Origin of the sequence: Pseudescherichia sp. (assembly GCF_031998825.1) — a bacterium.
Classification (GTDB): domain Bacteria; phylum Pseudomonadota; class Gammaproteobacteria; order Enterobacterales; family Enterobacteriaceae; genus Pseudescherichia.
Window position 1 is genome coordinate 1 of the sequence record NZ_DAMACX010000027.1, and the last position, 50,712, is coordinate 50,712.

Here is a 50,712-nt window from a genome sequence, read left to right on the forward strand (position 1 = left end):
CCGCCGGGCGAAACAAATAAAAAGCGGGCTACCAGGCCCGCTTTTTTTATATCTCTTAAACGTCAGTGCCAAATCATCAGGGCGATCAGGCTGACCACTACCAGACCGCAGAGGGCGCTGGTTAAAACAAAATGGCGACGGACCCGCTCGCAGCGACGAATAAACTCATCGTCATGGTGATCGCGATAGCGTTGGGCGTAGATATACCACACCAGACGCATCTGCTTACTGGGCTGGCCGTGCGAGGTAAAAAAGCCGCCACCATCCACATATTGATAGAGCAACGGATCGCAACCACGAAGGACAACCAACAGTGCGCGTAGCGATGAGAAGTAACGCGCCATGTTAACCACACAAACGATGCACAAAGCCCAAAACAGCGCGACAGTGCTGACCATACCCCCTCCCCGGCGACCACCCACGGAGATAGACTCCAGGGCTGACGCTCCCCGATTTCCGGCCAATGAGTTCTTTGAAGTGTGTACCAGAAGCCGATATGGATCACAATTCTACATCCGAGCGGCTTATTTAATAGTGTAGGAGATCTGTTAATTATTTCGCCACATCATCGATCTATATCAATGTCGTAACCGACATTTTTTGATGATCTAAACCGTGACCCAGGACAATTGACGACGGGTTTAACGCGTTATAAGGTAGAAATATCTTCTACAATTAGATCTTTAAGGCCGGGCACTACCCGCGCAGTGGCACGCAGGACGCGGGACTGACCGCAGCGCGAAAGCAGCGGCTATACACCCAACGGTCATCGACAACTTATGGAAGGAGTAACATCATGGCTTACAAACATATCCTTATCGCGGTCGATCTCTCTCCTGAGAGCAAGGTACTGGTAGACAAAGCCGTATCTATGGCACGCCCCTACAACGCAAAAATCTCCCTGATTCATGTCGATGTCAATTACTCCGACCTCTATACCGGGCTGATCGACGTTAACCTGGGCGATATGCAGAAGCGCATCTCTGAAGAGACCCACAACGCGCTGGCTGAGCTCTCGACTAATGCAGGCTACCCGATTACCGAAACCCTGAGCGGCAGCGGCGATCTGGGACAGGTGCTGGTTGACGCGATTAAGAAATACGATATGGACCTGGTAGTCTGCGGCCATCATCAGGATTTCTGGAGCAAGCTGATGTCCTCCGCGCGCCAGCTGATCAACACCGTGCACGTTGATATGCTGATCGTTCCGCTGCGCGACGAAGACGACGAGTAAGCGAATATTGCCCGGCAGGCGTCAGCACCACCGGGCAAAGACTACTCCGGCGTGCCGGGGTAGATATCGAACCGGTGGCCTTTGGTGACCACCGCGTTTTGCGTGGCAACGTCTGCCAGCGGCGGAGCGTAATCGGGGCGCTTCACCACCACGCGCTTCGTTGCCAGCGCGCGGGCAGGCATTAGCAGGCCATCGGCATCCAGATCCGGCCCTACCAGCGACTGAAAGACCCGCATCTCCTTTTTCACCAGCGCACTTTTCTGCTTGTGCGGAAACATCGGATCGAGATAGACCACCTGCGGACGCGGATTGATATCCGTCAACGACGTCAGGCTTGAGGCGTGGATCAGTTGCAGGCGCTCCCGCAGCCACGGGCCAATTTCTGCATCGGCATAGCCGCGCGTCAGACCATCTTCCAGCAGCGCCGCCACTACAGGGTTACGCTCCAGCATTCGCACCCGACAGCCAATGGAGGCCAGCACAAAGGCATCCCGGCCTAACCCGGCGGTGGCGTCTACAACATCCGGCAGATAGCTGCCCTTTATCCCGACCGCTTTCGCGACCGCCTCGCCGCGACCGCCGCCAAACTTGCGCCGGTGCGCCATCGCCCCGGAGACAAAATCAACGAAGATACCGCCAAGCTTTGGCTCATCGCGCTTACGTAACTCAAGATGCTCCGTCGTCAGCACCAGCGCCATCGGGTTATCTTCGTCATGCTGCAGGTCAAAACGGGACGCAAGACGCAATAAGGCACCGTCTCCGGTGCCTGTTTCATCTATTAAGCAGATTTTCACGCCGTGCTTAGCCCTTGATGCCGTAGTGCGCCAGCATCGCATCCAGCTGCGGCTCACGGCCACGGAAGCGTTTGAACAGCTCCATCGGCTCTTCTGAACCACCCCGGGTCAGGATGTGGTCGAGGAAGTCCTGGCCGGTTTCACGGTTGAAGATCCCCTCCTCCTCGAAGCGGGAGTAGGCATCTGCCGCCAGCACATCGGCCCACAGGTAGCTGTAGTAGCCAGCCGCATAGCCGCCAGCAAAGATATGGCTGAAGGCGTGCGGGAAGCGTCCCCAGTTCGGACCCGGAATAACTGCCACCTGCGATTTAATCTCAGCCAGGGTTTCGAGGATTTTCGCTCCCTGCTCCGGGCTGAACTCGGCGTGCAGACGGAAATCGAACAGGCCGAACTCCAGCTGGCGCAGGATAAACAGCGCCGCCTGGTAGTTCTTCGCCGCCAGCATCTTATCCAGCAGGGTTTTCGGCAACGGCTCGCCGGTTTCGTAGTGGCCGGAGATAAACGCCAGCGCGTCCGGCTCCCAGCACCAGTTTTCCATAAACTGGCTCGGCAGCTCTACGGCATCCCATGGTACGCCGCTGATGCCCGCCACGCCCGGCACGGCAATCTGGGTCAACATATGGTGCAGACCGTGACCGAACTCGTGGAACAGGGTGATCACTTCATCGTGCGTGAACAGCGCCGGTTTGCCGCTCACCGGACGGTTGAAGTTACAGGTCAGATAGGCCACCGGCTTTTGCAGCGAGCCGTCGGCTCTCAGCATCTGCCCAACGCAGTCGTCCATCCATGCCCCGCCGCGCTTGTTTTCACGGGCGTAGAGATCGAGGTAGAAGCTGCCGCGCAGCGCGTTGCTTTCGTCATACAGCTCGAAGAAGCGTACGTCCGGATGCCAGACGTCGATATCCTTGCGCTCTTTAGCAGTGATGCCGTAGATGCGTTTAACCACTTCGAACAGGCCGTTAACGGCTTTGTTCTCCGGGAAATAGGGGCGCAGCTGCTCATCGCTGATGCTGTAGAGATGTTGCTTCTGTTTTTCGCTGTAGTAGGCGATATCCCACGGCTGCAGCTCTTCCACGCCAAACTCGGCGCGGGCGAAGGCGCGGAGCTGCTCCAGCTCTTTCTCACCCTGCGGGCGGGCGCGTTTTGCCAGATCCATCAGGAAATCCAGCACCTGCTGCGGATGCTCGGCCATTTTGGTGGCGAGGGACTTGTGGGCATAGTTGTCGAAGCCCAGCAGCTGCGCCAGCTCATGACGCAGGGCAAGGATCTCTGCCATCACCGGGCTGTTGTCCCATTTGCCGGCGTTCGGTCCCTGATCGGAGGCGCGGGTGCTGTAGGCGCGGTAAAGCTCTTCGCGCAGGGCCTGGTTATCGCAGTAGGTCATCACCGGCAGGTAGCTTGGGATGTCGAGAGTGAGCAGCCAGCCCTCTTGCTCTTTGGCCTGTGCCTGAGCCTGGGCCTGCGCCAGCGCGCTCTCCGGCATGCCGGACAGCTCGGACTCATCGGTAATCAGTTTGCTCCAGCCCATGGTGGCGTCGAGCACGTTGTTGCTGTAGGTCGAACCCAGCTCGGAGAGGCGGGCGGCGATTTCGCCGTAGCGTTTCTGCTTCTCTTTCGGCAGGCCGATGCCGGACAGTTCAAAGTCACGCAGGGCGTTATCCACCGCTTTCATCTGCGCCAGATCCAGCACGGTATAGGCCTCGCCGTCACGCAGGTTGCGCCAGGCCTGGTAGAGTCCCTCGTGCTGGCCGACCCAGGTGCTGTATTCGGAGAGCAGCGGCAGCGTCTGCTCGTAGGCTTCACGCAGCTCCGGGCTGTTCTGCACCGAGTTCAGGTGGCTGATGGGTGAGAAGATGCGGCCGAGGCGATCGTCCACCTCCGCCAGCGGCTGGCAGAGATTGTCCCATGTATAGGGTGCGCCCTGGGCCACCACGCGCTCTACCGCTTCGCGGCAATCCTCGAGCGCTTTCGTCACGGCGGGAACCACATGCTCAGGTTTAATCTGGGAAAACGGCGGCAAGTCGAAGGGCGTCAATAATGGATTGGTCATAAGCGCTGTCCTGTAAAAATAATCGCAAGCGCTCGGGCGGCGCTCGTTCCTGTAAGGTCTAGCATGGGGTTTAGTGTAGTTAATTTCAATGCTGTAGGTTGCGCTTTTGCGCCCTGGCAACAGCGCCGCTGCGGTAATTTGCCGCAATCTGCGGTAAACTATCGGCTATCTGTTTTTACTTCCCAGGATTGTTCCTTCCATGCTCAGTTATCGCCACAGCTTCCACGCCGGCAACCATGCCGACGTTTTAAAACACACCGTTCAGAGCCTGATTATTGAATCGCTGAAAGAGAAAGAGAAACCCTTTCTCTATCTGGATACCCACGCAGGCGCGGGCCGTTATCAGCTGAGCAGCGAGCATGCCGAGCGCACCGGCGAGTACCTGGAAGGCATCGCCCGCATCTGGCAGCAGGACGATCTGCCTGCCGAGCTGGAGCCGTACATCAGCGTGGTTAACCACTTCAACCGTAGCGGCCAGCTGCGCTACTACCCTGGTTCGCCGTTGATCGCCCGCCAGCTGCTGCGCGAGCAGGACAGCCTGCAGCTGACCGAGCTGCATCCGAGCGATTTTCCGCTGCTGCGCTCAGAGTTCCAGAAAGATGACCGCACCCGTGTCGAGCGCGCCGATGGCTACCAGCAGCTGAAGTCCAAGCTGCCGCCCGCGTCACGTCGCGGCCTGATCCTGATCGACCCGCCCTACGAGATCAAAAGCGACTACCAGGCGGTGGTTCAGGGCATCAGCGAAGGCTATAAGCGCTTTGCAACCGGCACCTATGCGCTGTGGTATCCGGTGGTGATGCGCGCGCAGATCAAACGCATGTTGAAAGAGCTGGAAGCCACCGGCATTCGCCGTATTTTGCAGATTGAACTGGCGGTGCGTCCGGACAGCGACCAGCGCGGCATGACCGCCTCCGGCATGATTGTCATCAACCCACCGTGGAAGCTGGAGCAGCAGATGAAGAGCGTCCTGCCGTGGCTGCACAGCAAGCTGGTTCCGGCCGGCACCGGCCATACGCTGGTGAACTGGGTTGTACCAGAGTAATTACAGTCATCGGTGGAACCTTCAAGGCATCGCGTTACACTCACAAAAAAGTTTACTAAGGAAACGTTATGACTAAACACTACGACTACATCGCCATTGGCGGCGGCAGCGGCGGTATTGCGTCTATTAATCGTGCGGCCATGTACGGCCAGAAATGCGCCCTGATTGAAGCGAAAGAGCTGGGCGGAACCTGCGTGAACGTTGGCTGCGTGCCGAAAAAAGTGATGTGGCACGCCTCGCAGATTGCCGACGCGGTAAATCTCTACGGCCCGGACTACGGCTTTGACGCCACCATCAATAACTTTGACTGGCAGCGCCTGGTGGCCAGCCGCACGGCCTATATTGACCGCATCCACAGCTCCTATGAGAACGTGCTGGGTAAAAATAACGTGGATGTGATCCGCGGTTTTGCCCGCTTTGTTGATGCTAAAACCGTTGAGGTCAACGGCGAGACCATCACCGCCGACCATATCCTGATCGCCACCGGCGGGCGTCCGAGCTACCCGGATATTCCTGGTGTTGAGCACGGCATCGACTCCGACGGCTTCTTTGAGCTTACCGCCCTGCCGAAACGCGTTGCGGTGGTAGGCGCGGGCTACATCGCCGTTGAGCTGGCAGGCGTGCTGCACGGCCTGGGCGCGGAGACGCACCTGTTCGTGCGTAAACATGCCCCGCTGCGCAGCTTCGATCCGCTGATCGTCGAGACCCTGGTTGAGACCATCCAGGCCGATGGTCCATCGCTGCATACTAACGCCACGCCGAAAGCGCTGGTAAAAAACAGCGACGGTAGCCTGACGCTGGAGCTGGAGGATGGCCGTAGCGAGACCGTTGACTGCCTGATCTGGGCAATTGGCCGCGAACCGGCCAACGACACCTTCAACCTGAACGTCACCGGGGTGAAAACCAACGAAAAGGGCCACATCATTGTCGATAAGTTCCAGAACACCAACGTTCCAGGAATTTATGCGGTAGGTGATAACACCGGTGCGGTTGAGCTGACCCCGGTTGCGGTGGCGGCGGGTCGTCGTCTTTCAGAGCGTCTGTTCAACAACAAGCCGGACGAGCACCTGGACTACAGCAACATCCCTACCGTGGTCTTTAGCCACCCGCCTATCGGCACCGTCGGCCTGACCGAGCCGCAGGCACGGGAGCAGTACGGCGACGACCAGGTGAAGGTCTACACCTCCTCCTTTACCGCCATGTACACCGCCGTCACCCTGCACCGCCAGGCGTGCCGGATGAAGCTGGTCTGCGTTGGCCCGGAAGAGAAGATTGTCGGCATTCACGGCATCGGCCAGGGCATGGATGAGATCCTGCAGGGCTTCGCCGTCGCGCTGAAGATGGGCGCAACGAAGAAAGACTTTGATAACACCGTGGCGATCCACCCTACGGCGGCAGAAGAGTTTGTGACGATGCGTTAATTGTTTTAAAGGGTAGAGATCGTAGGCCTGATAAGCGCAATGCTATCAGGCATGACCGTTATGCCGGGTGGCGACTGATGCCTTACCCGGCCTACGGTACTACCCCAGCAGGGCCGTGATCTGGTCCGAACTCAGCTGCACCAGTCCTTTCACGCCGTAGCGCTGGCCTATTCTGTGGTGACGGATCCGGATCTCCTGAATATGTGGGTCTGGTGCCTGTGCCAGCATAGCCTGCGTCAGGGGTAGGATCTCATCGCCGTACTCCTCAAACAGCTCCCCGGCGGCAATCGCCAGCTTGATATTGTGGATCGGCGCGGTACAGCAGATGGCAAAAAAGAGCGCTTTTGCCGTGGCTAGCACGCTGGCCGTCCGCTCCTGCTCCTGCACGTTAAAAGCCTGCTCAATCCCGCCTTCATAAGGCAGATGAACAATCTCCGGGTAGAAGCCATTCTCCCCTAATCCAGGCTCGCCGTTGGTACAGTAGCCGTAGCCCAGGCTGCCAAAGCCGGGCATAAACGCCACATACGACTGGCCTGGCAGAGATTTCGCCAGCAGATAGTTGGTGCAATGGGCAATGTTATAGATGCGGGTAGGGATGGTGACGGTGCCCTCCACCATCGCCATCAGGTTAACGTTATGATCCTGAAACAGCGGGCAGTAGCGCACAATGCCGGTCAGATGCTCAATCCCACCCTGCAATGCCACGCTTACCACCCTGACGCGCGCCTGTGGGAGAGAGGCAGCCAGACAGAGGATATCGATCGCTTTAGCAATAAACCCCACCAGGTCGGACGGCGTCATAATCTCCGGCAGCGCAAACTGATGGCTCGCCAACGGTTCGACCAGCGTGTTGTAGTCGTTGAGCGTGCTTTGCAGGCTGCCTCTGCGCAGCATGATATTCACGCTCAGCGCCCGGCCCGATTTTACCGCCAGCAGCTGCTGCGGACGGCCAAAGGTCACATCCTTGATCTCCCGCTCCTCGATCAGCTGCTCATCCAGCAGCTGCGCCGTTAGCTTAGAAACATAGGCTTTGGTGACGCCCAGGCGCTGGGTGATCTCCGCCCGCGACGCCGCTTCACTGTGCAATATATTGAGGATCTGTTTTTTATAATCCACGCCGTTTCGCCCCGGTGGCTCAGGTTAATGATGTTATGCGCAGGGCAATGCCAGGCCTCCCCGGTAATGCCAGGCGATCGCCCGCACGATACGTTGTTGCCTGCCGCTCGATAGTCATCGCCCAGGCATCAATGATGTCGATAGCGAACTCTTTTCCTTCCGGCAGCATGGTCAGAAGCTTAAATCCCGGCTGGCTCTCGCCGAACCATACTAACCAGTAATCGTCGTTCATGTGAGCAATTGACGCGTCCCAGTGCGAATTTGTTGATCTTATCCAGGGTGCGAGACGCTTCGGCTCCCCTTCTTCCAGAAGCCGCCTTAAGAAACCGATGCGCTCGCTACTCTCTCCCTTAAGCTTGCCGCCGTGCGACCACCAGATAATCTCGTCGTCGCTGAGGTAGCTCTCGCCGTGGGTAACGTATCCGCCCCGGCAGACCCCTTCCCAGGTGAGATCCACCATCTTGCGCGCCGTGATGTTCCCCCAGCCCAGATCGACATCGCCTTCGTAGCGACACTCGTCAATCACCACTGGCTTCTGGAACGCCTCGCGCCAGCCTGGCACGTACCAGAGATCGTGATGCTGGATGCTGGCGTGGCTTACCCAGGGACGGGTTTGATCGTACCAGTGGGCATTGCTGGTGTAGTGCAGGGGTGGGTTGTGCCAGTTGTGAATCGACACCAGGTGCTGGTAGGGATCCTCCGCCACGATCTGCAAAAAGATATCGTCCCAGAACGGCATCGGCTTCTTCAGCAGGAGATCGAACTCGTTCGCCAGCGACCACCAGACGTTGCTGAAGCTGGCGAGACGGGCCACCAGATAGCTGACGTAGCGCCTGTCCACGTTGATATCCATCTCGGAGAAGCCCCAGCGGTCGTAGGGGTGAAAAATAATGATGTCAGCCTCGATGCCCCGCGTCTTAAGGGCGTCAATCTGGCTCTCCAGCGTTCTGAAAAACTCACAGTCGAAGCGGCTAAGGTCAAAGCCGGACGCAATATCACCGGGAAACGGGAAGCGCTCAGGCTCGCGGAAGTTATAGGTGTAGTGCTTCGGAAAGACGCACATTCTGATCTTATTAAAAGGCGAGTGGGCCAGCGTCGCCAGGGTCTGCTCCTGAACCGCCTCTGACTGGTAGTTCCAGACGTAGGCCGTGGTGCCAAAGGGGTAGTAGGGTTGCCCGTTCGCGTAGCTGAAGTGCCAGGTTTCAGTTGTTCTCACCGGGCCGGTCTCACCCTCAGCAGGCGGCAGGCAAACCACCTCGCCCCGGATGCCGCTTAGGCCGCTGACGTTGCTCTCTGTCTCGAAGGTCCATCTCCCCTCACGCTGTGGCATAAAGCGGATCATAAAGCGGCCATCGTCATCGTAAAAGCCTCGTACGGCGATCTGCTCCTGCGGGTGGCTGAAGGTCGCCGTCAGCCAGCTCTGGGTAAAATGCTGCGGATCGGCATCGGTCTGAAAGAGAAATTCAGCCCGTGACCACTTTGGCGCGTCGAGTTTTGCCGGGGAAACTAACATATCAGGACTCCTTAATCTGCTGGCTAACGAAAGGACGTTGTGAAGCCTTGTCCTCAAGAGAGAAAAACATCAGCAGCAGAACGCTGATGCCGTGGAAGATCGCGGGCACGCCAGCGATAAGAAAGATAATGGCGCTCATGGTCTGGCCTGAAATAGCCGAGCCAGCATGGTAGCCGCTGAGGCTGAGCACCAGACCCACCAGCCCACCGGCAATCGCCAGCCCGAGCTTCATGGAGAAGAGCGTCCCGGCAGCAATAAAGCCGGACATCTTGATCCCTGACTGCCGCTCGCAGTAGTCCGCGCAGTCTGAGGGTAGCGCCCAGGCCATAATCGCGCCCATCTCCGCAAACAGCACTGAGACAACCAGCAGCGTCACTGCCAGCCAGAACTGCTCAGGGCCAACAAAGAAGAGTGCCAATGCCGCCAGCCCGCCGCCCAGCTGGGCAAATTTCAGCGAACCCAGCGCCGAGAGTTTTTTGCGTTTGATAAGCTGCAACGCAATCATCGGCGCAATGATGCCCGCAATCGCCGTTGCAGAGAGCAGGCCAGAGACGAAGCTGTCCCCCTTATTGAGGAAATACTTCACGAAGTAGATGGTCACGCTGCCCTTGATGACAAAGGCGATGGAGCTGGTGATCTTAAAGATAAAGAAGATGACCACCGGACGGGCACGCCATGCGGCCTTCGCCTGATCCAGAAAAGAGGTGGTATGCACCGGCTGCGCCGGCTTGATCCGCTCCTTCGTGCCAAAGAAGCAGCTCAGCATGAAGAGGGTAGCCAGCAGAGCTATCATGCTCATCGCCATCATATAAGCGCGGGCCTCATTCTCCTTACCGTACCAGGCAACAAACAGCGGCACGGTCATAGAGCAGATCAGAAACGACATTTTCGCCAGCGGGAAGCGCCAGGCGTTGGCACTCAATCGCTCCTGCGGATCGGCCGTCAGCGAGGTCAGCAGCGCCACATAAGGCACCACAGTAGAAGCGTACATCAGGATCAGGAACAGGTAGGTGACATAGGCATACACCAGCTTGCCGGTAGGAGAGAAGTCCGGTGCCAAGAAGACCAGCAGGCATGACAGGCCATACGGGACGGCCAGCCACAGCAGATAGGGGCGATAGTGACCATGACGCGTTGGCGTGCGGTCGGCCCGGCTGCCAATAATGGGGTCATAGATAGCATCCACCAGGCGCGCAACCACGAAGAGCAGCCCCATCGCCCCGGCGGAGATCCCCAGCACGTCGGTGTAGAAGTAAGGGAGAAACATCATCGTCATGCCGAGGAAGATGTTTGCCGATGAATCACCCAGCCCAAAACAAATTTTTTCTTTGATCGATAACTTATGAGCGTTTTGCATAGAACCTCTGAATATATATTCAATAGGGATTATTTATTCAAAGTATGTAAGGTACGGGTAACATTTAACCAGTCCTTAAATGCAAATTTGCAGAACTGGTCACATAAAAAATCTTTGGTTATTACGGCTTAAAGGCATAGCTAGCGGCCAACAGAAGGCTTTCTGTCGGCTGCCAGGTAAAACAGAAAAATTTAGTTAACGGTAACAATAACGCGTCGATAAGAGGTCAACGACGGCGTACCGTTATCGGTTACGGCGAGGATAAGATGCTCTGTGCCTGCCCGCAGGGCTTTGACCTTAACCCCCGGTTTGCCACCCTCGCCTATCGACAGCACGGCGGGCGCGCTAAGGTTATCCTCCCCACGTTTACCCTGAACGTCTTTCACGTCAACGGCGACGGAACTGGCCGATCCGGCTTCAGGATAGAGGAACCAGCTGTAGCTAAGCTGGTTGCCGTCCGGATCGTTGCTCCCTTCGGCGCTCAGCGACACCGTATCGCCCACTTTGGCGCTTACGGTAATGGGCTGCTCTCCTCCCTGGCCGTTCACCACTGCCTGCGGATTGTGGTTTGCTGAAGCAGCGTCTTTGATGGTCCAGTCCATACGTGCGGCAAAGTCATGCTGGAAAGCTTCACGCCAGCGCCAGATTGAGGCCTGGTTAGAGGTGTACTGCTTGCCGTCTACGCCGGTCACCGTATCGGCGGCGTTAGGGTTGCCCGGATAGAAATCGCCGCCGCTGCTCCAGATTGGCCGCGTCTCATGCTGGGGCTGGCGTACGATGTAGCGCCCGCCCCAGCCGCCCCAGCCTGGATTCATCTCGCTATTCAGGCCGTTACGGATCAGATTAAGAAATGCGGGAGTATCTCCCTCCATGATAAAGAGATATTGCAAGTAGCCTTTCCCCATCGGGCCTTTACCGCGAACGTTCTCATCCAGCCAGGTCTGGGAAACGGTGGTGAAATCCGCCCCCGGTGCGTTACGGTAGTATTTATCGCCGCTGATGCCGGTCCAGGTGGCCCGGGCGTAGTCTTCGCCGTTCTGGCTGGAGGGATCGACGATGTAGGTGATGTCCGGATAGTGTTCCCGCACCCAGAAGCCCGCATCATCCTGATCGGATATGGAGTAGACCACCAGGTTACGGGCCAGGGCATGCACATCGCTGGCTGAGTGTTTAGCGGATAAATCCTTCAGCGCCTGCGCCAGCGTATTTGCCCCGCCCCACAGGTTGATAAACAGCGGATGGTTCACATCGGTGCTGCGCTCAATCGCTTTCACCAGCAGATCGGAGCCAGCGCTGCTTTTCCCCTCGCCCGTTGCGGCCAGGCCGTAGGCTGCCTGACCAGGGGCGACTACGGCCTTCAGCTGCTCAACGGTGGGGAATCCCGCAGCGTGCTTTGTTAAGTTGGGCTGCACTTCACCATAGTGGCCGAGCACCAGCTCGATCATATCGGTATGCACCTTCTCCTTCTGCCAGGTAGAGGTCGTTGCCACCAGCCCCTCAACTTTCAGCTCATTGGCATAGAGCAGGAATCGCGTCAGCGACATCTGGTCGTCTGGCTCATTGCCAATGTCCGTCAGTACAAACACGCGTGGCTTTTCCTGGTAAGGTAATACCTTACCTGTCATTTCGCTCATATTCGTTGCCGCATTAACCATTATCGGCATAGATGCTGCCATGATCCCCGCTATCGCCAGCAGGATACCTTTTGTCATTTTGGTTATTTGATGATGCTTCATGTTGACCTCAATGCTTCGCCATAGAGAAAGCATCAACATAGTTAACACAGGAAACAAAGTAAAAGTGAATCGATGGGTTTTGTGATGGATGTCGGTATAACGGGATCCTCTTTAAGCCCCCAGCATGATGGAGTATGATCCCTTTACAACAACAGGGTTACGGCTCAGAGGAGAGCAGATGGACTACCGTTGGTTAAACGCCCTACACATTATGGCGGGCGTGATTTGGCTGGGCGGCATCTTTATAATGGCAGCGATCGTTGTGGCATGGTCCCAGAGTCGCAGCGCGGTAGCAAAAGGGGCTAGCGATCCCCTGTTAGAGTATGCTCGCCGCTGGAACCGGTTCGTCACTTCACCGGCAATGATCCTGCTGTGGGCCTTTGGTATCGCGCTGATGTTAAAAGGCGACTGGCTGCTGCCGCTCTGGTTAGGCATCAAGCTGGCGGTGCTGGTGTTCCTCTCGGCAGTGCATGGCATTCTGTCGGGGTCGCTGCGCAGACTGGCAACCGGCGAAACCTCTACCGTGTCCCTGCTGGCGCGTAACGCTGCCTGGCTCACCGTCGTGGCCGTTATCGTCGTTGTAGCTTTAGCGGTGGTAAAACCGTTTAGCGGCTAAACGTTATCTTGAATGCTCTGAAAATGCAGTCTGTTTAGTCAGGCTGCAATGTCACGATTTTTAAATTAAAAACAACGTGTTATCACCTATCCCTTTACAAATCAGTCGCTGTAATTGTGATCTTGCGCACACTTTGCACTTCAATACTCTTATCAAATGACTAAACTTTAGACTTAAATAACAACCGGTAAAAACCCGATCTTTTTACGACGCCATCCGGAGGTCGCCACTATATGTTCAACCAGAAACTACAGCTTGCTGATTCTGTCGAATTCGAGATCGAGGAGAAGATCCGCTACGAGACCGATCCTTGCGAATTAAAACTGGATGAAATGATCGAGGCGGAACCGGAACCGGAGATGATCGAGGGGCTGCCCGCGTCTGACGCGTTGACCCCTGCCGATCGCTATCTGGAACTCTTCGAGCAGGTACAGTCTTCTGGCCTCTTTGCCGACAGCAAAACCTTCCCTGACTGTGCGCCGAGAATGGATCCGCTCGATATCCTTATCCGCTATCGTCGTATCAAGCGCAGACCTGACTTTGACCTGCGCCTGTTTGTCTCAAGACATTTCTGGCTCCCGGTACAGATAGACAGCCAGTATGTCTCTAATCCAGAAAACTCGCTGAAGGAGCATATCGACCAGCTGTGGCCGGTGCTGACCCGCGAGCCGCAGGATCATATTCCCTGGTCGTCGCTGCTGGCCCTGCCGCAGGCTTATATCGTGCCCGGCGGACGCTTTAGCGAAACCTACTACTGGGACTCCTACTTCACCATGCTGGGGCTGGCCGAGAGCGGCCGTAACGATCTGCTGAAGTGTATGGCAGATAACTTTGCGTGGATGATTGAAAAGTACGGGCATATCCCGAACGGCAACCGTACCTACTATCTGAGCCGCTCCCAGCCGCCGGTGTTCGCGCTGATGGTGGAGCTGTTTGAAGAAGATGGCGTGCGTGGGGCGCGGCGCTACTATGAGCACCTGCTGATGGAGTACGCCTTCTGGATGGATGGTTCAGAGTCGCTGAACCTCAATCAGGCCTATCGCCATGCGGTGCGTATGCCGGACGGCTCCCTGCTCAACCGCTACTGGGACGACCGCGACACGCCGCGCGACGAGTCCTGGATTGAGGACGTGGAGACGGCGAAACATTCAGGCCGTCCGCCGAGCGAGGTCTATCGCGACCTGCGCGCCGGGGCGGAGTCCGGCTGGGACTACTCCTCCCGCTGGCTACGGGATACCCAGCGTCTCGCCAGCATCCGCACCACGCAGTTTATTCCTATCGACCTGAACGCCTTTCTGTTCAAGCTCGAGAGCACCATCGCTAACCTCTCCGGGCTGAAGGGTGACCGCGAAGGCGAAGCCATGTTCCGCCAGCGCGCCAGCGATCGCCGGGCGGCGGTTAACCGCTATCTGTGGGATGAGGAAAAAGGGTGCTACCGCGACTACGACTGGCGGCGCGGCGAGCAGGCCCTCTTCTCCGCAGCGAGCATCGTGCCGCTCTACGTGGGAATGGTTACCCATGAGCAGGCCGATAGGATAGCCGTGGCGGTACGTGAACGCTTGCTTACGCCGGGCGGCATGATGGCCACGGAGTATGAAACCGGCGAGCAGTGGGATAAACCCAACGGCTGGGCACCGCTGCAGTGGATGGCCATTCAGGGCTTCAAGCTGTACGGTAACGACGCCCTTGGCGATGAGATCGCCCACCGTTGGCTTAACACCGTCAACGGCTTCTATCAGCAGCATCACAAGCTGATTGAGAAGTACCACATCGCGGGCGGTACGCCGCGCGAGGGCGGCGGCGGTGAGTACCCGTTGCAGGACGGCTTTGGCTGGAGCAACGGCGTAGCACGTCGCCTGATTGGGCTGTACGGGGAGCCGTAAGCCCCCTGTTTATCAATGAATAGTCCCCTAGCGAATAACGTTATAGATCGCAGTCTGAATGTCCAGCCACCGGCGGGTACTCTCATCAGGCTGCGTTTTATTACGTATCTTTGCCTGCTCGGTTTCGTAGCGCTGCCGCTCAACAACGGCGGAGCGGGTACAGAAGGCGCGCAGGTAATCCTTCCGCTGTCCGGTGAGTTTCTCTCCGTTCAACATGGCGTGACCAAGAGTGGTGGTAAAGCGACGGCAGGGTCGCGGCTCATCCATCTGTCGCTGATAGCGCAACAGCAGAGTCAGCACCTCGTCATTGCCTGCCGACAGCGCCTGCTCGGTCCATGAGAGCTTCCAGTCCATCCCCCCTTTCAGGAACAGCTGGGCCACGCGGGTATCGTTGCGGTCTATTGCCGAGCGAAGGTTGCTCTCGTCCCAGGTGATGCCCATCCGCGTCAGCTGCATGCGCGAGGTAGGCGTGTCATATTCGTTTTCCGTATCGGTCAGCACCTGGGTCTGCGCCGGAGGCTCGCTTACCGCCCGTGCAGCCGGGGTACTGTTTATCATCATGATGCCACCGCCGATCATCACCAACACCATCACGCCAACCGCGCCCCAGAGAATGCCGGAAACCAGGCGTACGCGCTGCTCCGGCGTGCGGACAGCACGACGCTCGGGCCGCTCAATGTCGTCACGCACCTCGAAAATGTCCCCTCCGGCGCGCGCCTTTTTCACTATCCGCGCCTTAAACGCCTCCAGCTCCCCCGCGTCAGTGGTTAACAGGCCGGCCGGGTTAATGGTGGTACGGCCCTCGTTGAAAGCGTGCTGAACCGGGGCGGCGATCTGCGGATAGTAGGTGTCCAGCAGATTGAGCTGAATGGCAGAGAGCGGCTGTTGCGCGGTAAGCGTGTTGCGGATCTGGCGAATGTCGTCGAGGAAGGTTTGCAGGGTCTTGCGCGGGTCGGCAAACAGCGTCAGTACCGAGCTGTCATTAAACAGCGGGGCGTAGTGGCGGGAGAACTCTTTTTTATCCACCAGCATCACGGCCAGCTCGCTAAACAGCATCCCGCTGAGCACGTCGTTACGCTCTCCCAGCTTTAGCCAGCGGCGGACGCGATCCTGACCGAACTGGGTTTTTAGATGGTTACGCAGCTTCACGCCGTCCGGCCACGCGGCATAGACCAGCCCGCTAATCATCTGCTCCAGGGCGCGAAGCTGAGCCAGCCCCTTAAGCTGCGCTTCGCCGTTTACCGTCTCCGTTGAGGTGGGGTAGGTCAGCAGAGGCTGCTGCAGGCGGAGATGCTCAAGGGCGGTGACAAAGCGCAGCGCAGCGATCAGCTGATTTTCGCTGACGTCCTGGCCGCTTTCGTACTGAGGAACCAGCTGCTGCAGATGGCGAAGCTGCATGGTGAACTGAGTCAGCTCGGCGTCGTTGAGCTTCAGTCGCTGCGCTACCGCGCCCCAGCCGCCGAGGCCCTGACGGGCATTCTCCAGCTGCTCGAGGAACCAGCGCGGATCCTTGCCTTCGCTGACGCGAACATCCAGCAGTAACAGAATTTCGATAGACGCCTGGCGAATAATTCCAAGGCAGGTTTCGAATTGTTCGCGGATCCTGAGCGATGTGCTGTATGTCATTATTTTCCCTTAACCACAATTAACGAAAGTTAATGCCAGCCGTCTACGCAGCTTAATTTATCTTAAATTCCAGCTAGTTAGATGATAGGCGACTTTCAATTAAATATCAGTGATGCAGTTAATAAAAGATGAAGGGAAATAAAACAGAGCATTCCTTATCCACAGCGGAATTTCCTATGCCAGGCTTAGAAGAGAGGTATCTGAGGCACATGCGAAAGGAGTATCTATGAAGAAAATGTTACTTGCCGCCACGGTGGCCGCCTTATTCACCCTTCCGGCACTGGCCGAAGACTCACCGGGGTTGAATACGGATAAAGCACCGCCGCCGCCACATAAGCTCGACAACGGCTATCGCGGCATTGAAGATGCCCGTACCATGAACATTAAACAGGCGATGGAGCTGCACGATGGCGGTACCGTCTCCCTGCGTGGGAATCTGATCGCGAAAAAAGGTAACGATATCTATACCTTCCGCGACAAAACGGGCGAGATTGACGTCTATATTCCGATGGCGGTCTTTGCCGGGCGCGAAGTTAGCCCCGATCACCTGGTAGGCATCAGCGGCTCGCTGGATAAGAAACAGAATCCGCCCCGCATTAAAGTACACCACTTCCAAAAAGAGTAAACCGCTTTGTAGGCCGGGCCAGCGCCAGCGCCGCCCGGCGTTTTTATCTCTATAAGAACATCCCGCCCGAGACCTCGACGCGCTGGGCATTCATCCACCCCAGCTCATCGCTCAGCAATGCCGCTACCGCATGGCCGATATCATCCGGCAGGCCGGTGCGTCCCAGCGCCGTTTGCGCGGCGACAAACTGATTTAGCTGCTCATCATCACGCACCCGCCCGCCGCCAAAATCGGTTTCGATGGCCCCTGGTGCAATGATATTTACTGAGATACCCCGTGCGCCCAGCTCTTTTGCCTGGTAGCGGGTTAAGACCTCCATCGCCCCTTTCATCGCCGCGTAGGCCGCATAGCCCGGCAGGGCAAAGCGCGCCAGACCGCTGGAGACGTTCAGGATCCGCCCGCCGTTTTTAATCAGCGGCAGCAGATGCTGAGTCAGAAAGAACGGCCCCTTGAAATGGATGTTCACCAGCTGGTCAAACTGCGCCTCGGTGGTCTCGGTAAAGGCGGCGTTCAGACCGATCCCGGCGTTGTTTATTAAGTAATCAAAGGTGTCGCGCTGCCAGGTCTGTTTTAGCTGCTCCTGCACCTGACGGGTGAAGCTGGCAAAGCTGGCGCTATCCCCGACGTTAAGCTGCAAAGCCACAGCCTTCGCGCCTTTCAGCTCAATTTCGCGTACCACGTCCTGCGCCTCTTTCTGCTGGCTATTCCACGTCAGGATAATATCCACGCCCTTCTCTGCCAGCTTCAATGCGGCGTTTTTTCCCAGTCCACGGCTGCCGCCGGTCACTAATGCAATACGATGCGTCATAAGAAACCTCATTTCTGATGGTGGGGAGATTGAGAAAGAGCTTATTAGGTGGTAGATAAACAATAAAGTCTGCTGAATGCGCTTTACTGTTTCATTGATAACAACAATTGGTGGCATGGATGGATAAAATTTACGCAATGCAGCTTTTTGTTCGTGTCGCGGAGCTGGCGAGCTTTTCCCGCGCCGCTGACTCCCTTGGCGTGCCCAAGGGGAGCGTCTCGCGCCAGGTCCAGAGCCTGGAAAACCATCTCGGTACCCAGCTGCTGCACCGCACTACGCGTCGGGTGCAGCTCACCCAGGACGGCATGGTCTACTACGAGCGTGCAAAGGATCTGCTCTCTAATCTCGACGAACTGGACGGCCTGTTTATCCACGACCCGGCCAGCGTCAGCGGCAAGCTGCGGGTAGATATGCCGGTGGGGGTGGCGCGCAATCTGGTGATCCCCCGCCTGCCCGCCTTTGTGCAGCAGTATCCCGGCATTGAAATCGAACTCAGCAGCAGCGACCGGCTGGTGGATGTGATCCGCGAGGGCTTTGACTGCGTGGTGCGCGTCGGCACGCTGAAGGATTCCGGATTAATTGCCCGCCCGCTGGGCAGGCTGGCGGTAATAAACTGCGCCAGCCCCGGCTATCTGGAGCGTTTTGGCTACCCGGAGACGCTGGAGGATCTCTCCTCTCACGCGGTGGTGCACTACGCTGTCCACCTTGGCACGCGACCGCAGGGCTTTGAGCTTTACCAGGACAACACCACGCGCTGGATCAAGACCGGTGGCATTCTGACGGTCAACAGCACCGAGACCTACCATGCAGCGTGCCTGGCGGGGCTGGGGATTATCCAGGTGCCGCGCACCGGCGTACGTGACGCCCTGCGCCAGGGCAAGCTGGTGGAGATCCTGCCCCAGTACCGCGCCGAGCCGATGCCGGTCTCGCTGATCTATCCCCATCGCCGTAACCTCTCCCGACGGGTACACCTGTTTATGGAGTGGCTGGCGAGCGTCATGAAGGATTACGTCGATTCACCCGCTTAGGTGATGAGAGTCTATAATTTGCGTTACATCACGCTAAGCAGAGAAGGAAGCCGTACTGATGACCCCGGAAAATAGCGCCAAGCGACCTGTCCCGCACCTGGACTACGAACCTGTTAAAAAGGTCGATACCACCGACAAGCCCGAGGCTGAGTCAGAGCCGCTGCTGAGCGGCAAGGCAGAAGGTGTAGTGGAGACGGTCACCGAAGCAGCGGAGAAGATCCAGCGCCGCCCGATGGTTGCACACCTGATCCGTGCTACCGAACGCTTCAATGACCGAATGGGCAACCAGTTTGGCGCGGCCATTACTTACTTCTCGTTCCTGTCGATGATCCCCATCCTGATGGTGTCGTTTGCTGCGGCGGGTTTTGTGCTGGTCTCCCACCCCACGCTGCTGCAGGATATCTTCGATAAGATCCTGCTTAACGTCAGCGATCGTACCCTGGCCGACACGCTGCGCAACACAATAAGAACCGCCGTAGAACAGCGTACCACCGTGGGTATTGTCGGCCTGGCGGTCGCGCTCTACTCAGGTATTAACTGGATGGGCAACCTGCGCGAGGCGATCCGCGCCCAGTCCCGGGACGAGTGGGAGCGTACGCCCCAGGACAGTGAGAAGATCTGGGTAAAATATTTCCGCGACTTTATCTCCCTGATAGGCCTGCTGATTGCGCTGGTGATCACCCTCTCCATCACCTCTATCGCCGGTGCGGCCCAGCAGATGATTATCTCCGCACTCTATCTGGACTATATCGAGTGGCTTAAACCAGCCTGGCAGCTGATTGGCCTGGCGATCTCCATCTGCGCTAACTTCCTGCTCTTCTTCTGGATCTTCTGGCGGCTGCCGCGCCACCGCCCACGTAAGAAGGCCCTGATTCGCGGGACGCTGATTGCGGCGGTGGGCTTTGAGGTGATTAAGATCATCATGACCTGGACGCTGCCTTCGCTGGTAACCTCTCCGTCAGGGGCGGCGTTTGGCTCGGTGCTCGGTATCATGGCCTTCTTCTACTTCTTCGCCCGCCTGACGCTCTTCTGCGCGGCATGGATCGCCACCGCAGAGTACAAAGATGACGTGAAAATGCCGGGCAAAGAGACCCTCTAACCACACTATTGGGCTGAATCAGAACGCAAAGTTTCAGCCCAACGCCCCATTTCAGCATTAAAAACCAGTCCGTAACTTTTATTTAACCAAAAACTGGTTTTATATTCTGATATTTAATTTCTGTGACGCATTTCATAGATGTGAAAGCTCAGGCATAAAAATTATTCACTTTTTGCCGTTTTTATCACCGCCTGCCCGCCCTGTTACAGATTGAAATGTCGCTTTTGCTGTGCGTAATATGGCCCTTCGTTCGCCAAAAATAAGAAATTTCTATGCAAGCTACAGCCACAACGCTCGATCACGAACAGGAAAGCCCCCCGGTCAACTCGCGTAATAAAGTTGTCATCGCCTCGCTGATTGGTACGGCGATTGAGTTTTTCGACTTCTATATTTATGCCACCGCGGCGGTCATCGTCTTTCCGCACATCTTCTTCCCGCAGGGTGACCCGACGGCTGCCACGCTACAGTCGCTGGCGACCTTTGCTATCGCCTTCGTAGCACGTCCGATCGGCTCTGCGGTGTTTGGTCACTTTGGCGATCGCGTCGGGCGTAAAGCCACGCTGGTGGCGTCCCTGCTGACGATGGGTATCTCCACCGTGCTGATCGGCCTGCTGCCGAGCTACGCCACCATCGGTATTTTTGCTCCCCTGCTGCTGGCGCTGGCGCGCTTTGGTCAGGGTCTCGGCCTTGGCGGAGAGTGGGGCGGCGCGGCGCTGCTGGCAACCGAGAACGCCCCGGCACGCAAGCGGGCGCTCTACGGCTCCTTCCCACAGCTGGGTGCGCCGATCGGCTTCTTCTTTGCTAACGGCACCTTCCTGCTGCTCTCATGGCTGCTGACCGACGAGCAGTTTATGGAGTGGGGCTGGCGCGTGCCGTTTATCTTCTCCGCCGTGCTGGTGCTGATCGGTCTTTACGTGCGCGTCTCCCTGCATGAGTCGCCGGTATTCGCCAAAGTGGCCGCTGCCAAGAAGCAGGTGAAGGTCCCGATGGGTACGCTGCTGACTAAGCACATGCGCGTCACGGTGCTGGGCACCTTTATTATGCTGGCGACCTACACGCTGTTCTACATTATGACCGTCTACTCGATGACCTACAGCACCGCACCCGCGCCGGTAGGCCTTGGGTTGCCGCGTAACGAAGTGCTGTGGATGCTGATGCTGGCGGTGATTGGTTTTGGCGTGATGGTGCCAATTGCTGGCCTGCTGGCGGACGCCTACGGTCGTCGCAAGAGCATGATCGTGATTACCTCGCTGATCATTATCTTTGCGCTGTTTGTCTTCCCGCCGCTGCTGGGTTCCGGCAGCCAGGCGCTAGTGATGGCTTATCTGCTGATCGGCCTGAGCCTGATGGGACTGACCTTTGGCCCAATGGGCGCGCTGCTGCCGGAGCTGTTCCCGACCGAAGTGCGTTACACCGGGGCATCATTCTCCTATAACGTCTCGTCCATCCTGGGCGCGTCGGTGGCACCGTACATCGCCGCCTGGCTGACCGCTAACTACGGCCTGTTCTACGTCGGCGTCTACCTGGCGGCGATGGCAGGCCTGACGCTGATCGCCCTGATTCTGACCCACGAAACCCGAAACCAGTCTCTGTAAGCATAAAAAAGCCCGGTAGCGTTAGCGCCGCCGGGCGCATTCCCTCAGAACCGCCAGTTCAGGCTTACCACAAATACCGAAGGGAAAATGATCCCTGATTCCACACCAAAATGGTTGGTAAAGTTATACTGAACCGCATGATAGATATAGGGTGCGAAACCCACTCCGGTGATATTTTTAAATGAGTGATAGATGCCCTCATCACCGCATTTGCTAAACTCATCAAAAAAGAATTCGCCGGTATAACCGTAAATGCCTTTAAATACAATATTATCCTTTTCCGCCCAGTCCTTTCTGACGCCAAGAGAGAGGCAGCGATCCCCGTAGCTGTTTCTCATTGTCCCGACGAGCAGGCTGTAATCGGGGTGGTCAGGAAGTCTCTTTTCGACTGAATAGAATTCGTTATCAAATTTCTCCGTGTATTGACCATGATTCCCAAGCAGATGATAGACAAACGAGCCGGTATTAAAAGCGATGGTATGGTCGGCCTGCGTGCAAGTAGTGGCCAACAGGAGAGTTGTTGCAGAAAGGTTTAAAACGTTAAGACGTGACGGCATTGTGAAGCGATATGTTGAGATAATATCACATTAGAGTAGCAGCTAGAGAGTTAACCAATCCAGTACGGCTGCCATCCACTAAGCCATGGATTATGAAACTGAGACTGTTCTTACCACCGCTGCCCGCTATCAAATTAAAAGAGTAAAGCCCGGTAAGCGCTAACGCCACCGGGCTTTTTTATCCTGCTCTCCTGCTTACTTCTTCATCTGCGCCAGAATGTTCCGGCACTGGTTCTCCTGGCCTTCCGACGGGGAGATGAGTGCTAACAGCGCCGCTGCCGGGGTCACCAGCGTCGCCAGCGCTGCCGCCACCGCACCGCGGGCAATCAGCGGACCCGCCTTCACGCCCGCCTGCGGGTTCTTGAAGGTGCCGCGCACGTAGAGCGGCGAGCGCAGGGTGACGATACGGATCCCTTTACTCTCCGGGTTGATGGTGAGATCAAGCTGCTCTGAGGCGAAGCTGGCGGTCCCGGTGACGTTGATGATCGCGTTCTCGGTATCGAAGGCGAAAATCTGCGGACGCGCCACGCCGTTGACCAGGTTCAGGTTGGCGGCGGCGCAGTTCACGCGCACCTCATCATCGCCGAAAATCTGCCCGACGATAAAGTTCCCGACGTTGAGGCCAAGGATCTCCATCAGGTTACGGCTGACCACGCCGTCGTTCATCAACAGCTTCAGATCGCCGTTGCTTGAGCCAAGCAGCGCGGCAATGGAGTTACCCGTGCCGCGAATATCGGCATCGCCGTTCATCTCGCCAATGGTTTTCTGCATCAGCTCCACGTCCGGCATCAGCTCTTTCAGCTTCAGCCGACGGGCCTGAATATCCGCCCGCCCCTGCATCGGCTTCTTATCCCCTTCAAGGTGGATATTGGAGGAGATGGTCCCGCCCGCCAGGCCGAACTTCAGCGGCTGAAGGCGCAGGTCGGCATTCTTCAGGATGATATGGGTCGAGAGATCGCTGATGGGCAGAGAGCTGCCGTGTTCGATGCGCCGCCCCTTAAAGCGTACGTCGGCGTCCATGGTGTCCCACTTATCGGTTTCGAAGCGATCGTAGGGCAGCACTTTGCCTGCGGGCTGGTTAGTCTTCTCGCCCTTCTTCTGCTCAGACTGCTTCGACTTCTCTGCCCCCTTCCCGGAGTCGACGCCAATCAGCGGGCCTAAATCCGCCAGACGCAGCTGGCGCGACTCAAGATCGCCCTCCAGCTTAGGACGGGGTTTACCGGTGGTGTAGGTCAGAGAGCCATGAATATCACTGTCACCGATGCGACCGTTGAAGCCGCGGTAGTCATAGACGGAGGATTTTTCAGCATCGATTTTCGCTACCAGCCGACCGTCGGTCTCAAACGGCGGCGTATCCGGTAGCAGGACGCCGGTCAGATCGTACAGCTCACCCAGCGAGTTACCGGCAAACTTAAGTTTAAGATCGACCCCGCCCATCTTCATCGGGTCGCTCACCGTACCGGAGAAGGCTACGCGGGTATTGCCGGAGCGGAAGTCAGCCTGCACCGGGAACGGCGTACCTTCGCTGCGCAGCGCCAGCATGCCACCAATTTTACCCGTGCCGGTCACCTGCTGGCCGTTGTAGCGCCCCTGCGCCTTCAGGCCAAACACGTAGTCGCCAACGTCAGCGCTTTTCTCTTTGCTGCTGCCAGTCACTTCGCTAAACGGCAGCGGCTTGCCGAGCGGATCGATCAGGATCTCAACGTCGGCCTTGCTGACCTTATCATCGACCGCCACGCGGCCCTGATCGAAAAGAATATTGTCCAGACGGAAGGACCAGGCCGAAGGTGGCGCGTCCTCATCCTTTGGCTCATCGCTGCCCGCCAGGTTAAAGGTCCAGTTGTTGGTTTTCTCGGACAGGCGGATCAGCCGCGCATCCGGCTTCTCAAACTTCACCCACGGCAGGTAGACGGTCTTCGTCAGCAGCGCCAGCGGTGCCAGCGTGGCCTCAACCCGTGGCAGGTGCACCATGGTGATCTCAGGGATATCGGGCGGGTTGCCAAGGATCACATCCTCGGCATGCACGTGTGGCCATGGCACCCAGCTACGCCAGCCGGTCTCCTGCTGCTGCCGCTCCCAGACGACGCCTAAATCACCGCGTATCGCAAAGGGACGATTCAGCTCGGTGGAGACCTTCTCATTGATAGTCGGTTTAAGACGGTTCCAGTCAAAGGTCGCGATAATGATGATAGCCACCACGATCAGCAACAAAAGCGTTCCCAGGACGGCAATGATTGCCTTGCTTGTTTTTGTCATGCTTGCATCCTTCCATTCTTGCCTTGCCTGTCATAAAGATAGCTGAGCCTGAGGGAAAGGAGTGCAACCTGATGTTATAAAGCGAGAATAACGCTTTCGAGGTTGGCCAGCGGTACGGGGCGAGAGAGGAAGTAACCCTGTGCGGCAAAAGCCGGTGACGCCTGCACGTCGCGCCACTCCTCCAGCGTCTCCACGCCTTCGACAATCACGCCCTGGCAATAACGATTCATCAGCTGCAGCAGCAGCGTGAAGAGGTTACGCCCTTCCGGCGTCTTGCGCAGCATGATGAACAGCTCACGGGCTACTTTGATGTAGTCGTAGCGCACTTCGCTCAGAGCAGAGAAGTTCGCCATCCCGGTACCAAAGTCATCCAGCCACAGCGGGCCAATTTCACAGATCGAGGCAAACGAGGAGTCCTGCGGCAGGCGGATATGCTCCACCAGCTCGAAGCGCAGCCACGGCAGCGTCTCAACCAGCGCCATCATGTGTGGGTTCTGGCGCATCGACAGCAGGGTTGGGCCATCGACGTTGACTGACGCCAGCACGTTATTCTGCACAAAAAAGTCGTTTTGCTGGGCGAGCAGGTTGACCTGCTCCAGCATGACGTCCAGGCGCTGACGGACCGCAACCTCCGCAAAGTAGCGGTCAGGCGCAATACGCTGCGATGGATTATCCGGGTGCGTAACGATCGTTAATACTTCGATTGCCATCAGGCTGCCATCTACGCGATAGATGGGCTGGTAAGTGTAGGCACGTTCACATTGCAGCCAGTAGCGCCGCTCTTCCAGGCTTTCAATGCTCGCCTCCTGAATGCTTAGCCGCTGGATAACCTGCTTCAACTTCATTGTCAGATGTCCTGTAATAGAGTGAGTGACCTGGCGGAACTCGTCTAGGAGTTATCGGCGCAGTGGGTGAGAACTTTATGTTCAATCAGGCAGCAAAATAAAATTCTGCGAGGCGGAATCTGCACTTAACACGCGTCAGCTCAAAAATTTATTGGAACGTTGTTTTAATATGATTGACCACGCAGCACGCGCAACGCACACTAACCCCAATATTTATCCGACTCAGGTTGATGACTATGTCCAGGAAAATTGCCGTCATTGGCGAATGCATGATTGAGCTGTCACAGAAAGGCACAGAGGTGAACCGTGGCTTTGGTGGCGATACCTTAAATACCTCCGTTTACGTTGCCCGCCAGGTCGATCCGGCCGCGCTGTCGGTACACTACGTCACAGCGCTGGGGACGGATAATTTTAGCCAGCAGATGCTGGACGCCTGGCAGAGCGAAAGCGTTGATACCTCCCTCACCCAGCGCATAGAGAACCGCCTGCCAGGTCTCTACTACATCGAGACCGACAGCACCGGCGAGCGTACCTTCTATTACTGGCGCAACGAAGCCGCGGCCAAATTCTGGCTGGAGAGCGAGCAGTCCGCTGCCATCTGTGAAGAGCTGGCAACCTTTGACTACCTCTACCTGAGCGGGATCAGCCTGGCGATCTTAAGCTCGGCCAGCCGTGACAAGCTGCTCTCCCTGCTGCGCGAGTGCCGCGCCAACGGCGGCAAGGTGATTTTCGATAACAACTACCGTCCGCGCCTGTGGGCCAGCAAAGAGGAGACCCAGCAGGTCTACCAGCAGATGCTAACCTGCACCGATATCGCCTTCCTGACCCTGGACGACGAGGATGCGCTGTGGGGTGAGAAGCCGGTGGAAGAGGTGATTGCCCGTACCCAGGCCGCTGGCGTCAGCGAAGTGGTAGTGAAGCGCGGCGCGGACTCCTGCCTGGTGGCAATTACCGGTGAAGCGGTGATTGATGTGCCGGCAGTGAAGCTGCCGAAAGAGAAGGTGATCGATACCACTGCGGCGGGCGACTCCTTTAGCGCAGGCTATCTGGCCGTACGCCTGACCGGCGGCGATGCCGAGGCGGCGGCGCAGCGCGGTCACCTGACCGCCAGCACCGTGATCCAGTATCGCGGAGCGATTATCCCCCGCGAGGCAATGCCGAACTGATCGATGGGCTTTCCCGGCCCCTGTCGCGGGCCGGGTTAAACTGCAATACGCTACTGCTGAACGGGCGGAATATCCGTTACGTCCTGGTGCACGTCATCGCTGACGGGCACAAGGGCTGACGTTTCGGCATTCATCACCTGGTCCCAGGTGGCCTGCAGCTCCTTCATATTAAACTCCGGCTCGCCTTTCGGCTGCAGCAGCACCAGTGACTGATCCTGGGTCAGCTGCTGACGCAGGCTCTGGTTCAGCATCTCGGTCGTCAAGCCGTTCAGGAAGTTCTGCCGCAGCTTCTGGTACTGCTCAGGCGCAATATCCACCACCTGATTTTGCAGAGAGCGCATACGCTGGCTGATCAGCACGTCGGTATCGGTGCGGGCATAGGTCGTGAAGAGCCTTTGCAGCTCCAGCTTTTTCTGGGCAATCAGGGCGTTAAACTCATCCTCTGACAGGCCGTTGTCGCGCACTTTTTTCAGCTCGCGGGCGATCATGCCAAGGTTGGCGCTGAGCTTATCGGGGGCGGAGTCGACGTTAATGGCGCACTGCGCACGCTGGAACAGTACCCGGCAGTCGAAGCCGAGACCAATATCTTTGGCGTTATTTTTAGTCAGCGTCTGCTGGAGATGCCAGAACAGCGCCTCGCGGGCGACGTCTGCACGCCAGTAGCGCTCCAGCGCGGCGGATTCACGAATCGGCTGCCACGGCACGTCCCACATCAGCGAGAGTCTGTCCTGGCGGACGGAGTCGGTCATGATGCTCACCGGCTCGCGCGGTAGTGGAGAGAGCGTCGGCACCGGAGCAGGCGTCTCTCGCTTCCCCTTCAGATCGCCAAAGGTTTTATTGATCTGCTCACCAACGGTGCGGCTGTCGATATTGCCCACCACGATGAGCGTCATGGCGTCCGGCGTGTACCACTTCTGGTAGAAGGCCTTGAGCTGGGCCTCATCCACCGGTTTCTTCAGCGGCGACGCGGGATCGTGTCCCAGCAGGGTGGAGCCTTTCAGACGGTAGCGCCACCAGTTATCTTTGGTCTCTAGCGGCCAGGTCGCCACCATATCGTTGCTGCTCAGAGCGTGTTTTACCGTCTCCGGCGTCACGGTGAGCTTGCCGGTAATATCAGAGAGGTAGACCAGCGCCTCTTTCAGCAGATCGTTGCGGTTATTGGGCAGGCTCAGGCTAAACAGCGTGTAGTCATAAGAGACCAGCGCGGGCGGCAGCGGACGTTTAGGATCGATCCCCTGCTGCCAGAGCGAGCGCACCTGCGCCGGCTCGAGGCTGCCGCTGTGGGACAACGCGATACGGGGAATAAAATGGCTGTAGCCGCTCTGCTGGGTACTCTCCGTCAGCGAACCGGTATTCACCAGCAGGCGGATCTCAACGCGATCGCTGGGGCGCTGCGGCGTACTTAACACCTGCCACTGAAAACCGTTTGCCAATGTCCCCTGTTGCCATGCCGGGTCGGGCTGGAGCGCATCTGCCTGCACGTAACTGGCTGCCATCATCAGCAAACCACCAGTTATGAGTCGAATTTTTGTGCCCTGCATGTGAACCCCTGATCAACATTCCTGGTTAAAAGGCCCCTGCAAGGCAGGCAGCCTAAAATGAAGTTTTAACACTCCGTGTTAGACAGCCAAAAAAGCAAAACGTCACACCGGGAAGTGAAAAAATAGGGGGTAATTATGCGCAGGTGCCCGTGCCCCCACAAGGGACAACGGGCATAAGTCGGCAGATTATGAGGAGATTTCGCCTGTTTTGCCGTCTGGCGCACGGTTATTAAGGGTATTTTTCAGCTGTTTGTGGTCCAGCTCTTTCACCCATTTTGCCACCACGATGGTTGCTACGCCGTTGCCGATCAGGTTGGTCAGCGCACGCGCTTCAGACATAAAGCGGTCGATGCCGAGGATCAGCGCCAGCCCGGCGACCGGCAGGTGCCCCACCGCAGAGAGTGTGGCCGCCAGCACGATAAAGCCGCTGCCGGTAACGCCCGCCGCTCCTTTAGAGGAGAGCAGCAGCACCACCAACAGCGTAATCTGATGGACAATATCCATGTGGCTGTTGGTGGCCTGGGCGATAAACACCGCCGCCATCGTCAGGTAGATAGAGGTGCCGTCGAGGTTAAAGGAGTAGCCGGTGGGGATCACCAGCCCGACCACGGATTTACGGCAGCCGAGCTTCTCCATCTTATCCAGCATGCGCGGCAGCGCCGATTCAGATGATGAGGTTCCAAGGACGATCAGCAGCTCTTCGCGAATGTAGCGGATAAATTTGAAGATGCTGAAGCCGGTAGCACGGGCAATACTCCCGAGCACCACCACGATAAACAGAATACAGGTGGCGTAGAAGCAGATGATCAGCTGTCCGAGCTGCACCAGGGTGCCGACGCCATATTTACCGATGGTAAAGGCCATGGCCCCAAACGCGCCGATAGGGGCGAGGCGCATAATCATATTGATGATGCCGAAGATGACCTGCGAGAAGCTCTCGATCACGTTAAAGATCAGCTGCCCCTTGTGGCCAAGGCGATGAAGTGCAAAGCCGAACAGCACGGCGAACAGCAGCACCTGCAGAATATTGCCGCTGGCAAACGCGCCGATCACGCTGGAGGGGATCACGTCCATCAGGAAGGCGATAGTACCCTGCTGTTCGGCCTGGGCAGCGTAGACCGCCACCGCTTTGGCATCCAGGGTGGCGACATCAACGTTCATGCCAGCGCCCGGCTGCACCACGTTGACAATAATCAGGCCGATGATCAGCGCCAGGGTGCTGACCACTTCAAAGTAGAGCAGCGCCACCGCACCGGTGCGGCCCACCGCCTTCATGCTTTCCATGCCTGCGATGCCGGTTACCACCGTACAGAAGATCACCGGAGCGATGATCATTTTAATCAGCTTCACGAAGGCGTCGCCAAGCGGCTTCATCTGTGCGCCGAGTTCAGGGTAGAAGTGACCGAGCAGAATACCGATGGCGATGGCGGTCAACACCTGAAAGTAGAGGCTTTTGAAGAGTGAGGTTTTCATAGGGTGTCCTTGAATTAAAAACCACAGGCACTGTAGGGTTGGTTCGCCTGCGGTCTTAAAATAACACCCGAACAACATCGCAGAAATAAACTTACTTCAAATTTGAAACAGAAATGTTAAAAAATTTGAGCCAGCTCGCACAAGTGAGCACGGATTTTACGCGCTGCCGTCAACCAAACGGGGAAGATTATGCTGCTCAAACGCCTCCGGGGCCACCGCGCGGCCAAAGAGGTAACCCTGGGCCATCTCCACCCCTGCCTCCTGGAGCCAGGCGCGCTGCGCCTCGGTCTCAACGCCTTCAGCGATAATAGTCAGATCGAGGCTGCGGGCCATATGGATTATTGACGAAACCATGCTGCTGTCCTCCGGCAGGCCTTCAACAAAAATCTTGTCGATCTTCAGCACATCCACCGGCAGGGACTTCATATGCTGGAGCTGGCGCAGGCCCGCGTAGCCCATGCCGAAATCATCCAGCGCAATGCGCACCCCGGCGTTGCGTAGCGGACGCAGAATGGCCACCGCCGCGTGCGGATCGTCAATGCGGCGGCTTTCGGTCACCTCGAGGATCAGCGTGCCGGGCGCGATGCGGTAGCGCTCCAACAGCTCAAGCAGATCCCGTACCATGTCCTCGTGCATCAGCTGCAGCGCCGAGAGGTTAACCGACAGCGGCAGCGTAATACCCCGCGCCTGCCAGGCCGCCAGCTGGCGGCAGGACTCCTCCAGCACCCAGTGGCCGACAACAACCATCAGCCCGCAGGACTCAATGCTGTCGATAAGCCCCTCCGGCAGCTCCCAGCTACCGTCCGGCTGCTGCTGGCGCAGCAGGGCCTCAGCACTAACCACTTCGCCCGTGGCCAGGTTGACCTGCGGCTGTAGCCAGATGGCAAATTGATGATTATCCAGCGCGTTTAAGATATCGCTCTCTTCCGTCAGCCGCTTCTGCGCCGTCGCCATCTGCTCGGGGTCGAAGAACTGGATCTGGTTTTTGCCTTTGCGACGGGCGGAGAGCGCCGCTGAGATAGCCCGGCGGTAGAGCTGCTCCGCCGTCACGTCGCCGTAGAACATGGCGATGCCAATGCTGGCGCTCGGGCGTAGCTGAATGCCCTGCACCGGCAGACGTTCATTGATAACAGTGAGCACTTGCTGACCCAGCGTAATGGCGTGCCACGGCTCGCTGGCCCCGTTGCCAATGATGGCAAAGGTATCCGTACTGACCTGGGCCAGTACCATGCGCGGGGCCAGCACCGACTTCATCTTCTCTACCAGCGTCAGGAGCAGCATTTCACGCTGGCTCTCTTTCAGCACCCCTGCGGTATCCTGCAGAGTTTCACAGGCAATAACCATCAGCGCGGTGGTTTTTTGCCGGGCCACGGTCTGCTCCAGCAGCGCCATCATAAAGGCTTTGTTCGGTAGCTCTGATACAGGAAAGCGCGTTACCTGGCTGTTGAGCTCTTCGTGCTGGCGCAGCACCATCTGCTGGTTACGGTTATAGCCGCGAACCAGCATGCCAATCTCATCGTCATGATGGTGACGGGGTAGCGCCAGCTGGTGTCCAGGGTGATCCTGCAGCGACAGGTCGTTCAGCTCCCGCGCGATCTTGCGCAGCGGGCGGATGATCAGCCGGCTGATGCACCAGGTGAGCGCCACCGTCATGATCAGGACTAACAGTAAGTAAGTAGTAACTAACGTTGAAACGGTGCTCATCACGAACTTATACATGCGGAAGGAGTCCGCCTGCAGCACCAGATAGGCCAGCGGCTGCGGATTAGCCGGGCGCTCAAGGGAGTAGATAGGCAGCGAAATCTGCACCGGTAGCTCAAAGAGCCGGGTAACGGTCACGGGAACCGGACGCTCGGGGATAAAGCTCATGCGCAGAGCCTGGAACTGATTCGGCAGAACGACGTCCGCCCGGCTGACCACGCCAGCGGGCTGGATGCGTTTAAGGATAGCCTCCGCGTCGGCAATGTCGCCCTTCAGAATGGCGGCAGAGAGCGGCTCACGCACCGAGCGCGCAATGCTCTCCAGCTGCGTCCCGGTGTTGTAGCGATTCTGCTGCACAAAGTGGAACAGCAAAATGACGCAAAAAAGGAAAATAAACACCATGGCGACGATCGAGACCATCGCCATCTGTTTAATGGTTAACGAACGGCTAACGCGCAAATTGACTCTCCAAATACTCCGTGTCCGCAAAAGTAACCGGCGGCTACCTGCCTGCTGTCAGAGTATACTCGATTCTGACAGCAGATTAAGACTGTGATAGAGAGCCTTGCGCGTTACCAGTCGGCGTAAGGCGTCAGCGGCCGCGGCGGCGAATCCATATCGCCCTGCCAGCCTGCCTGCGAGTAGCGGACATAGAGCATGCCGTGGCTCGGGGTGTAATCCTCCGCCTGCTGAATATCAATGGCGGCGCCAACGGACCAGTTGGAGGTAATACGGCGCTCAATCAGGGCGCGCGCCGTATAGCCAAAGCCGTTGCTTTTCGATCCTGGATCGTTATCGTCCCTATCCTGCTCGCGAAACGCTTGCGGAATAAGATTGGTCAGCGGGTAGGTTTTCTGGGTACGAGTCGCCGAATGCGACCAGGAGAGCGAACCGCCCAGCTCCCATGACCAGTTCTCCGTTCGTTCACGCCACGTTACCGGCACGGCAAACGAGAGATATTTCTGCGGGCTGTAGTAGCCCCCCTGGCCCAGGGTGTAATCGCTCAAATCCTTCTCATAGTGCCAGAGCATGTTGCTCAGGCCAACGGTAACGCGACGGTTATCTTCGTTGACCAGCTTGTAGTAATAGCCGGTCATCCAGCGCACGCGCCAGTTATCGTCCACGTTCTTGCCGGTGAGCGCGTCGGCGCTGAGGCTCGCCCAGACGCCGTGCGCTTCGCCCTGGTCGTAGCTCAGGCTAACGCCGCCGCCGGTCGATCGGACGCCGCCCCAGGTTTTGCCGGTACCGCCGCGATCGTTGCCATTCTTGTTATTCGGATCTTCCGGATCGTGGTAGTAGCTGGAGGCATCCTGCTGACCGCCAAAGGCCAGCAGGGAGCTGGAGATGGGACGACGATGCACGTCCAGCGTATAGCCTACCGGGCCGAGATCGTTGCTGTAGCTCAGGCCGCCAACGATATCCACCACCCGGAAGCCCATCGGCGTGGTGCCGATATCCCCTTCCCAGGTATCGTTGCGCCAGCCAACCGCAATGCTCGCCCCGCCGTCGGACTGGCTCTTATCGCCGTTGACGCAGTTTCGCTCACCACAGGTTCCCCAGTTGGGATTGTACAGCCCGTTCGCTTTAGTGGAGAAGGAGCCGGCGTTCATATTGACCACGTCGGTACGGAAGAACATCCGGCCATCGGCAAGCGGCGCATCAGCCTGCAGCATGGTGGTGTTGGCTTTCAGATCGGAGTAGCCGCCGGTGCCGCTGGAGCCCCAGTAGTCATGCGCCAGCGTGACGTTGAGATCCTGCTGGCGATAGAGATCGGCGGCGTCGCTGCGCAGGCCGCGCTTCAGCCAGTCATCGCTGGCATCGTTACGCGTCTGGCGGGTAAAGGTGTCGTTATCCTGGGCGGGCGTGGCAGCAATGCCTGCCGCGACCATCGCCTGTTTATAGCTCTCCAGCGCCAGCTGCGGCTCGCCGTTGGCCTGCTGGAAGCGGCCATAGTCACGCAGCACCGGGGCGCTATCCTGCGACGGCGGCAGCGCCTTCGCCTCGGGCACGATGGTGTCATAGGTGCGCTGGGCCAGAACCCTGTCCCCCAGCTGCGCCCGCACCAGCGCCATTCGACGCTGCATGTTGATGGACGGCGGCTCGGCCTGCGACATCTCGTTCAGCGTCGCCAGCTGCTGGCGCGCCGCAAGCGGGTTGCCCTCGGCAATCGCTACCTCCACCAGGCTCAAGCGGGCATCGGCGTTAGCCGGTTCACGCGCCAGCACGGTCTCATACCCGGCGCGGGCAGCAGCGTAATCACCGCGCTGCTGCGCCCAGTCCGCGAGTGTCAGGTCAATTCGCGTGGAGGCTGGCTGCTGCCTAAGCAGCGCTTCAGCCTCCTGCTCCTGGCCGCTGTCGCGCAGGCGGTTGGCGGTCTCCAGCAGCTGGTTACCCTCCAGGCGGCTCGCCAGCTCCTGCATATTGCTGTCCCACTTGCTGCGCGGCAGGGTATTGAGATGCGACAGCGCGGCGCGATCCTGGTCGTTGCCGGAGAGATAGAGGCTATAGGCATAAATCTGAGTCGGATCGTTAGGCTGACGGCGAACCAGATCGCGCATCTGCGCGTCGGCCTCGGCGTGCTTCCCGGCGCTCCAGAGGTCGCGAGAGAGACGGTAGGCGATCCAGACGCTGTCGGGATCGGCAGCCAGGCGACGGCGTTGAACCTCAGTCGCCTGCGCCCAGCGCCCCTGGTTCTCCAGGGCTTCAGCCTGCTGCGCCAGCCGATCGTTGGCGAGGCTGCGCTCAATGTCATCCACGCTGCGACGCTGGCTGGCGGAGAGAGAGGCAATCCAGGCTGAGGCTTTTTCCGGGGACTGCTCGCGATAAATATTGGCCAGCCCGCGAATGGCGTTGCTGTTGCCGCTGTCCATACGCAGCGCCTGCTGGTAGTAGCGCTCGGCGGCGGCGTTGTCCTTGCGGGCGACGGCGACATCTCCCAGGCCCAGCACGGCATAGCTGTCGGTGTTATCTACCGCGCGTGCCTGCTGATAAAGGCGTTCCGCCTGCGCAGGATTGTTGGCCTTCAGCGCGGTATCACCCTGCTGGATCAGCAGCCAGTAGCGGTTAGTTTGCAGGAGGCTATCCCACTTGCTGCGGTTGCTGCTCTGCGGCGCAAGGGCAATGGCTTTCTCTAGCAGGGGAACCGCCCGGGCGCGATCGCCCTTTTGCGAATAAGCCTGACCGAGCGCCCCGGTGGTTTCACCGCCGTTCTGGTCGGCATTCAGCGCCTGCTGCAGCGGGGCGATAGCCTGTCCGCCCTGCCCGGCATCAACCGCGGCCAGCCCGCGCGAACGGGCGCGGAACGCCGGATCGGCCAGCTGCTGCTGCTGTTTCGCCAGCGTCGCCCGGGCGGTATCCACCGTATCGCCGCTGCTAAATTCGTTCAGAAACTGTTGCAGCGCCTGCACGCTGGCATCGCTTACCGACATATTTTGAATCTGTTGATACCAGATGGCCGCCGCCGCTTCGCGGGTCGTTCCCGACTTCGCCATCTGCCGCAGAACGGTGTAGCCCTCATCGCTGCGCCCGTTAGCAAACAGCAGCTGCGCCAGCGAATTTTGCAACTGAGGGTTGCCGGGATAGCGGCTGTTGGCGCTCTTCAGCTGGGTAATGGCCTGACTGCGCCGCTCGGGCACCTTCGCCACCAGCGTCCAGTATTCGGCGGCGAGATCGCTATCCGGTGGGTTGCCCTGCAAAATTTTGTCATAGGCAGCGATAGCCTCCGCCGTATGGCCGGTGGTTGCCAGCAGTCGCGCCTCCTGCAACCCCTGTCGTCCCTGGGCGGTGGAGAGAGCCATGGTGCTTTGCGCTTCCCGGTACGCCGCCGAGTTGGGGGCGAGCTGCGCCAGCCGATCGAGCTGCTGCTGCGCGCCTGCGGTGTCACCCTGGCGCAGCAGGTAGCGCTGGCGGGCGGCAATCACCTCGGGGTTATTGGGATCGATAAGCTCCAGCCGGTAGAGGGACTGGCGTACCAGATCCTCACGACGGGTGGACTCACCGAGCCGGACCTGCTCCAGCAGCTGTTGCTGCTGGGCTGTCGGCGCCGCATACGTCTTTGGCATCAGCGCGATGCCCAGCGATAAAGCAAGTAAGCGTAGGGTTAGCGTGCGCATTCCTGGCCCCAGTCAGGTTGTAACTCACCTTGGGAGGTGAAACGAAAACGGTGCTCATCCCAGCCCTGTCCAAAGAGGGTGAGCACGTAGCTGTAATAGGCGTCGCTGCCGGGAAAGTTGTCGGCAACGCGCTGGCGCAGCACCGCTTGTGCATCGCGGTTTTGCATAAACGGCAGCATGGCGGCAGAGAAGCCCGTCGCACCGCTGCCCTGCGCTGCGCCGGTGACCACGTTCACCTTCTCCGGCGGCACGCCGTTTTTCGCCGTCAGCGCCGCCATCGGCTTAAAGCGTGCCAGCAGGCGATTTTTTTGCAGATCGCTGTCGTGCATCATGCCGACCCACAGGTAGACGCGGATGGCGTCGTAGCTTGAAACCAGCTTGCTCTCGGGCTTCAGGTTCCAGCCGCGATTTTTCTCATAGCTCACCCAGTCCGGGGAGAAGCCTTTGGGAGCGGTCTCCAGCAGCAGACGCAGGTTGGTCTCCCGCAGCGTGGTCCAGGGCGCGCCAAAGCGGGTGAGGTATTGCGCCACCTGCGGCGGCAGATAGCTGGGATTAAAGCGCCAGCTCTCTTTCTCGGCGAAGCCAATTTTACCCGGCAGCAGCATCGAACCCAGCCCTGGCACGTTCACTACCTCTTCGCTGACGATATGCTTGAGCAGCCCCTGGGCCAGCGCAGTGTAGCGCGGCGCTTTCCACAGGCGTCCGGCCTCAAACAACGACCAGACGATCCAGATATCGGCGTCAGAGGCGGAGTTAGTGTCCAGCACCGTCCACTCCGCTTCGCCCTTCTTGCCCCACAGCCAGGCGGGAAGATGGGCCCCGAGATCGCCCCCGGCGAGGTTATCCTCGGTCCACGTTAAAATCTTATCGAAGCCGGGCCGGTCGTTGGCGGCGAGGGCAAAAAACAGCCCGTAGCTCTGCCCCTCAGAGGTAGTGATTTTCCGGGCGTCGCTGGGATCGATCACCCGGCCGCCGTCGCTGAGGTAATCTTTTTTAAACTGCACCCAGGCCGGCCAGCTACAGGCGGCGTGCGTACTTGCCGCCGCCAGCAGCAGTGTGGCCGCTATCGCGCCACGCAGTAAGGTTTTCATGGCTTACTCATCATCATGCGGGTCGAGACGGCGACGGCTGATGATACGCAGCAGACGCCACAGTACCCAGGCCAGCAGCACGACGCTCACCGCAGCCAGCACCGCCAGCAGCACCGGGTGGTTAGAGAGCGCATACCAGATACGCTCGAACCACGGCAGATGGCCGACGTAGTAGACATCCCCTACCCGCAGACCATTCACGCCCGACTCGCGGATCACCGTCACGGAACCGTACATTGCTGCACGTTTACCGCTATCGTTCATCGCCTCGTTCAGCAGTTCATAGCCGCGCGGGCTATCCGCCAGCAGGGCAACCACGCTGCGCTGGTCGTTGTACGGCGACTGGAAGCCGACAATGGCCGCCATCGGGCCGCTGGAGGTTACCGCCGTCTGGGCATCCGCCTGGCGATCGGTGTTATCCGGGACGATAGACGGGAAGGTGGTCTGGCGCTGCGGCGTCTTCACCCAGCTCTGCGTCGCCTGCACCAGCAGGTCGATGCGCTTGTCATCCTTCAGGCTATCCGGGATAGCGCCGATCACCAGCACGTCGGCATCCTTGTTCTGGATCTGGCTGCCGTCGTTGGTCAGGGTCAGGTTAACCGCCGGAAGACCGGTTTGGGCGCCAATCTGGCCAATGGAGTCCAACAGCGTTGCCAGCTGGCCCTGGGTCGGATTGGCGGGTAGCACCACAATGGTGTCCGCGAGATCCGCCATCCGGCTAAACGGGAAGCCCGCGTTGGCAAAGGCGCGCAGGTCCGGCATCGCAATAAAGTGGTAGTACTTCGAGAAGTCGATGGTCGAGTCATCGCCAATCACCACCCGGTTCTGCACCGGCTGGAAGGTGACGCAGTTATCGACGGTGCCGCCCGGCGTCGGGTTCATGTACTGGAAATCAAAGCGCAGCTGGTTGAGCGCCCCCAGCTGCAGCGCCGGAATGGTGACGGCGGTTTTGCCATCCAGCAGCCCCTGTAGAACCGGCAGGCGCAGCAGCAGGCGGTTGGTGTCCTGGTTGCTGGTGAGGCTGAAGGATTGCAGGAACTGGTTGTTCAGGCTGATATCCATCCGCGAGCTGTCTTTAGTCGGCGGCGCGGTGTAGCGGTAGTTGAGATCCATATCGATGCCGTTGCTGCGCAGCAGATAGAGATCCGGCGGCAGGTTCAGCGCCACGCTGATCGGGTTCGGCTCAAGGCCAACCGACTGAAGCTGTTCCTCGTAGTTTTTCAGCTCGCCAAAGGAGATGGCCCGGTCGGTACGCACCCAGTTTGGCGCATCGTAAGGTTTACGCGCCAGCAGCGGCTTAACGTCGTTCACCTCTACGCGATCGCCCCGGAACAGGACGTTGCCCTGGGCCATGCCCTTCGCCGCCTGGAGCAGATCTTTATCATCACGGCCAAAGACCACCAGCAGCTTCACGTAAGGGTTGTTAGGGTGATTCATCATCACCACCGTCGGGGCATTCACCGGCGGCGCGTCGCGCAGGAAATCCGGACGCTTGTCGTTGGTGGCGAACACAATGGCGTTCCGATCCGGCAGACCGTTGTAGATCACCGGGAAGCTCTGGCCGCGCCAGCCCATGCGGGAGCCAAAGAAGGAGGCGACAATACCTGCCGCCTGCTGCTGCTCCAGCGCAGGTGCGCCAGCAAAGACCATCGGCAGCACCAGCGGACGGTTATCCCGCGCGTCATAGAACGGCACCGGGAAGTGTGACAGGTCGTTTTTCAGCGGCAGGGACTGGTAGGTCATCTCTAGCGAGCTGCTGCGCCCGACGTCCATCCACAGCGTACTGCTGGCCGGGTTTTCACAGACGTCGCGGTAGTGGCCGACGAACTCCAGCCGCACCCGGTTGTAGTCGGTGATATAGAGCGGATCGATAGCCAGCTGGGCGAGAGTCTTCTTGCCCAGCTGCTCTTTGGTGACCGGCAGGACGCCCATCAGCTCATCGTTAAGATAGACCTTGAGCTGCGACTGCACCGGCAGCAGCGACGGCGACGGAGTGTACTCCAGGTTCAGCATCGCCTGCGAGACCACTTCGTCGCTGCGCATCCCGAATTCGATCTGGCCGTCGGGTTTGACTCCACGCAGCACCATGCTGCCCGGAGGGGGCGCAATCTGGGCGAAAGAGAGCTTCACCTCCCGCGACGGGGCGTTCTCCGCAACGATGGGCGCATTGGCGCCGGTTACGCCGGGCATCACCTGGCCGACGGCCTGCGGATCGGCTGCGGGCGCAACGGTCTGCGCCTCAGGCGTCTCGGCGTAGCCGGGGCCGCGTGGGTGACCAGCGACGGGAAAGCACTCATCCCAACCGCCACTGCACAAATCCAGGTAAGTTTTCTTTTCATCGCATTATCATCATTGTTGGGCCATAACCGGATCCGGCTGCTGCACCACCATGCCCCGCGCAGGTCGGCGGGGTATGAACGACACAACCCAGGAGATCAGGGAAGTAAGCGTCCGGAAAATCATTTTCACGGACGATGGAGCAAATTCAGCCAGGTGGCGATAGCCACGGAAGCCAAGCTTGAGAATATCCAGCAGGCTCTCGAGGGGTTTATCTTCCGGGAAGCTATCCTGCCAGAGCGCCCAGGTATCCGCGCGGGCGAAGGTACACTGAACAAAATCGATATGCTGGCGGGTCGTCAGCGGCATCAGCTGCAGGCCCACCTCCCTGCCGTGGACGCGCACTACCTGCGCCGGGAAGACGTACTCCTGCTGGCCGCGCTTGAGCAGCAGGTTGACCTTCTGCCCCTCCAGCACCTGCAACTGGCCGTTGATCTTGATCCCCACCCCACCGTCGGAGAAGTCGTGCACCGTACAGGAGAAGAGATGACCATCATCACGGGCAATGGCCGCTGGCATAGAGATCTCAACGCGATGCGCCCGACGCACCTGCTTGCTTTCTACCGACACCGCCACCGCGCCACCCAGCACGATCAGGTTGTAGAAGACCCAGACGATACTCACCACCACGGTCAGCATCTCGGTCTCCGGACCGTAGAAGTAACGCCAGACGCCCACCAGCACGCCGACGATGTTCAGCAGCACGAGGAAGATGTAGGGCCGGGAGATAACCCAGTCGACATACTCCTCCTCCACGAGGCCGCCCTTCGAGGTCACGTTGAACTTGCCCTTGTGCGGGTTAAACAGCGCCACCATTGTGGGTCTGGCGATATACCAGGCCAGCACCGTTTCGTAGATCTCACTCCAGAACGAGTGGCGATATTTACCCTGAATCTTCGAGTTGGTCAGGCTGGCGTGGATCATGTGCGGCAGCACGAACAGGGCGATCATCAGCGCCGGCGCATAGATGATGTAGGCGTGCAGCAGCAGAAACGCCAGCGGCGCGGTGAGGAAGATCAGCCGCGGCACGCCGGAGAGGAAGTGGAACATGGCGTTGACGTAGCAGAGCCGCTGCGCCAGCTTCAGCCCTTTTCCGAATAGCGGGTTATCGAGACGGAAGATCTGCACCATGCCGCGCGCCCAGCGGATACGCTGCCCGATGTGGGACGACAGGCTCTCGGTCGCCAGCCCCGCCGCCTGCGGAATACGCATATAGGCCGAGGTATGGCCGCGACGGTGCAGGCGCAGAGAGGTGTGCGCATCTTCGGTTACGGTCTCTACCGCAATGCCGCCAATTTCATCCAGCGGACCACGACGGATCACCGCACAAGAGCCGCAGAAGAAGGTGGCATCCCACATATCATTCCCGTCCTGCACCAGGCCGTAGAACAGGGTGCCTTCGTTCGGCGTCTGGCGGAAGCGACCCAGGTTACGCTCAAAGGGATCCGGCGAGAAGAAGTGGTGCGGCGTCTGCATCATCGCCAGTTTCTTATCTTTGATAAACCAGCCCATGGTGAGCTGCAGGAACGAGCGCGTTGGCACGTGGTCGCAGTCGAAGATCGAGACAAAGTCCCCCTTCGCATACTGCAACGCATTGTTGATGTTGCCTGCTTTGGCATGCTCATGGGTAGTACGGGCGATGTACTCTACCCCTACCATCTCGGCAAACTGGCGAAACGACTCGCGGCCGCCGTCGTCGAGGATCCAAATTTTCAGCTTATCTTTCGGCCAGTCGATACCCAGCGCGGCATAGATAGTGTTCTTCACCACGTTAAGATCTTCGTTGTAGGTCGGGACGAAGATGTCCACTGACGGCCACTGGGACATATCCTTCGGTAGCGGTACCGGCTGGCGGTTAAGCGGCCACACTACCTGGAAGTAGCCGAGCACCAGCACAATCCACGCATAGGTTTCAGCAAACAGCAGCACCAGGCCGCACACCAGGCTAACCGGATCGTTCCAGTTGAGCGTCGAAGTGTAGCGCCACCAGATGTAGCGGCAGGAGACGGTCAGCGACAGGACAATCAGCATCAGGGCCGAGAAGCGCCCTGGAATACGCCGCACCAGCAGCGCCACGCCCCACAGCAGCAGCAGGAAGATAAACTGCGACCAGGGATTAAACGGCTGGGTGATGCAGAGCAGAGCAAGGATCAGCGAGAAGAAGACAATCACGCCGATGATAAAACGACGTACGCCCGGCTTCAGGTGCGCCAGCTCTTTCTCTCCTTCCATATGGCTCGTGCGGCTGCTCACCTTCGTTGGCAGGGCGTCCAGCCAGTTGAGGTAGCGGCGGCGGAAATGGGTAAAGCGTGCGCGCTTGCTTGTTCGCGCCCGCGTGGTCGGAGCATTATGCGCGCCGATCAGCAGCCAGACAGTCTGCAGCAGGTAGCGGGCCGGATCGAGGGGACGCGGCCGCTCGGCGCGAATATGGGGATAAAATTCTGCGTGGCGAGCGCGGAGCTGCTGCCAGCGCGGGTGCTCCAGCGGAATAAACAGCCAGGCAAGAAGAGTCCACAGGCAGCCCAGCGCGGCGCTAAACGCCGGTGCGCCGTGGCTCCGGTAGAGGTGGTAACGCGCGCTCAGGCGGGCGTTGACCGGGGGGATCAACAGCAAGGCGGCAAGGCGGCTCATACAACCTGCCCGGCAGTGTCAGGGTGATGAATACGATCCTGCCCGGCGCAGTGCAGCAGGCACCAGTTGGCCAGGGTCAGGATCTCCTCGGCCGCCAGCGAGTCATTGCGGTACTCGCCCAGGGGCTGCTTCGCCGCCAGGCACTCTACCATCGCCTCATCGCGGTGGATAACCATCGGCAGCAGGCGGGGCTGGCTCTGGAGCCAGACCTGGTAGAGATCGTCCTGCAACAGGCTGCCGATGCGCAGATCGTTAATTAACAGATGCGTGCCGGACGGCAACGCCTGCTGATGCAGGCGAACGTGGCAGTTAGTATCGGGCTTCACCACGGTTAGCGTATGGTCGCACTGCGCCAGCAGCTCTCGGGTGAGCGGCGTAAAGTCCGCCGGCAGGTCGAGCAGGATCCACTGGTAGTGTCCCTGCGCCTTCAGCGCCTGGAGCGCAGCGGTGAACGGAACGAGGCGATCGTGCAGAGCATAGATGTTTTCCCGCTCGCCGGCGGCCAGCTGGCCAAACGGCAGCAGATCGAGGCTAGAGGTATAGCGCTGACCTGCATTGCGCCACTCTTTATCGCCCAACAGCGCCCGCGCCCAGCCATCAGCGTGGGTAAACTCAACGTTGAACGAGAGGCGCAGCATGTTATCCGGAGAGGCGTCGATCATCAGCACCGACTCCCCCAGCAGCTGTAGCGCCCAGCCCAGCGCTGCGGTTACCGATGTGGTCCCCACGCCTCCGCGAATGCCTTGCAGACCCAGAATGGCCATCCACGTCTTCCTTATTAATTATTGTTGGCGGGCAAATTCAGCAAGCAGCGGCCAGCGTTTTATCGCCATAGCCAGCTGTTCACGTTGGGATATATCGGTGTAATCAATTTCAGGCAGCGAAAAAACCCGGCTCAGGGCCAGGAAGTCGTTCTGAAAGGTATAACCCAGGGTTGAATCAGTCTGACCGGTCGATTCTTTGTTATACATTTTTACTGCATCTCTTTGAGTGAAAACCCATGAACAGACACCAGCGCGTACCGCCGCCGAAAATTCATTTACATGCTAAATGTGATGTTCTTTAATTTCAATGTTAGGTTTATTTCTCGGCTTTCGCTAGTAAACTAAGGTGCAGACGAATTTGATTAAGAGAGACACCGTGAAGCCCATATTTACCCTTGGCATCCAGTCATTATGGGATGAGTTGAGCCACATGCCAGCTGGCGGAGTCTGGTGGGTCAACGCCGATCGCGAAGAGGATGCCATAAACCTGGTGAATTATACTCTTGCTGCCCAGCATAAAAAAACCCGGGCGGCGCTGATAACTATGGGTCACGATCCTAATAAAATTATTAATTTAGAGGCCGGTCACGGTCCCGACAAAATCCATCTTTTTACTATGCCTAATCATGAGAACGGGCTATTCTTTTTTACCCGCGATCTCCTCAGCGCTATTGAGCCACAGCACTACTTTCTTGTTTTACTCTGTGCCAATAACGTCTGGCAAAATATATCCGTCGATAATCTGCGCAGCTGGCTGGAAAAAATAGACGCCTGGGCGAAATATCATGAATGCACTTTGCTGATAGTTAACCCCGGCAACAATAATGATAAGCAATACTCATTTTTGATGGGCGAATATCGCTCACTTTTTGGCCTGTCCAGCCTGCGTTCCCAGGCCGATATCCATCTTTATGACGTTGCCTTCTGGTTTAATGAAAAAGGCGTCAGCGCCCGCCAGCAGCTTATTGTTGAGCAAAATAACGGCAGCTGGAAAATAGCTCAGCAGGAGCAGGCGTCGGTGCAGCCGCGCAGCGATGAGAAGCGTATTCTAAGTAACGTAATGGTATTAGAGGGTGCGCCGCCGCTCTCGGAGCACTGGGCGCTGTTTGATAATAACGAAGCCCTGTTTAACGAGGCGCGTACCACCCAGGCGGCCACCATTATCTTTTCGCTGATGCAGAACAACCAGATTGAAGGCCTGGCCCGCCAGATCCACACCCTGCGCCGCCAGCGCGGCAGCGCATTGAAAATTATTGTGCGGGAGAAGAACGCCAGCCTGCGCGCTACCGACGAGCGCCTGTTGCTGGGCTGCGGGGCGAATATGGTTATTCCGTGGAATGCGCCGCTCTCCCGCTGTCTGACGCTGATCGAGAGCGTGCAGGGACAGCAGTTTAACCGTCCGGTGCCGGAAGATATTGCCGCCCTGCTGACCATGACCCAGCCGCTGAAGCTGCGCGGCTACCAGACATGGGACACCTTCTGCGATGCTGTAAGCAATATGCTCAGCAATACGCTGCTGCCGACGGACGGTAAAGGCGTGCTGGTAGCGCTGCGTCCGGTGCCCGGCATCCGCGTGGAGCAGGCGCTGACCCTGTGCCGCCCAAACCGCGTGGGCGATATCATGACCATCGGCGATAACCGGCTGATGCTGTTTCTCTCTTTCTGCCGGGTCAACGATCTCGATACCGCCCTGAACCATATCTTCCCGCTGCCCATCGCCGATATCTTCTCGAACCGGGTGGTATGGTTTGAAGATAACCAGATTGCCGCCGAGCTGGTGCAGATGCGCGCCCTGCTGCCGGAGAAGTGGGGTAAACCACTGCCGGTGATCGACGGGCCAAACCCCATTATCAACGCTGAACACAACGGCCAGAGCTGGCGGCGCATACCGCAGCCGCACCGGTTGCCGGGCGGGGCTTCGGAGCAGACATCATGATGCAGTTAAGCGATATCATTCAGCTGGTGGTGCTGTGCGCCCTGATCTTTTTTCCGCTCGGCTATATCTCGCGCCACTACATTCGGCGAATCAAGGCCGTGCTTCGCATGCTGTTTATTAAACCGCGCTATGTAAAACCGGTTGGTACATGGCGCAGTGCTTCGACCGTCAAGGCAAAACGAAAAGATGACTAATCAAACTTTTACCGCCTCTGCGCCCTCACCGCTGTGGCAATACTGGCGCGGCCTTGCCGGCTGGAACTTCTATTTCCTGGTGAAATTTGGGCTGCTGTGGGCGGGCTACCTTAATTTTCACGCACTGTTAAACCTCGTGTTTATGGCGTTCCTGCTGATCCCGCTGCCGCGGCTTAGCGTGCACCGCCTGCGCCACTGGATCGCCATTCCCATTGGCTTTGCTCTCTTCTGGCACGACACCTGGCTCCCCGGCCCGCAGAGCATGCTCAGCCAGGGCTCGCAGGTGGCCGGATTCAGCGCTGATTATCTGCTGGATCTGGTCACGCGCTTTATCAACTGGCAGATGATCGGCGGAATTTTTGTTCTGCTGGTGGCCTGGCTCTTCCTGGCGCAGTGGATCCGCGTGACCGTTTTTGTGGTGGCGATTATGGTCTGGCTGAACGTGCTGACCCTGACCGGGCCGACCTTCTCCCTGTGGCCTGCCGGTCAGCCTACCAATACCGTCACCACCACCGGCGGCAACGCCGCGGCGACCATCGCCGCCGCCGCTGACAAACCGGTAGTGGGCGATATCCCGGCGCAGACCGCACCGCCGACTACCGCAAACCTCGACGCATGGCTGAACAGCTTCTATACCGCAGAAGAGAAGCGCCAGGTCCGCTTCCCGGCGCAGCTGCCTGCCGATGCCCAGCCGTTTGAGCTGCTGGTGATCAACATCTGCTCCCTGTCGTGGGCGGACGTCGAGGCGGCAGGCCTGATGTCGCATCCGCTGTGGTCGCACTTTGATATTCAGTTTAAGCACTTCAACTCGGCAACCTCCTACAGCGGCCCGGCGGCAATTCGTCTGTTGCGCGCCAGCTGCGGCCAGCCGTCGCATAAGAACCTCTATCAGCAGGCGGGTAACCAGTGCTACCTGTTTGATAACCTGGCGCAGCTCGGCTTCTCGCAGCAGTTTATGCTCGACCACAACGGCGTGTTCGGCGGCTTCCTGAAAGAGGTACGTGATAACGGCGGCATGCAGGCTCCGCTGATGGATCAGTCCGGTCTTCCAACCGCCCTGCTCTCCTTTGACGGCTCGCCGGTGTACGACGATACGGCGGTGCTAAACCGCTGGATGCAGTCCCAGGACGGGAACCAGCGCACGGCCACCTTCTTCAACCTGCTGCCGCTACACGACGGGAACCATTTCCCAGGCGTGAGCAAAACGGCGGACTATAAGGTGCGCGCCCAGAAGCTGTTTGACGAGCTGGATGCGTTCTTCAACACGCTGGAAAAATCGGGCCGTAAGGTGATGGTCGTAATGGTGCCGGAGCACGGCGGCGCGCTGCAGGGTGATAAGATGCAGGTTTCTGGCCTGCGCGATATCCCCAGCCCGTCTATTACCAACGTCCCAGCAGGGATCAAGTTCTTCGGGATGAAGGCACCGCACGAGGGTGCGCCGGTGGTGGTCGATCAGCCGAGCAGCTTCCTGGCGGTATCGGAGCTGGTTGCCCGTTCGGTGGACGGCAAGCTGTTTACCGAAGATAGCGTCAACTGGGACAGCCTGACCAGCAACCTGCCGCAGACGGCCCCGGTGTCGGAGAACGCCAACGCCATTGTGATCCAGTACCAGAACAAACCGTACGTGCGTCTTAACGGCGGGGATTGGGTACCGTATCCGCAGTAATGCCACTACTACGGTGAATACCGATATCAACGAATGGCATCTGTTTTGTAGGCCGGGTAAGGCGAAGCCGCCACCCGGCTTTTTTATTGCCTGCTACCGCTGCTCTGCCAGCCAGGAGAGCATCTTCAGGCTCGCGGAGTAGTAGTCGTCCTGGGCGGTAATCTGCGGCTCGCCGTTTTTCACACCGAGGGTGAGATCCCGCACCGCCAGCTGCCCCTCGTTCATATTGTAGGGCGCGCCTTCGTTGGTGGTGACGTTGACCCAGGCCGGGGTCTGGCTGCGACTGAACGTCTGCCACCAGCTGCGCCATGGCGTCAGCAGCGGGCTGTTTGGATCCTGCCAGGCGATATAGAGCGGAATACGTATCGCGTCATAGCTCATGCGCGGCGGCCACTCTTTAGCGGGCTGCATCTTGCCGTCGGCAGCCAGCGCCACCCAGTCGGTAGGCAGATTCGCCTTACCCCAGCCCATCTTGCCCGTCAGCGTCTGCGCGTCGCGGATCAGATCCCGCCACACCGTCAGGTGGCTGCGATCGGCGAACGCCTGCCACGCCGGGAAGATGAAATAGGAGGGGTTGAGGTTCACGTAGCTGTTGAGGTTGAACCCGTTGGCACCCGGCAGCATAACGCGATAGCCCGCAAAGTTAATCACCGTGTGGCTCACCAGCGCTTTGGTGATGGCGTCCGAGGCGGCGCTGTAGCGCCCGTCGTGCCAGCGCGCATCGGCCTTCAGCAGCGCCCAGGCGATCAGCGCGTCGCCGTCAGAGGCGTCATTTTTATCGGGGATCGGATCCGGCTCGACCGGGTTATAGCGCCAGTAGAACAGTCCATTCTCTTTGTTTTTTAACGTCTTTTCCGTCCAGGCCCACATCTTGTCGAAGCTGGCACGATCGTCATTCGCCACCGCCATCAGCATGGCAAAGCCCTGGCCTTCGGTGTGGGAGACGTTTTTATTGCCGGTATCAACGATACGCCCGTCCGGCATCAGAAAGCGGGATTTATAGGTATCCCAGGCGGTACTCGCCTGAGCAAAAGAGGCAGACAGCAGCCCCCCCAGAATAACCATTACGGCAACTACGCGCTTAACCATAGCTGGACTCATTGTGGCTGGACTCATTGTGGATTGTGGTAACGGAACTGAACGTCGGAATGGGAAAACAGACGCTCGCGCTGTACGGTGACGTGTGCTCCCCCGCCCTGCGCCTGCAACCAGCGGGCGTAGAGGCCTTCCAGTATCGCACAAAAGGCGTGGCACCAGCGCTGCCGATCGTCATCGCGTCCCAGCGGTAGCCCCTCGTGGCGCAGCAGCATCCCGTTCTCGTTGGCCACAATATCGATAAAGCCCCAGTTGAACTGGCGCAGCAGGGCATTGATATTTGCCTCCAGCTCCCCTACCGTTTCCGCATCGGGCAGCGGGAAACGCTCGGCCATCGCCTCCCCCATCTGACGCAGGAAAGGCTGGCTGTCCGTCTGCCCCACGTTACGCACCATGTTGTCGATCATAATAGTCAGCAGATCGAACCAGCCCGCTGGCGTCTGCTGCTGCTGAAAGTAGCTCATCAGCGGTGAATATTGACCATTCTGGGTCATCAGTTGCCTCCTAACATATAGCGGAAGTAAAGCCCGGCGGTGCTTTCGTTGTAGTTGCCGAACGTGTCATAGCCGACCTTGCCGCCTATCGTCATATCTTTATTAACGTTGTAGTCCACGCCTGTACGCACGGTGTAGCCGACGCCGCTCTTTGAGCTACCGCCGTAGCGTGCCTCCTTCGCAAAACCTAAATTGGCAAGCATTTCCAATTCACGCTGCGCTTCAGGATCGTTCGGGAAATAGTCGCTACTGTCCTGGGTATAGGATTGATATCCCACCGAGCCGCCAATGCGCAGCTTCCAGTTGTCGATTTTCTGCGAGAAATCAACCGGCAACGAGACGCTGACGTAGTTCTGGGGGCTAAAGTAGCCGCCCTGGCCGAAGGTGTAGTAACTGAGATTTTTAGAGAAATCCATCCAGCTGACGTTCAGACCGGTCTGCAACGCCCTAAAGTCATCATGGTATGGACGCAGATAGACCCCGGCGTTGGCATTCATGCTGGTGTTGCTGGCAACGTTCTCTCCGATATAGCTGTAGCCACCGCCGCCAATATAGAAGCCCGCTTCGCCGTCATCATAGCCCAGCTGTGCGCTGCCGCCGTTTTTGGTCACCTGCCCCCAGCGCCCACCCGAGAAGCTATCTTTCATACCGACGTAAGAGAGCAGGCTATCGGTTACGGCGCGTCGCTCACCTTTAAGGATCAGCGTCAGGTAGTTTGTCAGCTTTGGCGACCACTGAACGCCGCCCACCAGGGTGCTGAGATCCTCACCGAGTGGCGTACTGCCGATATCGATTCGATATTGCTCACCGCTAAGTGCCATCGCCAGCTCAACGCCGCTGGCCTTTTGCGAACTCGTTGAGTCATTAATAGTACTGTTCAGGTTAGGGCTGTACTCACTGCGACTTAACGCGTCCAATACGCCGGTTTCTCTCAGCACATTAAGACGATCAAATCCTTCGCCATTAAAGGGTGAAAGCTCCCGCGCAGTTTGCGCTGCGGTTACCGGGCTGATCTCACCGGTGAGATCCTCATAGGCGTCAACTATCGACTGACTGACGTTGCTGATCCCATTGTTGAGCGGATTCGTGCCGTAGCGACGCCATGCATCTCCCGAGGCGCTGCCCGCGCTGAGGGTAATCGGCGTGGCGGTGAACTCGAAGCGCGACTCGCCAAACGGCGAGCTGGACCACGTCAGCGGTGCTTTGGCTTCGGTCAGCTTGCTGGTGCCGGATTCGCCGTCGCGGCCACGGATCTCTACCCCACCCTGTACCCACATACCGGTTTTTTGCTGCAGATCCTGCATCATCTCATCAACCTGACGTAGGGTTCGGCTCTGCACGGTTTCCATCGGCAGATCGGTGCGCATTGTCCCCGGCAGCGTGCTGCCCGGCTCGCGCGCCGTCTGCGCCACCTGCCACGGCATGCTGTCACCGTTGCTATACGTTGAACGAGCCGCCGTCTTGCTGTTACCCACAAACGGGTTGTCCGCCAGCAATACGCCGTCGATGGTTGGCGTGGCGGCGGCGTTGGTGGACGCCATCCCCAGCAGCTTGCCGCGGGCACTGCGCAGGTAAGTCATCGCCTGCTGGTGGTTGCCTTTTGCCTCTTCCAGCCGGGCCAGCAGCAGCATCCGGTCCGCCGAGCTGTCGTTGCGCAGGCCGCTGGCGAGACTCTGGGCCTTATCAAGGTTGTTCTCTGCCAGCGCCACGTCAATCGCCCCGACGCGAGCGGCCTGATCGTCGGTATCCCGGGTTATCAGGTAGTCGTAGACCACCCCGGCCTCTTTGTTCATCTTACCGGTTTGGTAGAGGCGGGCCATGGCGAACATCAGATCGGTGTTCTGCGGATCGCTCTGCATCGCCCGCATCAGCTTGTCATAGGCGGCGGCGTAGTTACCCTGCTCGCGCAGCTGGTCGGCCTCGTTGATAACGTAGCCGTTGCGGATCCCTGCCAGCTGCGTGGGCGTACTGCGCGCCTGAAGTTCGGGATTGGCGAGGAAAGCCTGGGCCTCGTTGTCCAGCCCGGCTTTGTTCAGAACCGTAACCTGATCGGCATAGTCCCCGGCGTTGCCCTGCACGCCCTGGCGCAGGTTTTCCCGCACCAGCGCCACCGCGCCGTTGAGATCGCCGCTCTGGGCCAGCAGCTTCGCCAGCTTGCCCGCATCCACCGGGCTTTCCGGCGGACGGTGGGTCAGGGTTTTCAGCGTGTTGGCGGCGGCAATATTATTGCCCTGGGCCAGGTAGCGCTCGGCGGTAGCCAGCTGCAGGTTGTAGTTCACTCGCTGGGCCAGATCGCGCATCTGCCCGTTCTGACTGGCGGGAGAGATACGCGACAGCAGGGTTTGCGCCTGCTGCCATGCGCCGTTCTCGCTGGCAAAGAGCGCCGCCGCGTAGAGCGAGCTGGCCCCCGCGCCGTTGCGCGCTGCCGGGGCCATCACCGTGCTGGCCTCGTCGCCGCTGCCGCTCTTTTGCAGCAGGCGGGCAAGGTCGAGACGCAGCCACGGATCGTCCGGCAGACGGCTGACGCCCTGCTGGAGGATGGCGATAGCCTGCCGGGTATTGCCCGCAGCGGCGGCCTGCTGGGCCTGACGACGGAGGGGATCCCCCGGTAGCCCAGTGACGATGCGCGGCTGGAGCTTCGCCTGTAAGCTGGCGGGCAGCGTGCGCAGCATCGCCTGAGCCTCGTCAGACTTGTTCTGCTCGCGCAGGACGTAGAAGAGGTTCTCCCTGGCGGCGGCGTTTTGCGGCTGGTCGTTTAATACCGCGCGCAAGGCCTGCTCCGCCTGGGGATAGTCTTTGTTGTGGCGCAGGACGTCGGCACGGAACAGCTTCGCCGCCGTGCCGCGCTCGCCGCTCTGCTGGGCCAGCGGGGCGGAGAGGGCCAGCGCCTGGCTGACGTTGCCCTCTTTGAGCGCCTGCTGCGCCTCGGCCAGCTGGCCGTAGAAGGCCGCGTCATCCGCCTGGGTTTTGCGCTCCGTTGATGCCTCGCCCCCCTGGCTCGCTGCGCGGCTCAGGTACTGCGAGGCTGCTTTGTAGTCGCCGTTGCGCTGGGCGATGTAGCCCAGTCCGGCCAGGGCATCGGCATCCTCAGGGTTAGTTTGCAGAACCTGCTCAAACTGGCGCTGCGCCGAGCCGGTATTGCCGCTGTTGAGGGCGGTGAAGCCCTCTCCCTTCGCCGCGCCGCCGACGTTTTTCCGGTAGTAGGCCTGCACGTCGCCATCCTGGGGATGGCGCTGGAGGAAGTTATCGTAGTACCGCTCGTCTCCCGCCTGCGGCCCCAGCCAGAGCAGGGCCTGGCGCAGGCCGTCAT

The 50,712-nt window shown here is 58.7% G+C and carries 36 protein-coding genes and 1 pseudogene; 13 read left to right on the forward strand and 24 right to left on the reverse strand.

Annotated features, from left to right (window positions below; all coding sequences use genetic code 11):
- Positions 1-62: 62 nt before the first annotated feature.
- Positions 63-398, reverse strand: coding sequence for a universal stress protein UspB (uspB, locus tag RTP97_RS13390; RefSeq protein ID WP_042394150.1), 336 nt, complete (start codon positions 396-398; stop codon positions 63-65).
- A gap of 398 nt (positions 399-796) precedes the next feature.
- On the opposite strand from uspB, the gene uspA reads away from it, so the two are divergent.
- Positions 797-1,234 carry a universal stress protein UspA gene (gene uspA / locus RTP97_RS13395; protein ID WP_103820396.1) on the forward strand — a complete coding sequence of 146 codons (438 nt, stop codon included), beginning with the start codon at positions 797-799 and terminating at the stop codon, positions 1,232-1,234.
- A gap of 41 nt (positions 1,235-1,275) precedes the next feature.
- Here uspA and rsmJ read toward each other — a convergent pair whose 3' ends face one another.
- Both rsmJ and prlC read right to left on the reverse strand, forming a co-directional pair.
- Positions 1,276-2,028 (reverse strand): 16S rRNA (guanine(1516)-N(2))-methyltransferase RsmJ, encoded by a 753-nt coding sequence (gene rsmJ / locus RTP97_RS13400; RefSeq protein ID WP_312414393.1) that lies wholly within the window; start codon positions 2,026-2,028, stop codon positions 1,276-1,278.
- A gap of 7 nt (positions 2,029-2,035) precedes the next feature.
- Positions 2,036-4,078: an oligopeptidase A gene (gene prlC, locus RTP97_RS13405; protein WP_312414396.1), complete on the reverse strand. Its 2,043-nt coding sequence runs from the start codon at positions 4,076-4,078 to the stop codon at positions 2,036-2,038.
- A 199-nt stretch (positions 4,079-4,277) separates the two neighbouring features.
- On the opposite strand from prlC, the gene RTP97_RS13410 reads away from it, so the two are divergent.
- Both RTP97_RS13410 and gorA read left to right on the forward strand, forming a co-directional pair.
- Entirely contained in the window at positions 4,278-5,120 is an 843-nt protein-coding gene (locus RTP97_RS13410; protein ID WP_312414399.1) for a 23S rRNA (adenine(2030)-N(6))-methyltransferase RlmJ, read from the forward strand.
- A gap of 68 nt (positions 5,121-5,188) precedes the next feature.
- Positions 5,189-6,541: a glutathione-disulfide reductase gene (gene gorA / locus RTP97_RS13415; protein WP_312414402.1), complete on the forward strand. Its 1,353-nt coding sequence runs from the start codon at positions 5,189-5,191 to the stop codon at positions 6,539-6,541.
- Positions 6,542-6,640: 99 nt separating this feature from the next.
- Here the strand turns inward: gorA and RTP97_RS13420 are convergent, their stop codons facing one another.
- The 4 genes from RTP97_RS13420 to RTP97_RS13435 form a co-directional block, all read right to left on the reverse strand.
- Positions 6,641-7,657: a helix-turn-helix domain-containing protein gene (locus tag RTP97_RS13420; protein ID WP_312414405.1), complete on the reverse strand. Its 1,017-nt coding sequence runs from the start codon at positions 7,655-7,657 to the stop codon at positions 6,641-6,643.
- A 19-nt stretch (positions 7,658-7,676) separates the two neighbouring features.
- Complete coding sequence (locus tag RTP97_RS13425) at positions 7,677-9,170, reverse strand: DUF5605 domain-containing protein (RefSeq protein ID WP_312414407.1); 1,494 nt, start codon at positions 9,168-9,170, stop codon at positions 7,677-7,679.
- 1 nt (position 9,171) lies between these two features.
- Positions 9,172-10,527 (reverse strand): MFS transporter, encoded by a 1,356-nt coding sequence (locus tag RTP97_RS13430; RefSeq protein ID WP_312414409.1) that lies wholly within the window; start codon positions 10,525-10,527, stop codon positions 9,172-9,174.
- A gap of 191 nt (positions 10,528-10,718) precedes the next feature.
- Positions 10,719-12,239: a nucleoside hydrolase-like domain-containing protein gene (locus tag RTP97_RS13435; protein WP_312414410.1), complete on the reverse strand. Its 1,521-nt coding sequence runs from the start codon at positions 12,237-12,239 to the stop codon at positions 10,719-10,721.
- Positions 12,240-12,441: 202 nt separating this feature from the next.
- Here RTP97_RS13435 and RTP97_RS13440 point away from each other — a divergent pair, with 202 nt between their 5' ends.
- Both RTP97_RS13440 and RTP97_RS13445 read left to right on the forward strand, forming a co-directional pair.
- Positions 12,442-12,879: a CopD family protein gene (locus RTP97_RS13440; protein ID WP_312414412.1), complete on the forward strand. Its 438-nt coding sequence runs from the start codon at positions 12,442-12,444 to the stop codon at positions 12,877-12,879.
- Positions 12,880-13,112: 233 nt separating this feature from the next.
- A complete protein-coding gene (locus tag RTP97_RS13445; protein WP_312414413.1) occupies positions 13,113-14,762 on the forward strand; it encodes an alpha,alpha-trehalase in 1,650 nt (549 codons plus the stop codon).
- 27 nt (positions 14,763-14,789) lie between these two features.
- Here the strand turns inward: RTP97_RS13445 and RTP97_RS13450 are convergent, their stop codons facing one another.
- A complete protein-coding gene (locus RTP97_RS13450) occupies positions 14,790-16,388 on the reverse strand; it encodes an STY4199 family HEPN domain-containing protein (RefSeq protein ID WP_312414414.1) in 1,599 nt (532 codons plus the stop codon).
- A gap of 226 nt (positions 16,389-16,614) precedes the next feature.
- Here RTP97_RS13450 and RTP97_RS13455 point away from each other — a divergent pair, with 226 nt between their 5' ends.
- Positions 16,615-17,013, forward strand: coding sequence for a YdeI family stress tolerance OB fold protein (locus RTP97_RS13455; protein ID WP_312414417.1), 399 nt, complete (start codon positions 16,615-16,617; stop codon positions 17,011-17,013).
- A 49-nt stretch (positions 17,014-17,062) separates the two neighbouring features.
- Here RTP97_RS13455 and RTP97_RS13460 read toward each other — a convergent pair whose 3' ends face one another.
- Positions 17,063-17,821 carry an SDR family oxidoreductase gene (locus tag RTP97_RS13460; protein WP_312414418.1) on the reverse strand — a complete coding sequence of 253 codons (759 nt, stop codon included), beginning with the start codon at positions 17,819-17,821 and terminating at the stop codon, positions 17,063-17,065.
- Between the two features lie 119 nt (positions 17,822-17,940).
- Between RTP97_RS13460 and RTP97_RS13465 the strand changes: the two genes are divergently transcribed.
- The 3 genes from RTP97_RS13465 to RTP97_RS13475 all read left to right on the forward strand — a co-directional run bounded on the left by RTP97_RS13465 (position 17,941) and on the right by RTP97_RS13475 (position 21,543).
- The gene (locus RTP97_RS13465) at positions 17,941-18,849 is read left to right on the forward strand and encodes a LysR family transcriptional regulator (protein ID WP_312211803.1); all 909 of its coding nucleotides are present in this window, start codon (positions 17,941-17,943) and stop codon (positions 18,847-18,849) included.
- Positions 18,850-18,907: 58 nt separating this feature from the next.
- A complete protein-coding gene (gene yhjD / locus RTP97_RS13470) occupies positions 18,908-19,948 on the forward strand; it encodes an inner membrane protein YhjD (RefSeq protein WP_312414419.1) in 1,041 nt (346 codons plus the stop codon).
- 272 nt (positions 19,949-20,220) lie between these two features.
- On the forward strand, positions 20,221-21,543 hold the full coding sequence (locus tag RTP97_RS13475; RefSeq protein ID WP_312414421.1) for an MFS transporter: 1,323 nt from the start codon (positions 20,221-20,223) through the stop codon (positions 21,541-21,543).
- Positions 21,544-21,587: 44 nt separating this feature from the next.
- Here the strand turns inward: RTP97_RS13475 and RTP97_RS13480 are convergent, their stop codons facing one another.
- From RTP97_RS13480 to pdeH, 3 genes are all read right to left on the reverse strand, one after another.
- Positions 21,588-22,100, reverse strand: a complete 513-nt coding sequence (locus RTP97_RS13480) for a hypothetical protein (protein WP_312414423.1) — start codon at positions 22,098-22,100, stop codon at positions 21,588-21,590.
- 195 nt (positions 22,101-22,295) lie between these two features.
- Entirely contained in the window at positions 22,296-24,356 is a 2,061-nt protein-coding gene (locus tag RTP97_RS13485) for an AsmA family protein (RefSeq protein WP_312414428.1), read from the reverse strand.
- A gap of 74 nt (positions 24,357-24,430) precedes the next feature.
- On the reverse strand, positions 24,431-25,201 hold the full coding sequence (gene pdeH / locus RTP97_RS13490) for a cyclic-guanylate-specific phosphodiesterase (protein WP_312414431.1): 771 nt from the start codon (positions 25,199-25,201) through the stop codon (positions 24,431-24,433).
- 236 nt (positions 25,202-25,437) lie between these two features.
- On the opposite strand from pdeH, the gene RTP97_RS13495 reads away from it, so the two are divergent.
- On the forward strand, positions 25,438-26,367 hold the full coding sequence (locus RTP97_RS13495; protein WP_312414434.1) for a sugar kinase: 930 nt from the start codon (positions 25,438-25,440) through the stop codon (positions 26,365-26,367).
- Positions 26,368-26,417: 50 nt separating this feature from the next.
- On the opposite strand, the gene RTP97_RS13500 is transcribed toward RTP97_RS13495, so the two are convergent.
- The 9 genes and pseudogenes from RTP97_RS13500 to bcsR all read right to left on the reverse strand — a co-directional run bounded on the left by RTP97_RS13500 (position 26,418) and on the right by bcsR (position 42,224).
- Positions 26,418-27,908 (reverse strand): pitrilysin family protein, encoded by a 1,491-nt coding sequence (locus RTP97_RS13500; RefSeq protein WP_312414436.1) that lies wholly within the window; start codon positions 27,906-27,908, stop codon positions 26,418-26,420.
- 186 nt (positions 27,909-28,094) lie between these two features.
- Positions 28,095-29,381, reverse strand: a complete 1,287-nt coding sequence (locus tag RTP97_RS13505) for a dicarboxylate/amino acid:cation symporter (RefSeq protein ID WP_312414439.1) — start codon at positions 29,379-29,381, stop codon at positions 28,095-28,097.
- A gap of 156 nt (positions 29,382-29,537) precedes the next feature.
- Positions 29,538-31,541, reverse strand: coding sequence for a biofilm formation regulator HmsP (gene hmsP, locus RTP97_RS13510; protein WP_312414441.1), 2,004 nt, complete (start codon positions 31,539-31,541; stop codon positions 29,538-29,540).
- Between the two features lie 113 nt (positions 31,542-31,654).
- The gene (gene bcsC / locus RTP97_RS13515; protein ID WP_312414443.1) at positions 31,655-35,194 is read right to left on the reverse strand and encodes a cellulose synthase complex outer membrane protein BcsC; all 3,540 of its coding nucleotides are present in this window, start codon (positions 35,192-35,194) and stop codon (positions 31,655-31,657) included.
- Positions 35,182-36,285 carry a cellulose synthase complex periplasmic endoglucanase BcsZ gene (gene bcsZ / locus RTP97_RS13520; RefSeq protein WP_312414445.1) on the reverse strand — a complete coding sequence of 368 codons (1,104 nt, stop codon included), beginning with the start codon at positions 36,283-36,285 and terminating at the stop codon, positions 35,182-35,184. Before bcsZ ends, bcsC begins: the two co-directional genes overlap by 13 nt.
- A 3-nt stretch (positions 36,286-36,288) precedes the next feature.
- A pseudogene (gene bcsB, locus RTP97_RS13525) lies at positions 36,289-38,624 on the reverse strand (cellulose biosynthesis cyclic di-GMP-binding regulatory protein BcsB).
- A 10-nt stretch (positions 38,625-38,634) separates the two neighbouring features.
- On the reverse strand, positions 38,635-41,253 hold the full coding sequence (gene bcsA, locus RTP97_RS13530) for a UDP-forming cellulose synthase catalytic subunit (RefSeq protein WP_312414448.1): 2,619 nt from the start codon (positions 41,251-41,253) through the stop codon (positions 38,635-38,637).
- Positions 41,250-42,017, reverse strand: coding sequence for a cellulose biosynthesis protein BcsQ (gene bcsQ, locus RTP97_RS13535; RefSeq protein ID WP_312414451.1), 768 nt, complete (start codon positions 42,015-42,017; stop codon positions 41,250-41,252). The genes bcsA and bcsQ overlap by 4 nt, the downstream gene beginning before the upstream one ends.
- 18 nt (positions 42,018-42,035) lie before the next feature.
- Positions 42,036-42,224, reverse strand: a complete 189-nt coding sequence (gene bcsR, locus RTP97_RS13540; protein ID WP_312211788.1) for a cellulose biosynthesis protein BcsR — start codon at positions 42,222-42,224, stop codon at positions 42,036-42,038.
- Between the two features lie 169 nt (positions 42,225-42,393).
- On the opposite strand from bcsR, the gene bcsE reads away from it, so the two are divergent.
- The 3 genes from bcsE to bcsG are packed head-to-tail and all read left to right on the forward strand — an operon-like array spanning position 42,394 to position 45,813.
- Entirely contained in the window at positions 42,394-43,953 is a 1,560-nt protein-coding gene (gene bcsE, locus RTP97_RS13545) for a cellulose biosynthesis c-di-GMP-binding protein BcsE (RefSeq protein WP_312414454.1), read from the forward strand.
- Positions 43,950-44,147 carry a cellulose biosynthesis protein BcsF gene (gene bcsF / locus RTP97_RS13550; RefSeq protein WP_312414458.1) on the forward strand — a complete coding sequence of 66 codons (198 nt, stop codon included), beginning with the start codon at positions 43,950-43,952 and terminating at the stop codon, positions 44,145-44,147. The genes bcsE and bcsF overlap by 4 nt, the downstream gene beginning before the upstream one ends.
- Positions 44,140-45,813: a cellulose biosynthesis protein BcsG gene (bcsG, locus tag RTP97_RS13555; RefSeq protein ID WP_312414460.1), complete on the forward strand. Its 1,674-nt coding sequence runs from the start codon at positions 44,140-44,142 to the stop codon at positions 45,811-45,813. Before bcsF ends, bcsG begins: the two co-directional genes overlap by 8 nt.
- Before the next feature lie 93 nt (positions 45,814-45,906).
- Here the strand turns inward: bcsG and RTP97_RS13560 are convergent, their stop codons facing one another.
- The 3 genes from RTP97_RS13560 to RTP97_RS13570 are packed head-to-tail and all read right to left on the reverse strand — an operon-like array spanning position 45,907 to position 50,614.
- Complete coding sequence (locus RTP97_RS13560; protein WP_312414462.1) at positions 45,907-46,902, reverse strand: glycosyl hydrolase family 8; 996 nt, start codon at positions 46,900-46,902, stop codon at positions 45,907-45,909.
- Between the two features lie 23 nt (positions 46,903-46,925).
- The gene (gene bcsD / locus RTP97_RS13565) at positions 46,926-47,405 is read right to left on the reverse strand and encodes a cellulose biosynthesis protein BcsD (RefSeq protein ID WP_312414487.1); all 480 of its coding nucleotides are present in this window, start codon (positions 47,403-47,405) and stop codon (positions 46,926-46,928) included.
- Positions 47,402-50,614 carry a cellulose synthase subunit BcsC-related outer membrane protein gene (locus RTP97_RS13570; RefSeq protein WP_409455946.1) on the reverse strand — a complete coding sequence of 1,071 codons (3,213 nt, stop codon included), beginning with the start codon at positions 50,612-50,614 and terminating at the stop codon, positions 47,402-47,404. Before RTP97_RS13570 ends, bcsD begins: the two co-directional genes overlap by 4 nt.
- Positions 50,615-50,712: the final 98 nt, after the last annotated feature.

Excerpts from the sequence above, each read along its gene's own strand:
- bcsG (WP_312414460.1), top strand. The coding sequence starts at position 44,140 with ATGACTAATCAAACTTTTACCGCCTCTGCGCCCTCACCGCTGTGGCAA.
- pdeH (WP_312414431.1), bottom strand. The coding sequence starts at position 25,201 with ATGAAGTTGAAGCAGGTTATCCAGCGGCTAAGCATTCAGGAGGCGAGC.
- RTP97_RS13475 (WP_312414421.1), top strand. The coding sequence starts at position 20,221 with ATGCAAGCTACAGCCACAACGCTCGATCACGAACAGGAAAGCCCCCCG.
- RTP97_RS13460 (WP_312414418.1), bottom strand. The coding sequence starts at position 17,821 with ATGACGCATCGTATTGCATTAGTGACCGGCGGCAGCCGTGGACTGGGA.
- RTP97_RS13440 (WP_312414412.1), top strand. The coding sequence starts at position 12,442 with ATGGACTACCGTTGGTTAAACGCCCTACACATTATGGCGGGCGTGATT.
- RTP97_RS13455 (WP_312414417.1), top strand. The coding sequence starts at position 16,615 with ATGAAGAAAATGTTACTTGCCGCCACGGTGGCCGCCTTATTCACCCTT.
- bcsR (WP_312211788.1), bottom strand. The coding sequence starts at position 42,224 with ATGTATAACAAAGAATCGACCGGTCAGACTGATTCAACCCTGGGTTAT.
- RTP97_RS13480 (WP_312414423.1), bottom strand. The coding sequence starts at position 22,100 with ATGCCGTCACGTCTTAACGTTTTAAACCTTTCTGCAACAACTCTCCTG.
- bcsF (WP_312414458.1), top strand. The coding sequence starts at position 43,950 with ATGATGCAGTTAAGCGATATCATTCAGCTGGTGGTGCTGTGCGCCCTG.
- RTP97_RS13500 (WP_312414436.1), bottom strand. The coding sequence starts at position 27,908 with ATGCAGGGCACAAAAATTCGACTCATAACTGGTGGTTTGCTGATGATG.
- RTP97_RS13505 (WP_312414439.1), bottom strand. The coding sequence starts at position 29,381 with ATGAAAACCTCACTCTTCAAAAGCCTCTACTTTCAGGTGTTGACCGCC.
- RTP97_RS13410 (WP_312414399.1), top strand. The coding sequence starts at position 4,278 with ATGCTCAGTTATCGCCACAGCTTCCACGCCGGCAACCATGCCGACGTT.
- RTP97_RS13425 (WP_312414407.1), bottom strand. The coding sequence starts at position 9,170 with ATGTTAGTTTCCCCGGCAAAACTCGACGCGCCAAAGTGGTCACGGGCT.
- uspA (WP_103820396.1), top strand. The coding sequence starts at position 797 with ATGGCTTACAAACATATCCTTATCGCGGTCGATCTCTCTCCTGAGAGC.
- prlC (WP_312414396.1), bottom strand. The coding sequence starts at position 4,078 with ATGACCAATCCATTATTGACGCCCTTCGACTTGCCGCCGTTTTCCCAG.
- RTP97_RS13430 (WP_312414409.1), bottom strand. The coding sequence starts at position 10,527 with ATGCAAAACGCTCATAAGTTATCGATCAAAGAAAAAATTTGTTTTGGG.
- yhjD (WP_312414419.1), top strand. The coding sequence starts at position 18,908 with ATGACCCCGGAAAATAGCGCCAAGCGACCTGTCCCGCACCTGGACTAC.
- bcsQ (WP_312414451.1), bottom strand. The coding sequence starts at position 42,017 with ATGGCCATTCTGGGTCTGCAAGGCATTCGCGGAGGCGTGGGGACCACA.
- RTP97_RS13435 (WP_312414410.1), bottom strand. The coding sequence starts at position 12,239 with ATGACAAAAGGTATCCTGCTGGCGATAGCGGGGATCATGGCAGCATCT.
- RTP97_RS13485 (WP_312414428.1), bottom strand. The coding sequence starts at position 24,356 with ATGACAAAAACAAGCAAGGCAATCATTGCCGTCCTGGGAACGCTTTTG.
- bcsC (WP_312414443.1), bottom strand. The coding sequence starts at position 35,194 with ATGCGCACGCTAACCCTACGCTTACTTGCTTTATCGCTGGGCATCGCG.
- RTP97_RS13465 (WP_312211803.1), top strand. The coding sequence starts at position 17,941 with ATGGATAAAATTTACGCAATGCAGCTTTTTGTTCGTGTCGCGGAGCTG.
- gorA (WP_312414402.1), top strand. The coding sequence starts at position 5,189 with ATGACTAAACACTACGACTACATCGCCATTGGCGGCGGCAGCGGCGGT.
- RTP97_RS13445 (WP_312414413.1), top strand. The coding sequence starts at position 13,113 with ATGTTCAACCAGAAACTACAGCTTGCTGATTCTGTCGAATTCGAGATC.
- RTP97_RS13560 (WP_312414462.1), bottom strand. The coding sequence starts at position 46,902 with ATGGTTAAGCGCGTAGTTGCCGTAATGGTTATTCTGGGGGGGCTGCTG.
- RTP97_RS13495 (WP_312414434.1), top strand. The coding sequence starts at position 25,438 with ATGTCCAGGAAAATTGCCGTCATTGGCGAATGCATGATTGAGCTGTCA.
- RTP97_RS13450 (WP_312414414.1), bottom strand. The coding sequence starts at position 16,388 with ATGACATACAGCACATCGCTCAGGATCCGCGAACAATTCGAAACCTGC.
- uspB (WP_042394150.1), bottom strand. The coding sequence starts at position 398 with ATGGTCAGCACTGTCGCGCTGTTTTGGGCTTTGTGCATCGTTTGTGTG.
- bcsZ (WP_312414445.1), bottom strand. The coding sequence starts at position 36,285 with ATGAAAACCTTACTGCGTGGCGCGATAGCGGCCACACTGCTGCTGGCG.
- bcsA (WP_312414448.1), bottom strand. The coding sequence starts at position 41,253 with ATGAGCCGCCTTGCCGCCTTGCTGTTGATCCCCCCGGTCAACGCCCGC.